A 55595-nucleotide genomic window follows, 5' to 3' on the forward strand; every position below is an offset into this window, starting at 1 on the left:
GGGAGCTTCACCGTGAAGGCGAACGTCGCCTGCTGTCCGCTGGCGAGCAGGACCGGGGCCTTGGTCAGCGACGTCACGGTCCACCCGGTGCCACCGGCAACCTTCACCGCCGGCTTGAACACCGGCAGCACGCCGTCGTTGCGGACGGCAACCTGCACGGTCAGCTCGTCGCCACCGGCAACCACCGGCGCGACTCCCTCGGGCTGTGCGTCGGTCCAGACCTTCGTCACCTGCGGAATGCCGGCGGTGACGTGTGGGATCCCCGGCAGGCCGGTCGCGGGCTGCACGCGGAAGAGCGCCGTACCGTGCGCGGGGACCGCCGCGCTGATCGTGCCGGCGCTCTCGGTCACCGCGTTGGTCCACGCGTTCTTCAGCGTGAATCGGTCCCCACTCAGGCCGACCGCGGCCGCCGTCGTGGTGATCGTCTTCGCGGAGTCGCCACGGTTCAGCAGCACGACCGCCCGGCTGCCGTCCGCGAGCCGCTTGACCCACGTCTCCGTCGTCCCCGCGGCGCCGACCCGGACCGCCTGAACCGCGGCCTTGTCCTGGTTGATCGCGATCACGTCGGGGTCGGTCAGGGTGGCGATCGAGGTCGCGCTCAGTTTGCGGACGTCGCTGCCGATGACGAGCGGCGCCGCGGCCACGGCCCACAGCGTGAACTGGCTGCGGAACTCCTCGTCCGTCATGCCGAGCTCGGGTCCGAGGTAGTCGGGGTCGCTGAACGCACCCGGCTTGACCACCTCGGGGTGCCGCGCGTTGGCGTCGTAGTTGCGCAGCACGTCCTTGAACTTGATGTCACCGAGGAACCCGACGTCGGTGTAGGTCCGCCACGACTGAGCGATCGCGGGCGCGTACGTCCACGAGTTGATTGACTGCTGGGACTCCGGGTAGTTGCCCCAGTCCGGCGAGGTGACCGGGTTGCACAGGTTGAAGATCATCGGCCGGTTGCTGGCGTTGTTCCGCAACGCCTGGGCGAACTCGGTGAACACCGTCTTCGGGTCCAGGTCGGCCGCGATCCCGCAGAGGTAGTCGACCTTCACCGCGTCGAACCCCCAAGCCGCGAACTGGTCCGCGTCGCGCTGGTAGTAGCCGCCGCTGCCGAGACCACACTTGCCCGGGATGTACGGACCGGCGTCGGTGTAGATACCGGCCTTCAGTCCCTTGCCGTGGATGTAGTCGACGAGCGGCTTGAGCCCGTTCGGGAACTTGGCCGGGTTCGGCTGCAGGTCGCCGGCCGCACTCCGCGGTACGTCGGCCTGCCAGCCCCCGTCCAGCCAGACGATGTCGTAGCCGGCCTTCGCGAGCCCCCGGCTCACCATCGAGTCGGCCACCGACTTGACCGACTCCTCGGTGAAGTCGCCGGCGAGTCCGTAGTACGTGTTCCAGCCCATGTACGGCGTGGGGCTGAGCACGTCGGCCTGTGGTTGCGCCGCCGTCACACCGGCCGCACTGGCCGATGGTGTCGTGGTGGTGACGAGCGAGGCGCTCACCAGGGCCGCCGCAAGCAATGCGGATAGTCGCTTCATCTGTTGTCCTTTGCTGCCGTTGAGCGGAACGGTCAGTCGAGTGCTTCGACGACCAGGCAGTTCGAGTCGGCCGAGCCGTCCCAGCGGACGCCGGCCTGCAGCAGGTAGCTGCCCGGGTGGACCTCGTCTCCCACCCGGTAGTTCGTCGCGGGATCCAGCTGGACGAGCGGCACGCGGCGCGGCCTGGTCGGCAGCGTCCCGCGGACGTTGCCGTCTCCCGTCTCCCACAGAAACACCACCGACCGGTCGGCGCCGACGTACTGCAGGCCGGCGGTCAACGGGTAAACGGTGCCGTTGGCAACCACGTCGCGGATCGACTTGTACTGCGCGATGTGGTGCCGGGCCGTCTTGAGCTGGTCGTCGTTCCAGCGGGACAGGTCGGCGCCGATCCCGAGTACGCCGGACATCGCCACGTGGAACCGGAAGTCGAGCGACCGCTCGCGGCCGTCATGGGTGCCGTCGGCATCGGTCACCCACGAGCTCATCAGGTGCGGCGCGTAGCCGGTGAGGAATCCCCGCTGGATCCTGAGCCGATCCAGCGGGGCGGTGTTGTCACTCGGCCAGAGCGTATCGACCCGCGCGGCCATCCCGAGGTCGACCCGGGCGCCACCACCGGCGCAACCCTCGACGTACACCTGCGGATGCTCGGCGCGGAGCCGGTCGAGGATCGCGTAGAGGTTGGCGACGACCCGGCCGTCGAGGTCGCGGCGCTGGTCGCCGGCGTCGAGGCGCGGGCGGTTCGCGTCCCATTTCAGGTAGCTGATGTCGTACGTCGACAACAGCTGGTGGAGCGTGTCCGAGATGAATTCGCGGACGTCGTCCCGGCTCAGGTCGAGCAGAAGCTGGTTGCGGACCAGAAGCGGCTCCCGGCCCTCCGTGCGCAGGATCCATTCGGGGTGCTCGGCGGCCAGCCCCGATCCCGGGCTGACCGACTCAGGCTCGATCCACAGTCCGAAGTCGAGGCCGAGGTCGTTCAACTGCGCGATGAACGCGTCGAGCCCGTCCGGGAACTTGGCCGGATCGACGTCCCAGTCGCCGAGTCCGTGCCGGTCGTCGGTGCGCCCGGTGAACCAGCCGTCGTCGACGACGAACGTCTCCACACCGATCGCCGCTGCCCGTTTCGCCAGCTCGAGCTGGTGCTCCGCGCGGACGTCGAACTCAGTGGCGAACCACGAGTTGTAGAGGACCTTCGGCGTACGGCGGCGGGAGAAGGAGCGCTGGTAGTCGTGGAATACACGCGCCAGGCCCTCTGGTCCCTCGGAGCTGTACACCCCGACTGCCTTCGGCGACTCCCACGACTCCCCTGGGCCGAGCCGCAGCCCGAGCGTGGAGGGGGCGCGCCCGGCCTGGATCCGCGTCTGCCCGGTGGTGTCCACCTCGGCCGACATCTCCCACGACCCGGTCCACGCGAGCTGCACGCCGTACCCGCCGACCGAGAGGAACGGTGAGTAGGAGTGCCCGGTGATCCCCTGCTGACTCCCGATGCTGAACCGCCCGCGCTCGAGACTCACCTCTGCCTGCTGGAACTCGCTGTTCCACTCGCCCCACAAGTACCTGATGGGACCCCGCCCCGGAATCACAAATCCAGCCGACTCATGCCGGTACAACGTGAGCCCGTCCGCACTGTCGTTGTGCACAGAAACCCACCGCTCCACCACATCCCCCACCATCCGGTAGTGCAGCACGAGCCAGACGGACCGCAGCTCGTCCTTGAACTCCAGCTGCAACTCACCGCCTTCACGCACACCGGCGAAGGTTGCGCGGAACTCGTCCGAGCCGTCGGGTCCCGCAACGATCAGGTCTACGGGGGCGCCGTAGCGGACTCCTCGGGGGGCGTATTCGAGGGGTTGGATGTCGGCTCGGGGGAGGAAGTGCTCGGTGCCTTCGGGGGCGAGGGTGGAGGGGCCTTCGGCGACAGCGTGCGGGCCCCAGGCAACCAGTTCGGCCCACCCGCCGTGGTCGGGTACGCCGACGACGTACGACGTGCTGGGGCCGCGCAACGTCCAGGTCCTCACTTGACGGCTCCGATCGCGAGGCCGCCGACGAAGTGCTTCTGGAAGCGGAGGAAGACCGCGACCGTCGGGATCGCGGCGATGACGGTGCCGGCCGCGATCACGTTCCAGGACGAGACGAACAAGCCCTGCAGACCGAGCAGGGCCGGCGTGACCGGCATCTTCTCGCCGGACCGGATCACCGTGATCGACCACAGCAGGTCGTTGAAGATCCAGGTGAACGACAGCGCACCGAGCGCCGCCAGCGCCGGCCGGGTCAGCGGCAGGATGACGCTCGAGTAGATCTTCCCCGGCCCTGCTCCGTCGATCGTCGCCGCCTCCTGGATCTCCCGCGGCAGGTCCCGCATGAACCCGTGCAGCACGAACGTGTAGAACCCGAGCCCGAACCCGACATGGACGGCGATCAGCGCGATGAGCGTGTCGTAGTACCCGATCAGCTCCACGAACCGCGAGATCGGGATCAGCAGGATCTGCGGCGGCAGCAGGTTGCCCATCAGCATCAGCAGCAGCACCGTCCGCCGGAACGGGATGCTGTACCGCGCCAGCCCGTACGCCGCGATCGACGCCAGTCCCAGACTCAGGATCACCGCCGGGATCGTCACCAGCAGGCTGTTGACCAAGGCCCGGAACTCGTCCGCGTCCTCCCATGCCGACTTGTACGTCGAGAACGTGAACGAGTGCGGGAGCGACCCCAGCCCGTTCGCCGCGACGTCGTCGAAGCTGCGGAACGAGATCACGATCACCCACAGGATCGGGGCGACCCACAGGAACGAGATCAGCCCCATCGCCAGGTGGTAGCCGGACGTCTTGAGGCGGTTCATGTCTCCTCCCGGAAGGCGCGGATCAGGTAGCCGAGGATGACGGCGAGGGCGAGCAGGAAGATGACCACGGCCAGCGCGGACGCGTAGCCGAGCTGGGTGGACTGGAACGCGGTCGAGTACATGTAGGTGCTGAGCAGCTCCGACGAGTGGTACGGACCGCCCTTCGTCATCGACCAGACGATGTCGAAGGATCGCAGCGAGTCGATCACGATCACCGACAGGACGACGGAGTTCACGCCCTTCAGCTGCGGGATCGTCACGAAGCGGGTCCGCTGCCAGGCCGAGGCGCCGTCCACCTTCGCCGCTTCGTAGAGCGCGGGGTCGACCGCCTTGAGACCAGCCAGGTACAGCACCATCACGTAACCGATCTGACGCCACAGCGCCGGCACGATCACGGCGTACAGGACGGTGTCGGGATCGGCGAGCCACGGGCGGATGAAGTCACCGAGGCCGATCGTGCGCAGGATCGTGTCGACCAGGCCGTCCGGCTGGTAGAAGACGCGCCAGATCAGCGCGGTGACGACCAGCGAGAAGACGACCGGGGTGAACAATGCGGCACGGTAGATGCCGACGCCGCGACGTTCGCGCTGAAGCAGCAACGCCATCCCGAACCCGCCGACCACACTCAGCCCGCCGAACAGCACGAGCCAGATCGCCGTGTTCTTCAACGCAGTCCGGAAGATCGGGTCCGACACCATCTCGGTGAAATTCCCGAACCCGACGAACCGTGGCGCCGACAACCCGTCCCAGCTCGTCAGCGCCAGCCAGAACCCTTGCAGCGCGGGCCAGAACACCCACACCGCCTCCACCGCGAACGGCACGAAGACGAACACGAGGATCAACGGCGAAACCCGCCGGGCACCGCGCCCGCTCCGAGCGCGGGAACTGGAACTTCCGCGGCCGGATGCTCCCGGCCGACGGCCGGTCCCGGCCTCCGGCCGGGAGTCGTTCCGGCTGTCGGGCTCCCCGCCGTCTCCACTCCCCCGTCCGCCCCGCCGCACGCGGGGCGGACGGGTTGCAGACGAGAGCATGCCGCCGGGCAATGCGTCCCAACCCGCTTCTGTCGAAGTCACGCTGTGAAGACCTTCTGGGCGGCGGCTTGCCAGTCCTTCAGGATCTGGTCGATCTGGTCGGGCTTGTCGAGGAACTTGGTGAGGGCGGCGTCGGCGGTAGGCTGCAGGGCGTCGCTGGAGTCGCGGTTGAAGAACTGGGTGAGCTCGGCGGCGCTCTCGATCATCGCCTTGCCCTTCTTCACCAGCGGCGTGTCCGCGGCCTTCCCGTCCGGGTTCGCCGGGATCGCCGTACCGGAGGAGTTCTGCACGTAGATCTCCTGCGCCTCGGCCGTCGCCAGCCAGGTCATGAACTTCTTGACGCCCTCGGGGTCCTTCGCCTTCTTCGACGCGAAGTAGCCGTCCGTCGGCGCCTCCTCGGCGACCGGTACGGCGGGGTCGATGATCGGGAACTGGAAGAAGTCGATGTCGTCCAGCGCGTCCTTCGGGGCCGAGTCGGCGAAGAACGTGCCGATCAGGAACATCCCGGTCTTGCCGGCCAGCAGCGCCGAGGTCGCCTCCTGGAACGGGAACGACTTGCCCTTCGGGTCGAAGTACGGCAGCACCTCGCGCCACTTGGTGAAGACCGCCTTCACCTTCGGGTCGTCGAACCGCCCCTGGCCGGCCAGCAGCTGGCGGTGGAACGGCGCGCCGTTGATCCGGATGTTCAGGTAGTCGAACCAGGCCGACGCGACCCACGGTGTGTCCCCGAGCCCGATGCCGATCGGCGGCACGCCCTTGCCCTGGATGGTCTTGCAGACCTGCAGGAACTCGTCCCACGTCTTCGGCGGCGTGACGCCCCACTTGGCGAAGTTCGACTTCCGGTAGAACATGCCCCACCAGTAGTAGCTGGTCGGCACGAAGATCTTCTGCCCGTTGCTGCTGGTGGACAGCGTCTGCATCGACTTCGGGTAGTTCTGCAGGCCGTCCCACACGCTGGTGACGTCGAGCAGCAGGTCCTTCTTCGCGTACGAGTCCGCGACCGAGCCGGCGTACCAGGTGTAGACGTCCGGCGGGTTCGCCGAGGTGAGGTACGTCGGCAGCTGGGTCCGGAAGATCTCCGACGCGACCGTGTTCAGCTTGACCTGGGACCCGCCGGTTTTGTTGTACGCAGCAACGAGCTTCTCCATCGCGGCCTTCGCCTGCTCGCTGGAGAGGTTCGACTGCAGCGAGAGCTCACCAGTGGCCGCGCTGCCGCTGCCCGGACTGCTCGTCGAGGTCGCGCACCCGGGCACCAGGGCAGCCGCCCCGAGCAGTCCGAGTCCCTTGAGGAAAGTCCGCCGATCTGCTGCCAGACCCGTCATGCCAACTCCTGAAATCGCCCCGACGGCCAATCTGAGCGATGGGCCGGTCGAGTGAGTGGTGTGTTGCGGACGATCTTGCGGCGAGCGCACCCGGGTGTCAATATTAATTCGTAAATTACGAGCAAATCGCTTGACGTGACGACGGCGCCACGGTCAACTGGTGCCTCGTTCATCGTTGGAGGCCCGGCCGCCGGCCGGGTTGGTTGAGGAGGCGCGGGTGCGGTTGACGGGGCGGGTGATCGTGGTGACCGGGGCCGCGTCCGGGATCGGCGCGGCCTGCGTCGAGCGGCTGCTGGCCGACGGCGCGTCGGTCGTGCAGGTCGACGTGCAGCCGTGCAAGGAGGTGCCGGGCCGCGCGATCGCCGTACTGGGCGATGTGTCGTCGCCGGACACGTGGGCCGAGGTGACGTCGCGGGGTCGCGATGAGCTCGGCCCGATCGACGGCCTGGTCAGCAACGCGGTCTTCGTCGACGTGCGACCGGCTCACGAGCTGTCCCCGGCGGCCTGGCAACGGCAGCTCGACGTCAACCTGACCGCAGCCTTCCTCGGCTTCCAGAGCCTGTACGACGACCTTGTCGCCGGCGCCGGCTCCGTCGTGCTGGTCTCGTCAGTGCACGCGCTGGTCGGCTTGCCCGGACACCCTGCCTACGCGGCGACCAAGGGTGCCCTGGTTGCGCTCGGACGCCAACTCGCCGTCGAGTACGGCGGCTCCATCCGGGTGAACACTGTCCTGCCGGGCCCGATCGAGACCGCGATGTGGGACCGTGTCGACGCCGAGGGCCGCGAACAGAGTGCGAAGGCCACAGCGGTCGGCCGGCTCGGCCGGGCGGACGAGGTGGCACAGGTGATCGCGTTCCTGTTGTCGGAGGAAGCGTCGTACGTGACGGCTGCCAGCCTGGTGGTCGACGGTGGTTGGTCCGCGGTGAAGGACTCGGCATGAGGGAGAGCGGTGTGACGGGGATTCAGCGCGGCGTGACGCGGGGACTGCACGGGCAGATCGTGGAGGTGATGGCCCAGCGCATCCTGTCCGGACAGATCCCGGAGGGCGCGACCATCAACGTGCCGGACCTGCAGGCCGACCTCGGCGTCAGCCTGACCGCGGTCCGCGAGGCGTTGAAGGTGCTGACCGCCAAGGGGCTGGTCGACGCGCGGCAGAAGCGCGGCACGTTCGTCCGGCCGCGGTCGGACTGGAACCTGCTCGACGCGGACATGATCCGCTGGCACTTCGACGACGACGTACGGCCGGAGCTTCTCGAGGAACTGCACGAGGTGCGGGGCATCGTCGAGCCCGCCGCCGCCCGGCTGGCCGCCCAGCGTGCGGAGCCGACGCACCTGGAGGCGTTGGACGCGGCGCTCGAGGAGATGGCGTCGGCGAAGGACGACCTCGCGGCGGTCGCCGCGGACCTCAAGTTCCACCGCGCGTTGCTGGCGGCAACGGGGAACGAGCTGCTGACCAAGATGGAAGTGATCATGGAGACCGGTCTGGCCGATCGCGACCGGCTGGTGCACAAGGTGAAGCCGTCGGACGATCCGCTGCCCAGTCACCAGCGGGTGGTGGACGCCGTCCGGTCCGGCGACCCTGGCGCGGCGGAGTCGGCCATGCGTGAGTTGCTGGCGAAGGCGGCGGAGGACCTGACCGAGGTCCGTGGCTCCTCGTCGGCTCGGGGCCGGGGCCGGGGACGTCGCTCGTGAAGATCGAGAGGATCGAAACCTTCCTGGTCCCGCCGCGCTGGTTGTTCTGCCGGATCGAGACGAGCGACGGTGTCGTCGGCTGGGGCGAACCCGTGGTCGAAGGCCGCGCCGAGGTCGTCCGGACCGCGATCGAGACCCTGTCGGAGTACCTGATCGGCCAGGACCCCCTTCAGATCGAGCGACACTGGCAGGTGCTCTCGAAGGGCGGCTTCTACCGCGGTGGGCCCGTCCTGAGCAGCGCAGTCGCCGGGCTCGACCACGCCCTGTGGGACATCGCCGGCAAGGTGTACGGCGCTCCGGTCGCAGCACTGCTCGGTGGACGGGTGCGCGATCGGGTCCGCGTCTACGCCTGGGTCGGCGGGGACGAGCCGGCCGCCGTGGCCGACCAGGTCGCGGAGCAGGTCGAGGCTGGCATGACCGCGGTCAAGATGAACGGCAGCGGACTGATCCAGCCGTCGCCGTCCGTTGCCGAGATCAACGACATCGTGGCCCGGTTGAGTGCGGCCCGTGAGGCTCTCGGCGACACGCGCGACGTGGCCATCGACCTGCATGGCCGGGTCGGCGTGGCCGGCGCGCGGCGGATCCTGCACGCGGTCGAGGACCTGCAGCCGTTCTTCGTCGAAGAGCCGGTGCTGCCTGAGCACATGGTGCATCTGTCCGAGGTGGTCAGTACGTCGACTGTCCCGCTCGCCTTGGGCGAACGGCTCTACCACCGCTCGGACTTCGTGGCGCCACTGAACGCCGGCGTTGCGGTGGTCCAGCCGGACGTGTCACACGCTGGCGGGATCTCGGAGCTGCGCCGCATCGCGGTGCTGGCCGACACGCACGGTGCGATGCTGGCGCCGCACTGCCCACTCGGACCGATCTCGCTGGCGGCGAGTCTGCAGGTTGCGTTCGCGACGCCGAACTTTCTGATCCAGGAGCAGAGCCGCGGCATCCACTACAACCAGGCGAGCGACCTCACGTCGTACGTGACCGACCCGACGCCGTACACCTGGGTCAACGGGCACGCCGAGTGGAATCCCCTGCCTGGCTTGGGAATCACGGTCGACGAGGCCGCCGTTCGCGCCGCGGACCAGACCGGCCACAGCTGGCGTAACCCAGTCTGGACCCACCCCGACGGCTCGTTCGCCGAATGGTAGTCATCGACGCGGAGGACGGCGGCCGCTGGAAGTCACTGCGGCTGGCTGGTCGAGAGTGGCTCTGGCAGGGTCCCGGGCTCCTGAGCGGACCCCGCACGAACCACACGGCCTTCACGGACGCCGGCGGTCTCGACGAGTGCTTCCCGACCGTCCGCGGCACCCCCGACCACGGCGGTCTGTGGAACCAACCCTGGGATGAGTCGGTTTCGTACGGCGGCACGACCCTGACCCGGGCCTTCACGTCGGACGCCGACTCCGTGACCGCCGACTACCACCTGCACGCGCCGCCGGGCTACCGCTTCACGTGGGCGGCCCATGCACTCCTGGACTGCGCAGTCGGCGCATCGGTGCTGGCACCCGGCGGCACGCCCTGCAGGCTCTACCCCGAAGCCGCTCTCCATCTCTCGACCCCGTGGCCCGCGGACGCGCCTTGGCTCGACACCACCTGGCCGACGCCGCTCGACCTCAACATCTACGGCCCGTCCGACGGGACCGCGGTCGGGGCGATTCTCGTCGACTGCCCCACAGTCTCTGTCCTCGACCGTGGCGCGCTCCTGCAGCTGGAGTTGAGTTGCCCCGGGCAACCAGTGTCGACGGCGTTGTGGCGCAACCAGGCCGGGTTCCCCGCCGAGGCGCCGTACCGGAGCCTGGGCGTGGAGCCGATGCTCGGGCGGGTGTTCGATCTTGCGGAGGCCGGTCCGGGCGACGCGGCCGTCGTACCGCCGAGTGGCGAGCTGGCCTGGCGGTTGACGGTCTCCGCCAGGCCAGTGTGATGGCGCTACCCGAGCGGCAGATCGAGTACGGCGTTAGCCACCGCGGTGCTGTTCGTCGTACGGATGCTGTTGATCTCGGTCGCGGTCAGCGCCCGCTTGTAGATCCGGACCTCGTCCATCGAGCCGTCGAAGTGATGCGCTCCGTCGAGCCGCTGGCCGACGTACATCTTGAACGGTCGCGCCGGACTGACCGACCCGGCCGGCGCCGCGACACTGGCGGCCTGCACGCCGTCGACCCAGATCGACAACGTGCCGGCCTTGCGCTGCAGGGCGACGTGGTGCCAGGCGTTGTTGTTGTAGGCGCTGGTCGTGGCGACCGACGCGGTGTTGCCGTTGGTGGTGATCAGCCCGCGGATGCGGCTGTCCGCGGGTTCGGCCCGCAGCCAGAACTGCGAGAACTCGTTGATGCCGTAGCCCCAGAAGATCGCCTGGTTCGCCGTACTCGCGCCGTACTTGATCCACGCCATCGCGGTGAAGTCACCGCCGCCGACCGCGAGCGACTCCGCGAACGGCAGTTGGATCGCGTCGTCGACGCCGTCGAGATCGCGAGCCTGCCCGAACTTGCCGGCGACCGCAGTGGTCCCGCCACGCAGGTAGCTGTGGTTGCCCAGCCCGGAGACATCGGGCGTCGTCGCGCCGAGCGGCGCGTCCGGGTGGCCGATGTCGCTCTCGGTGAACCGGGCGAACCGGATCTGGTCGCGCGCGTCGACCGTGCCGCCTTCGTACAGCAACCCGATCTCGCCGGTGTCCAGGATCGCCATGTCGGAGTACCCGGACCAGTCGCTGGTGATCCTGGTGCCTTCGGCCACGGACTGCCAGGTCTTGCCTTCGTCGAAGCTGGACCGGATCGTCATGTACCGCCGCCGCTCCGGATCAGCCGGCCCGGCGAACAGGATGCGGTTGTACTTGTCGCCGCGATCCACAGCCCGCAGCCGCTGCAGCGACGTCTGCACCACCGGCGTGGTCAGACCGGAGATGGTCGCGTACGGCGCGACATACGTCTGCCCGCCGTCGTTGCTGACCGCAGACATCCGGCTGGCTCCGGCAGCACCGGCGTTGTTGCGGGCAATGGCATAGACGCCGCCGTCCACCTTCTCGACGACACTGATCTCCTGCGGTACGGCGCCATCGGCCCGCAGGTCGGTCGCACCCTTGTGCCAGGTCTCGCCACTGTCGTCGCTGTACACCAATTGCCCAGCCGCACGACCGCTGCCGTTGTCGTAGTTGGTCCCGGCCACCAACCGCCCGGCATGCGCACCACGCGTCAGTTGGATGCCGTGCACGGGCCCGGTGGCGTACCAGCCCCAGGCCGGGTCGTCGATCTGGTCACCGATGTTCCTGGCCTTGCTCCAAGTCCGGCCGTCGTCATCACTGACCTGCACGTACGGCGTCCGCGGGCGGCTCGTCGTACCGGGATCCATCGTGCTGAGCAGCACGATCCGGCCGGTCTCGTAGTCGACGATCGGCGCCGGGTTGCCGCGGGTCGCCACCGCGTTCGGGTCGGTGTCGGTGCCGGAGAGCACGGTCTGCGTCGCCGACCAGGTCCGGCCGTCGTCGTCGGAGCGGCGCATCACCAGGTCGATCTCCTGCGAGTCCGCACACCAGGCCCGCCGGGCCTCGGCGAAGGCGAGCAGTGTGCCGGCCTTGGTTTTCACGATCGCGGGGATCCGGTAGCAGCCGTACCCCGCGTCTCCTTTGTTGAAGAGCACGGTCTGGGTGATTGCTGCCGGGCTTTCTGTGAGTGGTTGCGCTACGGCCGGGGCGGCGGGCGCCAGCAGCGTGAGCGCTACGAGGAGTGGAAGTCGGGTGGGCATGGGCGGATGCCTCCAAAACTGAAAGTAAACAACGGGGCGGTTGTTCACCTCGTAACTTATCCACTTCCGGGCGTCCCAAAACCGATGACATGGGACGTCCTATGTCTGGATCGATCCAATAGCGTGGACCCCGAGGAGGAACCATGGATCTGCTTGCCGAACTCCGGCGCCGCAAGGTGCTCGCCATCATCCGCACCGACGACCCCGAGCGCGCCCTGGAATGCATCCACACCCTCGTCGAGGCGGGGATCACCGCCCTCGAGGTGTCGCTGACCACGCCGGGCGGGGTCGAGGCGATCGCCAAGGCGCGCTCGACGTACGACCCGTCGATCCTGATCGGCGCGGGCACCGTCGTCACGCCCGCCCAGGCCGACGAGGTCGCTGCTGCCGGCGCCGGGTTCGCGGTCACGCCCGCGATCACCCGCGGCGCCCACCGCAGCGTCGAGCTCGGTCTTCCGCTGCTCTGCGGCGCGCTCACCCCCACCGAGGTCGTCGCCGCGCTCGACCTCGGCGCGACCGCGGTCAAGATCTTCCCGGCCAAGGTCTACGGCCCCGGCTACTTCCGTGAACTCCGCGCCCCACTCCCCGACGCACCCCTGATCGCGGTAGGCGGCGTCGACGCGAAGACCGCCCCCGAGTACCTGGCCGCCGGCGCCCTAGCCGTAGGCGTAGCCTCCCCCCTCCTAGGCGACGCCGCCACCGGCGGCCCCCAATCCGAACTAGCTGCCCGCGCCAAGGCGTTCCTCACCGCCGTAGGCGCGCACCGCCCATGACCAGGCACCGGGGTGCATTCGGCCTCAACTCAGTCGACCGTACGGAGTAGAGCGATGACGGATCTCCTGACCATCGGCGAGACGATGGTTTCGTTGCGGACTGCTCGTCCGATGCGGCTCGGCGGTGATGCGCACCTGTCGATCGCCGGTTCGGAGAGCAACGTCGCGATCGGAGTGTCGCGGCTCGGCCACCAGGCCGCCTGGCTGGGTGCTGTGGGCAACGACGAGCCCGGCCGGCTGATCCAGCGCACCCTGCGGGCCGAGGGTGTGGACACGCAGTGGCTCCGTTTCTCGGACGAGTCGTTCACCGGGTTCATTGCGTTCGACCAGCCGTCGCACGACATCACCCGGGTCAGCTACCACCGCCGCGGCTCGGCCGGTTCCATGCTGACCAGTGCGGAGTGCCTCGCCGCCCTGGAAGCGTCCGCGCCTCGACTCATGCACGTCACCGGCATCACCCCGGCCCTCTCCGACTCCACGCGAGCGGCGACGCTGGACGTCGTACGTGCGGCTGCGGAGTCCGCCGTACGCGTATCACTGGATGTGAACTACCGCGCTCGGCTGTGGTCACGCGCCGACGCGGCGACCGCCCTGCGTGAGCTGCTTCCCTTCGTACACACGGTTTTCGCGTCCGACGACGAGCTCGACATCCTCACCGACGCCACCGAACCAGTCCGCGACCTGCTGGACAACGGCATCACCGAGATCGTCGTGACCGCCGGCGGCAAGGGCGCCTGGACGCACACCACCGACGGCACCATCCACCGCCCCGCTCTCCCGGTGACCGTCGTCGACAGCATCGGCGCCGGCGACGCCTTCGTGTCCGGCTACCTCTCGGGCACCCTCGACGACCTCTCCCCCGAACACCGCCTCGACCGCGCCACCACCTCCGGGGCCTTCTGCGTCACCGCGACCGGCGACTGGGAATCCCTGCCCACCCGCGACGACCTGAGCCTGCTCTCGCACACCCAAGGCACGGCCCTCCGCTGACCTTGCAGTTGACACTGTGTCAAGGCAGAGAGTCGGGTTGTCATGGTGAACATCGGAGAATTCGCTCGCCTCGGTGGAGTGTCGACGCGCATGCTGCGGCACTACGACGCCATCGGCGTACTCAAGCCTGCGCACGTCGATCCGCACAGCGGCCGACGCTCGTACGACGTCACGCAGTTGACGACCCTGAACCGCTTGGTCGCCCTCAAAGGGCTCGGGTTCAGCCTGGACGAGGTCGGCCGGCTGCTCGGTGAAGGCGTGGATCCCGCGGAGATGAAGGGGATGCTGCGCCTGCGGCAGGCCGAGTTCGAACGCCGGGTGCGGCACGACCGGCACGTCCTCGACCGAGTGACAGCGAGACTCCGACTGATCGAGCAGGAGAACCGCATGAACACGACGATCGAAATCAAACAAGCCGACGCACTGACGATCGCAGCCCTCTCGGCGTCCGCGGACGACGCCAGCCCGCAGAGCACCGGTCAGGTACTGCGTGATCTCTTCGAGCAGGTGATCGAGCGGATGGAGGCGGTGAAGGCCGACCGAACCACGCCCGTCGCTCGTTTCGTCTCGGCGGACAGCGGCCCCGCGGTCGAGGTCATCGCCGGCTACGCCGTACCCACTGACTCGGTTCCAGGTCTGCAGACCCGGTCACTGCCTGCCGTCGAGGTGGCGTCCACCATCCACCAGGGCCCGATATCCGGCATCGCTGCCGCCTACCAGGACCTAGCCCGCTGGGCCGAAGCAAACGGCCACCACGACCTCCTGGAGTCCCCCCGCTGGCGCCACCACTTCCTCGAAGCAGACGGCGACGACGAAACCCACTGGATCACCGAACTCCAACTAGAACTGACCTAACGCTCGTCGATGACCTCGGCGTTGGTGGCGGTCGGCGGCGCGGACACCAGGGACCAGGCCGCGACCGCCTCCGGCGACTGGGCCAGCGGGAAGGCAGCAGCCATCGCCTGGAACGACTCCCAGCGCCAGGTGTCGCTGTAACTCCCATCCTCGAGCCGAACAAGCTGCGTCGAAGTCAACCCAGGATGCGCATCCCGAATCACCCCAATCACCTTCGCCCGCCGCTCGAGAAACTCGGCCAGCTTGTCGGGATCGACGGCATAGCTGTGAATCCGCACAACCGCGGTCCCCACAACCACCTCCCGCCCTCCGGCACCAGCTGCCGCCGGCACTGCGGCGCCAGCCGCGTCCGCTACTGCGGCGCCAGCCGCCTCCGGCGCTGCGGTTCCGCCTTCGGCCTGCGCTGCCTCTGGCTGCTGTGTTGTCTGCATGGTGTTCTCCTCTGGTCTCCGTGTACGTCCTGTTGACGGATCTCAGTGAGGAGATGTGACGGGGTTGCTCGCGGGTGGGTGGACTGAGTGGATCCGGCTGTGGATGGGCACCGGGATGTTGCACAGCACTCAGGAATGGAGGGACGGCTATGACCAGTCCCAGTGGGCCCTACGAGGGCTTGACTCCCGTGACGCACGAAAACCCGGCTGAGGTCACCGACACCGAGGTGAACGAAGCGCTCGAGCGCGGCGACGTCGACGTACGCGACCAGGAGATCCGCCACGACGAAGGCGCGCAACCGGACTCGGACCGCAACGACACCCCTCAACCCCCGACCAAGGAAAGCCAGACCTGACGAGCACCGGCGGCTCCCGCCCGATCAACTGGTGCGTTCACGTGTCGTCTGGATCCTCGACCGGGAACAGGATGGGGCTGAGCAGGTAGCGGGAGCGTTCCGGTCCCGCGTCGTTCGCCAGCACCGGCAGGATCGCTGAACGCATGCCCTCGATCAGCTGTTCCAGCTCGTCCCGGCGCAACCAGACCGCGTGCTGGCGGAACCCGACCAGGTCCGCTGTCGGGTCAGCGCCCTCGCGGTCGAGGTACGCGTTGAACTCGGCAACCAACGCGGCCATCGCGGCCGCGAACCCACGCCGATAGTCGTCGTTCGTCAACTCGAGTGCTGCGGAGTCGATCGACGCCCGTTCCTGCCGCAGCCGATACCGCCGCTCGACCGCACCCCGGACCCGGCGCTCCTCGGCGACCTCCAAGATGCCGCCGTCGGCCAGCAGCTCGACATGGCGGTACAGCGTTGCCTTCGAGACGTCCGGCACGCGTTCCCCGAGTTCGCCCGTGGTCAGCCTCCGGTCGCCGCGGAGTGCGTGCACGATGCGCAGCCGGACCGGGTGTCCCAGCAGTTCCAGCGGACCCATGGGTCGAACGATCTCACGTCATGCTACCTTTCTCAAAGACTGAGAAAGGTAATCGGATGACCGCCTGGACCACCCCGCCGTACGCCGATCCCGCCCACTTCACCGAACACGACATCATCCTCACCGCCGACACCACGCTTTCCGCCGTCAGCCCATCCCACGCCTCCGCGATCCCCGGCGCGTCCGCCGGGTCGACGGTCCCCGGGACGCTGAGCCTTCCGCGGTACGACGGTTCGTCGCCGGACGCGCGCCGTGCTCCGGTCGGCGTCGTGCTGCTCACAGGAGGCGGACCGCTCGATCGGGACGAGACCAGCGGACCGAACAAGCCGCTCAAGGACCTGGCCTGGGGATTGGCGAGCCATGGTGTCGCGGTCCTGCGGTTCGACAAGCTGACGGTCGCCCGGCCTGAGGTGATGACCGAGCCAGGCTTCACGCCGTACGACGAATACGTGCCACACGCCGTCGCCGCCGTACGCGCGCTGAAGGAGCATGCGGATCAGGTGTTCGTGGTCGGCCACAGCATGGGCAGCAGTTCGCCCCGCGAGTCGCGGCCGCCGAGCCGTCCGTGGCCGGACTCGTGATCATGGCCGGCGACACCAAGCCGATGCACCACGCCGCCGTACGCGTCCTGCGGTACCTAGCGACCACCAACCCCGAGGCAGTCACGGCCGAGATCGTCGAGCAGTTCGAGCGGCAGGCAGCCGTTGTCGACAGCCCCGACCTCTCAGTCGACACCCCTGCTGCGGACCTCCCGTTTGGCGCACCGGCCTCGTACTGGCTGGACCTCCGCGACTACGACCCGGTCACCACCGCGGCCAAGCTCGACCTCCCGATCCTGGTCCTTCAAGGCGGCCGCGACTACCAGGTCACCGTCGCCGACGACCTGATCGGCGCGCAACGCGGCCTCGACCACCGCCCCGACGTCACCATCACCGTCCTGCACGCCGACAACCACCTCTTCTTCCCCGGCGCCGGCCCGTCCACGATGACCGACTACCAAACCCCGGCCCATGTCGATCCCGAGGCCCTCTCCACCATTCTCAACTGGTTGCCCTCAACAACAAGCGAGACTAGGTGAGGAGGTCGGGGTCGGTTTCCAGTTCCTTCTCGGGGTCTAGGGGCAGGACGATCTTGAAGCGGGTGTCGCCGGGCTGGGATTCGACGCGGAGGTCGCCGTGGTGCTTCTTGACCACGATGCGCCAGGAGATGTCGAGGCCCAGGCCGGTGCCCTCGCCGATCGGCTTGGTGGTGAAGAAGGGCTCGAAGATGCGGTTGCGGATCTCTCGTGGGATCCCCGGGCCGGTGTCACCGATCTCGACGACCGCGTAGGCGCCGTCCTTCTTGGTCCGGATCGTCAGCGTTCCCGACCCGCCCATCGCGCTCACCGCGTTGTCGATGATGTTGGTCCACACCTGGTTGAGCTCGGCGGCGTACGCCGGGATCGGCGGCAGCTCCGGATCGAAGTCCTTCACCACCTCGTACCCCTGCAGCTTGCCCGACATCATCACCAGCGTCGACTTCAGCAACTCGCGCAGGTCGACGATCTGGTACGGCGCTCGGTCGATCTGCGAGTACTGCTTCGCGGCGCCGACCAGGGTCGAGATCCTGGTGACGGAGTCGTCGATCTCGTTCATCAGCGACTCGGTGTCGATCGTGTACATCAGCCAGCGCACAGCACCTTCGAGGTACTTCGGCCCGACCGCGGCCAGCACCTCTTCCATCCACGGCACGTCGAGACCGGCCGCGGCCAGCACCGGCGCGACGTCCCAGCTGGCCTGCACGTCGTGGTCGTCCAGCCAGTCGGTCAGCGAGTCCTCGGCGTCGGACAACTCCATCGGTGAGATGTCCTTGTCCTTGGTCTTGTCCAGCCGCTCGACCGCCGCCTCCTGCAGTTCGACGATCTGGTGCAGCTTGGTCGCATCCAAGGTGCCGTCGGCAAGCATCGCCAGCTTGGACCGCATGCCCGCGACCCGCTGCCGCAGCGTCGCTGCCGCCCGGACCGCCGCGGCGGCCGGGTTGTTGAGCTCGTGCGTAAGACCGGCCGACAGCGATCCGAGGGCGAGCAGCCGCTCGCGCTCCCCCAGCGTCTCGTTGGTCCGGCGCATCCCCATGATGAAGCCCTCGATCAGGTGCACCGCCATCGGGAACCAGGTGTTCATCATCGTCGCCATGGTCTCGGCGCCGATCACGTAGAACTCCGACGGCTCGGTCACCCGCATCGTCGCCGTGTAGGTCTTGTGGTCGGTGGCGCCGAAGAAGGCGTTGAAGGCGCCGGCGTACACCCCGCGCTGGCGGGTCCGGTTGATCTCGACCTCTTCACCGTGCGACAGCTTGCACAGCCGGAGCTCACCGGACAGCAGCACGTAGCAGCAGGTCGCCGGGTCTCCCTCGGAGAACACGATCCCGTCCTGCACCGACTCGACGTACCCGGCATCGGACAGCCACTGCAACTGCTCGTCGGTCAGCGACTCGAACAGGAAGAGCGTGCGCAACTCGTCCGGGGTCAGCCGGCGCGGCTTCTCGGTGTCGACAGTCATCAGAGCATCTCCAGGTATCGGTGCACGAGTGTCACGGCCATTGCTCCGTCGCCGACCGCGGAGGCGACCCGCTTCACCGACTCGGCCCGCACATCCCCGGCGGCGAACACGCCCGGCATGCTCGTTTCCAGGTGGTACGGCTCCCGCTCCAGCGCCCAGCCCGGCGGCTTGCCGTGCAGGTCCGGCCCGGTGAGCACGAAACCGCGCTCGTCGCGGAGCAGGTCACCCGGCAGCCAGTCCGTCCGCGGGGCCGCACCGATGAACACGAACATCCACTCCGTGTCCACCTCGCGCGACTCACCGGTCACACTGTTCCGCAGGGTTGCCCGTTCGAGATGGTCGGAGCCCTTGCAGTCGACCACCTGCGTACAGGTGTGGACCTCGATGTTGTCGATCTCGTCGATCTGATTGATCAGGTACGACGACATCGTCGCCGTCAGCGATGGTCCTCTCACCAGCATATGCACGCGTTTGGCGTGTTTCGAGAAGTACACCGCGGCCTGGCCGGCGGAGTTCGCCCCGCCGATGATGTAGACCTCCTGGCCGGCACAGCTGGGCCCCTCGGTCGTCGCGGAACCGTAGTAGATGCCCCGGCCGCACAGGTCGTCCACACCAGGGGCGTCGAGCGTCCGGTACGAGACCCCGGTCGCCAGAATCACCGAGTGCGACGAGATCTCGCTGCCGTCCGAGAACCGCAGCTTGCGCGCAGACCCGAGCGTCTCCAGACCGACCACTTGACGGGCCGTCAGGAGCTCGGCGCCGAACCGCACCGCCTGGCGCCTGGCCCGGTCGGTCAGCTGAGCGCCCGAGACACCGTCGGGGAAGCCGAGGTAGTTCTCGATCCGGCTCGACTGGCCGGCCTGGCCGCCGGTCGCCAGCTGCTCGACCAGCACGGTCCGCAGCCCCTCGCTGGCGCCGTACACGGCCGCACCGAGACCCGCCGGACCGCCACCGACCACGACCAGGTCGTAGAACTCCGAGGCGGGCGCCGTCGACAGTCCCACTTTGTTGGCCAGCTCGGCCTCGCTCGGCGCCACCATCACCGTGCCGTCCGGCGTGATGATCACCGGGAGCGTCGAACCGTCCACCCCGGCCGCCTCCAGCAGCCGTTTGCTCTCGTCCTCGTCCACGCCGTACCACCGGTACGGCACGGCGTTGCGGGCGAGGAAGTCGCGGGCCGCGAACGACGGCGCCGACCAGCGGTGGCCGATCACCCGGGTCTCGTCGGTGGACGGCTCCGGGGTCGATTTCCACAGGTCGAGCATCGCGTCGACCACCGGGTAGAGCTTCTCCTCCGGCGGGTTCCACGGCTTCAGCAGGTAGTGGTCGAGGTCGACCACGTTGATCGCCTGGATCGCCGCGTCGGTGTCGGCGTACGCGGTGAGCAGCACGCGGCGCGCCAGCGGGAACAGGTCCATCGCGGCCTCGAGGAACTCGATCCCGGACATCTGCGGCATCCGGTAGTCGGCCAGCAGCAGCGCCACCGGCTCGCCCCGCAGCTTGAGCTCGCGCAGGGCATCCAGCGCCTGCCCAGGGTTTTCCGCCCGGACGATGCGGTGCTCCTCGCCGTACCGACGGCGGAGGTCACGGGCGATCGACCGGGAAACGCCGGGGTCGTCGTCCACGGTGAGGATCACCGGGCGGGTCGTTGACGCTGTCATGCCTCCTTCATACCAGCGCCGGACCAAGAATCGGGAAGGGTATTTCCCGCACACTTTCGCTGCGGATTCCCACAGTGAGGACCTGCGGGAAACCTCAGGGCAGCGCGGCGAGGTACGGCGCGTGACTGTTCTTGAACTCCCAGCCGTAGTACCGGTCCCAGTTGATCGACCACGTCATCAGCCCACGGAAGGCCGGCGAGGCGCCGCCACGGAGGCTGTAACCGCCGCAGCTCTGGCCCTTGACCAGGCAGTCGAGCGCCTGGTGCACGACTGCCGGGGCGGTGTAGCCGTTGCCTGCGCTGACCGCTGCCGGGAGTCCGAACGCGATCTGGTCCTGCCGGAGTCCTGGGAAGGTCTGACCGGTGTTCGCGACCGGGAAGCCGGCCTTGATCATGTCGGTCATCGCGATGTGGAAGCCCGCGCCGCCCATGGTGTGGTACTGGTTGTCCAGCCCCATCACAGGACCGGAGTTGTAGTCCTGGACGTGCAGCACGGTCAGTGCGTCGCGCAGCGCGTGGATCACCGGCAGGTAGGACCCGGTCCGGTTGTCGCCGCCACCCGCACCGCCGTAGAACTGGTACCCGACCTGCACGAAGAACGTCTCCGGCGCCATCGTCAGCACGAAGTTGGCACCGTACTTCGCCTTGAGCGACTTCAGCGCCGAGATCAGGTTGACGATCACCGGTGTGGTCGGGTTGCGGAAGTCGGTGTCACCCGCGTTCAGGTACAGCGAGTGTCCTTCGAAGTCGATGTCCAGCCCGTCGAGGCCGTAGCGGTCGATGATCGCGCTGACCGAGCTGACGAACGCGTCCCGGGCCGCCGTCGTGGTCAGCTGCACCTGCCCGTTGGCGCCGCCGATCGAGATCAGCACCTTCTTACCCGCCGCCTGCTTGGCCCGGATCGCGCTGGCGAACTCCGCCTCGCTCTCCACGCTCGGGCACTCCGCGACCGGGCAGCGGTTGAAGCGGATGTCCCCCGACGTCACCGACGTCGGTTCACCGAAGGCCAGGTTGATGATGTTCCACTCCGCCGGCACGTCGGCCATCCGCACGTACCCCGAGCCGTTGGCGAAGCTCGCGTGCAGGTATCCGATCAGCGCGTGCTTCGGCAACCCCGTGCTCGTGCAGCCTCCCGTCGTACCTGTCACCGCTGTGGACTTGGCCGACTCACCGGTGCCGTTGTACGCCGCGACCGAGTAGGTGTGGCTCGTACACGTCCCGAGTCCGCTGACGGTCGCCGTCGTACCAGTAACGGTCTGTACGACGTTGGAGCCTTCATACACGCGGTAGCCGGTGACGGTGCCAGTGGAGGCGCCCCAACTCAGCGAGATGCTGCTGTTCGTCGTACCCGTGACTGAAGGCGGCCCGGGGACGCCAGGTCCAGATGGGTTGCCGCCCGGACCGTCGAGGCTGATGTCATCCGCCTGGTACGCCGGTTGTCCGTACCATCCGTGCACGTAGACCTGCACCGACGTCTGACTCGCACCTGTCGTGAACGAGACACTCAGCTGCGTGTAGCTCGAAGCAGACGGCGTCCAGGTCGACGCACCGCCCGTGACGCCGAGGTAGACGTACGACCCACGCACCCATCCCGACAGCGTGTACGCCGTACTGGGCTGCACCGACACCGTCTGGCTGCACTGTGCATAGTCCGAACTCGACACCGCCCCGTTGAGCGCATAGCCGCCACTCCGCACCGGACTGCTGACGACAGACCCGCCAGAGCACGTCCACCCGCTCAGTGACCCGGTCTCGAAGCCCGGATTGGTCAGGACGTTCGCCGCCTGCGCGGTCTGCGTCCCACCGACGAGCAGCAGAACCAGACCGAGGACGACAGCAAGGCACCGTGAACGCATGGGCGGACCTCCCGGGGCGGTTGGAGTTCATTAAGTAGAGACGCTCCGTAACTTCCAGGTCAATGCGCTGCCGCTGTCGGCTTCCCGACGCTGTCGGGACCCCGTCGCCGGTTGTTTGGCAGGTTTTCGCCAGCGGCCAGTTGAAGCCAAACCCGTGTAGCCGGCGCTACGAGTTGGCAGGCTCTTCGTCGTCCGGAGCTCGGGGGCGGGCGACCGCGGCTACAGCCGGCGGTCAGGACTACGGGACGCCCGAGGCGCGCGTCCCTCCCGTGGAGGCATCACGTGAACCATCCCAACCTGCGCCGGCGCACCGCTTTGCTAGCGGGCGCCGCGCTGATCACCACCGCCCTGGTGGCTCCACCAGGCTCGGCAGCACCGACCGCACCGCCGCCTGGGTCAGAGGCCACCTCGATGGGGCTGCCGACGTTCGCACCGGGCCGGTACGTCGTGACACTGGCCGACAAGCCACTGGCGACGTACCAAGGCGGCGTCAGCGGGCTGAAGGCGACCAAGCCGGCCAAGGGCCGCAAGGTAGACGTCAACAGCACGGACTCCAAGCGCTACCGCTCGTTCCTCGGCGCCAAGCACGCACAGGTCGCCGCCAAGGTCGGTGCGAAGGTCAGCCAGGACTACTCGACCGCTCTGAATGCGTTCACCGCCTCGCTGACCTCCCAGCAGGTCAACGAGCTCAGCAAGACGGCAGGCGTGGTCTCCGTGGTCCCGGACCAGCTGCACAAGGCTCTGGACGACCGCAAGCCCGCGGACTTCCTGAAGCTGTCCGGCAACGACGGCATCTGGAAGACCCTCGGCGGTACGGCGCAAGCCGGCAAGGGTGTCGTGGTCGGCGTCGTGGACACCGGCGTCTGGCCGGAGAGCGCGTCCTTCTCGGGCCCTGCGCTCGGCACCCAGCCCCCGACCACCGCAGACCCCTACCGGCCGTACCGCTCCGGCACCAGCACCGTGATGCAGAAGGCCGACGGCAACACCTTCACCGGCAGCTGCGAGACCGGTGAGAGCTTCACCGCCGACCTGTGCAACACCAAGCTCATCAGCGCCCGGTACTTCGGCGACGGCTGGCTCAACCTGGTCCCACCGGACCAGCGCGCCGACTACGCCTCACCGCGGGACGGCAACGGCCATGGCACCCACACCGCTTCCACCGCAGCGGGCAAGCCCGGCATCGACGTCGCGGAGAGCGGCATCAACTTCGGCACCATCTCCGGTGTCGCCCCGGCGGCCAAGATCGCCGTCTACAAGGCACTGTGGGAGGGCAAGGACGGCAAGAACTCCGGCGGCCTGACCTCCGACATCCTGGCCGCGATCGACCAGGCCGTGGCCGACGGCGTCGACGTCATCAACTACTCGGTCGGCTCTATCTTCGAGTCCGCGCACACCGACCCGGTCCAGCTCGCGTTCCTGTCCGCGGCGTCGGCCGGCATCTTCGTGTCCGCGGCGGGCGGCAATTCCGGTCCGTACGCGTCGACGCTCGACAACACCTCCCCGTGGGTGACCACGGTCGGCGCCAGCACCGTAGCGCCGTACGCGGGCACTGTGGTGCTGGGCAACGGGCAGAAGTACGCCGGGGTGAGCACGAGCATCGCGGCGAACACCGGAACCCGTCCGCTGGTGACCGGCCCGGCCGTCAAGACCGCGTCGGCCACTGACGCCGATGCGCTGGGCTGTCTGCCCGGCACGCTCGACCCGGCGAAGACCGGCGGCAAGATCGTCGTCTGCGAGCGCGGTGTGGGCGCCCGGGTGGACAAGTCCGCCGAGGTACTCCGTGCCGGTGGTGTCGGGATGGTCCTGCTCAACGTGTTCGACCAGGACGCGCTCGGTGACTCGCACGTCGTACCGACCGTGCACCTCAACGTCCCGTCGGCGCTGACGGTCAAGGCGTATGCGACCAGTGCCAACGCCACGGCAGAGCTCGTGCCGGGCAACACCAGCGGGCAGAACGAGCCGTACCCGCAGATGGCCGACTTCTCGTCGCGCGGCCCGTCGACGTCGAGCAATGGTGACCTTCTGAAGCCTGACATCGCTGCTCCCGGTGTGAACGTGCTTGCCGCGGTCGCACCGCCGAGCAACGACGGACACAGCTTCGCGTTCTACTCCGGTACGTCGATGGCCGCGCCGCACATCGCCGGTCTGGCCGCGCTGTACCTGTCGAAGCACCCGGACTGGTCGCCGATGGCGGTCAAGTCCGCACTGATGACGACGGCTACCGACGTACTGTCTTCTACTGGCGAGGTCGAGAGCGACCCGTTCGCGCGGGGTGCTGGTGAGGTGCAGCCGTCGAAGATGCTCGACCCGGGTCTGGTCTACGACTCCGGTGACGTGGACTGGCTGAGCTACCTCGAGGGCAGTGGTGTCGCGACCGGTACCGGCGTACCGGCTGTCGACCCGAGCGACTACAACGCTCCGTCGATCGCGGTCGGGCAGTTGCTCGGCACTCAGACCATCACCCGGCGGGTGACCGCAGTGACCCCGGGGCTCTACCGAGCCACGGTCACTGTTCCCGGCATGAAGGCGACGGTGATCCCGTCGATCCTGAACTTCACGGCCGCCGGTCAGACCAAGACCTTCACGGTCAAGCTCACCCTCGACACGGCAGCGTCCGGTGAGACCACCAGCGGCTGGCTGACCTGGCAGGGTGCCGGCAAGGCGGTCCGCAGCCCGATCGCCGTCGTACCGACCTCTGTCCTCGCGCCAACCGAGGTCGGCGGCGCCGGCGCCTCCGGCACGGCGAGCTTCCAGGCCACCGTCGGCAAAGCCGGCTCACCGATCAGGGCGTACGGCGTTGTGTCGGCTCCGCTCGTACCTGGTGCAGTGCCGGCTGGGGCTGCGGATGCGGACCTGCCCGACTACCCGGTGACCGTCACGGCGCAGAGCAAGGCCGTGCAGTGGAACATCAAGACCGTCGACCCGGCCGGCAGCATCTGGCTGGTGCTTTACAAGGTCGTGAACGGTCAGAAGCAGCTGCTGTCGTTCGTGGGCAACGGGTCCAACCAGGCCTCCGCGACGCTCGCCGCACCGGCTCCGGGCGTGTGGGGTGTTCTCGCGATCACCCTGACCAACCCGCCTGGTGCTGACACCACGAAGTACACGATGCAGACCAACGTGGTGACGTCCACTGCGGGCAGCGCCCTCAAGGTCACCCCGACAGCCGCACCGGCCGCGTTCAGCCCCTTCCAGGTCACCGCATCCTGGTCCGGTCTGCCGACCGGTCAGCGCTCCACCGGCTTCGTCGAGTTCCCGAACCGGGCCGGCACGGTCGTGACCATCAACTAGATCCAGCGACGGCGGGCGGCTTGGACGCCCGCCTGGAACCGGGTCTGCGCGCCGAGTGATTCCATCAGCGCGCGGACCCGGCGCTGGGTCGTCCGCGGGCTGATCCGCAGCCGCCGGCTGATCATGTCGTCGGTCGCGCCACCCGCGAGCAGCAGCAGGATGTCCCGGTCCGGCGACCGCAGGGCCGGGACCTCCCCGTTCGCGAGCAACGCCGGCATCGGGATCGCCAGCGCCCACAGCATCTCGAACGTCGCGATCAGCCCGTCCAGCAACCCCGACGACCGGATCAGCAGGTTGGACTCGGCCGGCGCCCGCTTGGTCAGCCCGATCAGCGCGGTGTGGTCGTCCCCGACGGCCATCTTCATCGGCACCTGGGCCAGGACCCGGCTCACCTCACCCGCCGACTGCAGCTCCGGCAGCACCCCCATGATGTCCTCGGACTCGAACACCTCGGTGCCGTAGATCGCCCGGTACTCGACCCCGTCCGCCAACCGCTCCAGCTCCAGCCGCTGCTGCGTCGACGGCGGCGTCACGTACGGCGGCCGATCCAGCACCCGCACCTCCCGCTCAGAACTCTTCTGCAACTCCTCGTAAGCCCTGAGCAGCGTCGGCCCGTCCTCGATCAACTCAACCTGATTCCCCTCCAGCACCGGCCGGCCCCGGGCTCCGCGCAGCTCGTCCGCCACCGTCCGCAGCCTCGACAACTGCGCGTCCAGCTCGTCCAGGGGATCCACCACCGCCCCGTCCGCCACCACGACTCCTCCCCACACCGGCAAACAACCGACCTCACACTAAACCGAATTAGCAGAGGCCCGGCAGCGATGTCTCACTCAGCTGTCAAGGACACAGTCCAGGGCACGGCCACGGCTGCCCGCAGCGGGAGCAGCAGCCGTCGGGAGCCGGGGCCGGCAGCCAGAACGGACTGATCTGTACGGCGCTCTGCGTCGGACGACCGGCGACCGGCCCAGCCCGGCTGGGCACCGGCTGTGGGCTGCTCGGAATCCAGTGGACCTGGGTGCGGCCGCCGTTGCCGTGGGCGGCCAGGAGGGCTTCGATGCCGCCGTCCCAGGTGGAGGTGCTGGGCCAGGGGCCGCGCCATCTCAGGGCTACGGCTCCGTCGGACCACTGGACGCCTTCGGCGAGGGTGCCTGTGGCGTGGATGCCGGAGGCGTGGACGTGGCGGACCAGTCGGAAGAGGCGAGGGTGCCGCTGCGTCGTGTTCACCTCTGCACTGTTGCCCAGCGGCTGCTGTTCACAACAGGTGTGGGCTGTGGGCTGTGTGAACAGCCCACAGCCCGCATGTCCTTGCCTGCAAGGGTTCTGGCAGCGTTTTGTCGGCGTGGGCTTGTACTGTCTTGGGCACGCACCACATGAGCTCGAAGTGCAAACGGGGGTGGTCCTGTGGCTGAGGCAGCGTTCGGCGCGCAGTTGCGGCAGTGCAGGCAGGCAGTCGGCTTGAGCCTGCGCCAACTGGCCGGCCGGGTCGGCTACGACCACAGCTACCTGTCGCAGGTGGAGCGCGGCCAGCGGCCCGGCTCTGCCGACTTGGCACGGCTCTGTGATCGCGAGCTCGGCACTGGGAGCCGGCTGACCACTGCGTTCGAGCAGAGCCGGGCCCGGCTGCAGCCGGCCGACTCGCTGATACCAGCGGATCCGCTGCAGGCGGCTTGGCACGAGCTCGTCCAGTCCTTCGGCATCGTCGATGCCGGGCTCGAGGACTTCCGCAGCGTTCCGCCTGGGTGTCTGCTGCCGGAGTTGATCATGGATCTCCGTGCGCTGCCGGCGAGCATGCCGACCCAGGTCGCGCGACTGACCGCGCTCATCGCGCTGACCTTGACCGGCCTCGGGCAGGCGCACGCGGCCAGGCGCTGGTGGCAGACGGCGCGGTCCGCTGCGGACAGCTCGGCAGAGCAATCCGTCCGCAGCTCGGTGCGTGCGCTGGAGGCAGCCAGCGGGCTCGCGGAGCGGCGACCGCTGCCTCAGCTTCTCGAGCTCGCCGAAGAGGCCCTGACCGTCGGAGGGCAGACACCGGGCTCCGTCCTGCAGGCGCACGCGGCGCGAGCGCAGGTGCTCGCCGAGCTGGGTCGCGGCGCCGAGGCACACCGGGCTCTTCAGGAGCTCCTGAGTGTTGCGGACGTCGTGCCCGCAGCCAGGACGACGGACGCTTGGCTGACGGACTGGGCGTCGTACCAGGTGCGCTGGGCCGAGGGGCGGATCTGCGCACGTCTTGGGTACGGCGGCGCCGGATGCGTGCTGCTGGGGCGAGCGTTGGAGGAGTGCCCGGAAGCGTGGCTCGGTGAACGTGCCGGAGTGGAGCTCGGGCTGGCCGAGTGTCTGGCGGTGGACGGCGAGATCGCCGCGAGCGTGGCGCTGGCGCTGCGGGTGTTGGTGGAGCTGCCGGACGAGTGGCACACCTATTACTTGTACGACGCCGCCGAGCGCGTGCTGAGCGTCGTACGCGAGCGGGAGCCCGGGCTGGCGGCGGCGTGGGATCTGCAGGAGGTGCTGAGGCGGCAGCTGTACCTCGATGGCCGCAGAGTGGGCACTGGGTCGAGCACACTCCAGCGGCAGGGGTAACGTGCCGGAGGTGAGTGAGACCTGGGACTTTGCGGTTGAGGTGCGACACGATCCGGCCAGCGCGGAGACGCGGACGGCGGTGCTGGCCAAGCCGGCGTTCGGGCAGGCGTTCACGGACCACATGGTGGTGGCGAACTGGACGGTCGACCGTGGCTGGCACGACCAGAAGGTGACCGCGTACGCACCGCTCACGGTGAGCCCGGCTGCCGCCGTACTGCACTACTCGCAGGAGATCTTCGAAGGGCTGAAGGCCTACCGGCACGCGGACCAATCGGTGTGGGCGTTCCGGCCCGATCGCAACGCCGCACGGTTCACCGCCAGCGCAGCAAGGCTCGCGCTGCCGCAGGTGCCGGAGGACGCCTTCGTCTCGGCGCTCCGGGCGCTGGTGACGGTCGACGAGCCGTGGGTTCCCGCGGCCGACAGCGGCGAGACCAGCCTCTACCTGCGCCCCTACATGATCGCCACCGAGGCAGCGCTGAGCGTGCGGCCGGCGCGTGAGGTGCTGTTCGGCGTCATCGCCTCCCCTGCAGGCCCGTACTTCGACACCGGCCCCAAGCCGGTGTCGATCTGGCTGACCACCTCCACCATCCGGGCGACGCCGGGCGGCACCGGCGCAGCCAAGTGCGGCGGGAACTACGCCGCCAGCCTGGCCGGGCTGGCCGAAGCGGTCGCCAACAACTGCGAGCAGGTCGCGTTCGTCGACGCCGTCGAGCACAAGTGGCTCGAGGAGATCGGCAGCATGAACATGTTCTTCGTCTACGCCGACGGCCGCATCGTCACGCCCGAGCTGTCCGGCTCGATCCTCGAAGGCGTCACCCGGGCCTCAGTGCTGGAGCTCGCCGCCGACCTCGGTCACAAGGTCGAGGAGCGCCAGGTGTCCGCCGACGAGTGGAAGGACGGTGTCCGCAGTGGCGAGATCACCGAGGTCTTTGCCTCCGGCACCGCTGCCGTGATCACCCCGATCGGCCGGCTGGCCTGGCCCGACGGCGACCTCACCATCGGCGACCACTCGGTGGACCACGGCGTCGGCCCGGTCACCCGGTCGATCCGCTCCTCCCTCCTCGACCTCCAGTACGGTCGGGTCCCCGACGAGCGTGGCTGGTTGACCCGGCTGGCGTAGTTACTGCCAGTTGTCCCCCGCGGCGGTTAGGTTGGCCACATGGCTGAGTCCAAGGCGGGGAAGTCGAAGACTCCGGCGGTTGAGCTGGAGGTGGGTGAGCGCACGGTGCGGATCTCCAATCCGGACCGGGTGTACTTCCCGGCGCGCGGGGAGACGAAGCTGGATCTGGTCAAGTACTACCTGTCGGTCGGCGACGGGATCGTGCGGGCGCTGCGCGAGCGGCCGTGCATGCTGCACCGGTTCCCCGAGGGCGTGTCCGGGGAGAAGGTGCACCAGAAGCGGTTGCCGCACGGGGCGCCGCCGTGGATGGAGACCGTGCGGGTGAAGTTCCCGCGCTACAACCGTACGGCGGACGAGCTGTGCGTCACCGAGGTCGCGCACGTGGCGTGGGCGGTGCAGATGTCGACGGTCGAGTTCCACCCGTGGAACTCCCGTCGCGCCGACACCGAGAAGCCGGACGAGTGGCGGATCGACCTCGACCCGATGCCCGAGTGCCCGTTCGACCGGGTCCGCCAGGTCGCGCACGTCGTACACGAGGTTCTGGACGAGCTCGGGGTCGTGGGTTATCCGAAGACTTCTGGTGGCTCCGGCATCCACATCTACGTGCGGGTGAAGCCGGAGCACGGATTCTCCGACGTACGGCGGGCCGCGCTGGCGTTCGCGCGGGAGGTCGAGCGGCGGGCTCCGGACGACGTGACCACGACGTGGTGGCGCAAGGATCGCGATCCGAAGAAGCTGTTCGTCGACTACAACCAGAACGCGCGGGACCACACGATCGCGAGTGCGTACTCGGTCCGGGGGAACCCGGAGGGGACGGTGTCGACGCCGATCCGGTGGGACGAGATCGACGACGTGGATCCGAAGGCGTTCACGATCGAGACGGTGCCGGCCCGGTTCGCCGAGCTCGGCGACCTGCACGAGACGATCGACGACACCGCCTACTCTCTCGACACGCTCCTGGAGTGGGCCGAGCGGGACGAACGTGAGGGAGCCGAGGAGCCCCCTCCGCCCGAGGACTGATCAGTCGATCCGTCGCGCCGAGATCACGACCAGCGGGTTGGGCAGCTGGGAGAAGTGCTCGACCCCCGGCCGGACAGCTACCTGGCCTGGGCGGACCGCCACACCATCACAATGGGCGCTCGCGGAGTCGCCTCCCACCGGCGACCCTGCCGAGAGCCACGATTGTGATGGCCTGGCGGTCCTAGGCGATCTGCTCCTGGATCCGGAACTCGAGCCCGTCGGCCGCGGCCAGGTAGACGTCCTGGTCGACGAGGTTGCCGTCGAGACGCATCAGGCCGCGCGGGCTGTCGTAGAAGTGGCCGGTGGGCAACGCGGCCGACCTGGCGATCGATCCGCTCACCTCGCCCAGCCGGGCAAGGAAGCGGATCGCCTCGTAGCAGGACTCCCCCACGGCGTTCAGCGCCGGCGCGAACCGGCCGAAGCGCGCGTAGTACTGCTGGGCGAACTCGCCGCTCTCCACGGTCTCCAACCCGTCGAAGTACGCCGCTGCCGCGTAGACACCCTCGTTGGCGCCCGGCCCGGCGCCGAGCAGGGTGTTCTCCTCGATCGCCGTACTGAGCCGCAGCAGCTTCTCGCTGAGACCCTGCCGGGCGAACTGGCGGTTGAAGTGGACGGCGTCCTGCCCCATCAGCAGCATGATCACGCCGTCCGCCTTGGCACCGGACAGGCCTTCCAACACCTCGCGGAAGTCCGAGGTGCCGAGCGGCACGTACGCCGACTGGACGATCTCGGATCCCGTTCCCTGCAAGGCCTCCTGGGCCACCGAACCCGTCACGCGCGGATAGACATAGTCGTTGCCGACGACCACCCAGCGCCGGGCGCCGCGGTGCTCCCGCAGCCAGTGGGTTGCCGGGAGCAACTGGTTGACCGGACGCTCGCCGAGCATGAAGACACCCGGGGTGTCGTCGCTGCCCTCGTGCATCGCGGCGAAGGCGTAGATGACCCGCCCGCCGATCCGCCGGGTGAGAGCAACCCGTACGGCGGAGATGTGCCAGCCTGCCACCGCATCGACGCGGCCGGTGTCGACCAGCCGGCCGACCTCCTCGGCAACGACCTCGGGTGGACGACCGGCGTCGACCTGGACGAGCTCGACCCGGCGACCGGCGATGCCGTCGCGTGCGTTGAGCTGCTCGACGGCGAGCTGACCACACGCCAGACAGGACGGCCCGTAGATCCCGGTCGGCCCCTGCAACGGCACCACGAACGCGATCGACACCACGTCAGAACGCCGCACAGTCACCTCCTCGAGCCCGGGATCCGACCAGTCCCGGATCCGACCAGTCCCGGGAGCCGATCGGTGCCGGGATCCGACCAGTGTGGCCGAATCGGAGGCGCACTTTCGAGCGAACGGCTATATTTCCCACCAGCCGAACCGAGGAGGAGTGGATGCCGTCCAGCCTGCTCCTGCTGCTCAAGCAGACCGAACGCCGGATCGAGACCGGCCTGCAGCCGCTGCTCGACGAGTTCGGGCTGTCCATCGAGCAGTGGCGGGTGATGTCGGCGCTGTACGAGGAGCCCGGCCAGCCGATGTCGGTGCTCGCCGAGGCCGCCGTCCTGCCGGCCGCCAGCCTGACCCGGCACGTGGACAAGCTGGTCGAGCGCGGCCTGGTGCTGCGGCGCATCCACCCGGACGACAAGCGCCGGATCGTCACCGCCCTCTCCCCCGTCGGCGCGACGGTCGCCGGCCGGATCGCGACCGTGCAGCGCGACCTCGAGGCGGACCTCGCGAATTACTTCCAGATGGAAATACACGAAGGTAGCGGTTCGGCAACACGGCGGTAACAACCCGTTCCTAGGTTCCTTCCATTCGGGTGCATCCACCCCCGGCAGCGTCGCCGGGCGAGCCGGAGCATCCACCGCCCGAAGGTGCCGCAGGAGTTCCGCCATGACTGTCGAACCCTCGATCGAACCCCGCACCACTGCCGAACCACCCACACAGTCCACCGCGACCCGCGAGACCCTGGAGGACTACACCCTCCGGTTCGCGCCGCGCAGCTACCGCAAGTGGTCGACCGGCGTCGTCGCCGTCTCGGCCCTCGGCGGGATCGCCTACCTGGCCGACTTCGCGATCGGCGCGAACATCGGCATCGCGTACGGAACCACGAACGCGCTCTGGGGGATCGCGATCTTCGCCGTGGTGATCTTCGTGACCGGGCTGCCGCTCGCGTACTACGCCGCCCGCTACAACATCGACCTTGACCTGATCACCCGCGGCAGCGGCTTCGGGTACTACGGGTCGGTCGTGACCAACGTGATCTTCGCGTCGTTCACGTTCATCTTCTTCGCGCTCGAAGGCTCGATCATGGCCCAGGGCCTCGAACTCGGGCTACACATCCCGTTGTGGCTCGGCTATGCCGTCTCCACGCTGGTGATCTTCCCGCTGGTGATCTACGGCATGAAAGTGCTGTCCACGTTGCAGGTGTGGACGACGCCGCTGTGGCTGGTCCTGATGGTGCTGCCGTTCGTCTACCTGGTCGTCTCGCACCCGGACTCGGTGTCGACCTTCTTCAACTACGGCGCCGACGCGAACGTCGGCTCGATGCTGCTCGCGGCCGGCGTGTGCCTGTCCCTGATCGCGCAGATCGCCGAGCAGATCGACTACCTGCGGTTCATGCCGCCGAAGACGCCGGAGAACTCCCGCCGCTGGTGGACCGCGATGCTGCTGGCCGGCCCGGGCTGGGTGATCTTCGGCGCGCTCAAGCAGGCGATCGGCCTGTTCCTGGCGGTCTACCTCATCGCGAACGTCGCCGACTCGTCCGCGATCGCCAACCAGCCGGTGCACCAGTTCCTGGAGATCTACCAGGGCTTCCTGCCGGGGTGGCTGGCGATGACGCTGGCCGTCGTACTGGTCGTGATCAGCCAGGTGAAGATCAACGTGACGAACGCCTACTCCGGGTCGCTCGCGTGGACCAACTCCTACACCCGGGTCACCCGGCACTACCCCGGCCGGCTGGTGTTCCTGGCCTTCAACCTGGTGATCGCGCTGGTGCTGATGGAGGCGAACATGTTCGACTTCCTCAACACCATCCTCGGCTTCTACGCGAACTGCGGGATGGCCTGGATCGTGGTCGTTGCCTCCGACATCGTCTTCAACAAGTACCTGCTGAAGCTGTCACCGAAGGAGCCCGAGTTCCGCCGCGGCATGCTGTACGCCGTCAACCCGGTCGGCTTCGTCTCGATGGCCGCGGCCGCGGGCGTCTCGATCCTGGTCTTCTTCGGCGGTCTCGGCGACACGATCAAGCCGTACTCGCCGCTGGTCGCGATCGGGCTCGCGGTCGTGCTGCCACCGATCCTGGCCGTCGTCACGCGGGGCAAGTACTACCTGCGTCGTACCGACGACGGTCTCGACCTGCCGATGTACGACGAGTACGGCAACCCGTCGGGCGCCGTACTCACGTGTCATGTGTGCCGGCAGGACTATGAACGGCCGGACATGACCGCGTGCCAGACCCATGACGCGGCCGTGTGCTCGCTCTGCCTCAGCACCGACAAGGTGGCCGACCACGTCCTCCCGGCCGCGCCGTGAACTTCAGTCCCGCCGAAGTCGAGAAGCTGCTGCTCTCCGTGGCCGGCATGGTCGCTCGCGACCGGCTGGCCCGGGGAGTCCGGCTCAACCACCCCGAAGCGGTCGCGCTGCTGAGCACCTGGGTGCTCGAGCGCGCCCGCGAAGGCGCCCGGGTCGCCGACCTGATGGAACGCGGGCGCACCGTCCTCACCCGTGACGACGTGCTGCCCGGAGTCGCCGAGCTCCTCACCGACGTCCAGGTCGAGGCAACGTTCCCCGACGGCCGCAAGCTCGTCACCATCCACCATCCGATCATCTGAACGGAGCCTCATGGCATCTCTCAACAGCTCCGGCCCAGGAGCCGTTCGGGTCGCACCTGGCACCATCCGGCTGAACGCAGATCGTTCGGACAGTGAGCGTCTGCGGCTGGTGATCGTGAACACCGGCGACCGTCCGGTGCAGATCGGCTCGCACCTCCACCTGCCCGACGCCAACACCGCGCTGTCCTTCGACCGCGAAGCAGCCCAAGGCTTCCGCCTCGACATCCCCTCCGGTACGTCGCAACGCTTCGAGCCCGGCGCCTCCCGCGAAGTGGACCTCGTGGCGCTGCGAGGCAACCGGCTGGTCCCGGGGATCCAGGTGAAGCGCGATGGTTGAGCTCTCCCGCGAGGCCTACGCCGCGCTGTACGGACCGACGGTCGGGGATCAGGTCCGACTCGGCGACACCGACCTGTGGATCGAGGTCGAACAGGACCTGACCGTCGGCGGTGAGGAGGTGGTGTTCGGCGGCGGCAAGTCGATCCGCGAGTCGATGGGCCAAGGTACGACGACCCGCGCGGAAGGCGCGCCGGACACCGTCATCACGAACGTGCTCGTCCTCGACTGGTGGGGCATCGTGCGCGCCGACGTCGGGATCCGCGACGGCCACATCGTCGCCCTCGGCCGAGCCGGGAATCCCGACATCGCCGACGGCGTGCACCCCGAGCTCCGGATCGGACCGTCGACCGACGTGATCGCGGGCGAGGGCCGGATCCTCACGGCGGGAGCGATCGATTCCCACGTTCACCTGCTCTCGCCATCGCAGTTGCACGAGGCGCTCGCGACCGGGATCACCACGATCGTCGGCGGCGGGACCGGACCGAGCGAGGGCTCGAAGGCGACCACAGTGACGCCCGGCGCGTGGCATCTCGAGCAGATGCATCGAAGCCTCGACGCGTTCCCGCTCAACGTGTTGCTGCTGGGCAAGGGGAACACGGTGAGCACAGAGGCACTGGCCGAGCAGGCGCTCGCCGGTGCGGCCGGTTACAAGGTGCACGAGGACTGGGGTTCGACACCGGCCGCGATCGACGCCGCGCTTCGAGCCGCGGACGACTGGGGACTCCAGGTCGCGCTGCACGCAGACAGCCTGAACGAGGCCGGCTTCGTCGAGTCGACGCTGAACGCGATCGCGGGCCGCGGGATCCACGCGTTCCACGTCGAAGGCGCGGGCGGTGGCCATGCTCCGGACATCCTGTCGATCGCGTCGTACCCGCACGTCATTCCCGGTTCGACCAACCCGACGTTGCCGCACACTGTCAACACCGTCGCAGAGCATCTGGACATGCTGATGGTCTGCCATCACCTCAGCCCGGACGTGCCGGAGGATCTCGCGTTCGCGGAGTCGCGGATCCGGGCGACCACGATCGCGGCCGAGGACATCCTGCACGACCTGGGCGCGTTGTCGATCACCTCGTCGGACGCCCAGGCGATGGGCCGGATCGGCGAGGTGATCACCCGGACCTGGCAGGTCGCGCACGTGATGAAGGCACGACGCGGGTCGCTCGGCGACAGGGCCGACAACGAGCGGGCCCGGCGGTACGTCGCCAAGTACACGATCAACCCGGCGGTCGCCCACGGCATCGACCACGTGGTCGGCTCGGTGGAGGCCGGGAAGCTGGCCGACCTCACCCTCTGGGACCCGCGGTACTTCGGCGTCCGCCCGAACCTGGTGATCAAGGGCGGCGCGATCGCGTGGGCCGCGCTGGGTGATCCGAACGCCTCGATCCCGACCCCGCAGCCGGTGCTGATGCGGCCCGCGTTCGGGGACGCGATCGGGGCGGACCTGTCGTTCACGTTCGTCTCGCCCGCCGCGCTCGACGACGGGCTGGCCGAGCGGCTGCGGCTGCGTCGGCGGCTGCTCGCCGTACGGCCGACACGCGAGATCGGCAAGGCGGACATGAAGAACAACAGTGCGCTGCCGAGGATCGACATCGATCCGGAGACGTTCGCGATCAAGGTCGACGGTGACCTGGTCGAGCCGGCGCCGGCCGAGGTGCTGCCACTGGCCCAGCTCTATGCGATGTTCTGATGACGTCGCCGGAAGTGGTCGCGCTGATGCTCGCGGACGGGCGGTTGCCGACCGGCGGGCACACGCAGTCGGCCGGTCTCGAGCCGGCCGTCCGCGCCGGGTTGGGCGCTGATGGCAAGCAACTCGCGGACGTCGCGGCCTACGCCCGGGATCGCCTCCGGACCGTCACCCGGGTGGAGGCTGCGGTGGCAGTGCTGGCGAGTCGACTCACAGATCTCGAAGTCCTGGAGAAGGCTTGGGCAGCCAGGACTCCAAGTCAGGTGTTGCGGGCGGTGTCCCGGCGGCAGGGCCGGGCCTACCTGCGGCTGGCCGGCCGGGTTTGGCCGGAGGTACTGCGGTATCTCCGGCCGGACAGCGAGGTTGCGCGGCCGATCGTCGTCGGGGTGATCGGGGCGGTCACCGGCTTGTCAGCGGAGCAGGTCGCGCGGCTGGTCGCGTACGACGACGCGCAGACGGTCGTGTCCGCCTCGCTGAAGCTCCTCCCGGTCGACCCGGCCGACGCGGCCGGCTGGCTGGCCGGTCTGCACGACGACATCGAGCGACTCGTCACCGACGTCGCGCCGCTGACCGAGCTCGAGAAGCTCCCGGCCGACGGTGCGCCGCTGATCGACGTACTCGCCCAGAACCACGCCACCGAGAGAATGAGGTTGTTCCATGCATGAGCACAGCACGCGGTCGTTCCGGCTGGGAGTGGCCGGGCCGGTCGGGACCGGGAAGAGCTCGTTGATCGCGACGGTCTGCCGCGAGCTCGCCGACGAGCTCCGGCTCGGCGTGATCACCAACGACATCTACACCGACGAGGATGCCCGGCTGCTGCGGTCGGCCGGCGTGCTCGATCCGGAACGGATCCGCGCGGTGGAGACCGGGGCCTGCCCGCACACCGCGATCCGGGACGACGTGACGCCGAACCTGATCGCCGTCGAGGATCTCGAGCGGGACTTCGCGCCGCTGGACGTCGTACTCGTGGAGTCCGGGGGCGACAACCTGACCGCGACCTTCTCCCCCGCGCTGGTGGATGCGCAGATCTTCGTGCTCGACGTCGCGGGTGGTGGAGACGTCGCGCGCAAGGGTGGGCCGGGGATCGCGCGGGCGGACCTGCTCGTGGTCAACAAGACGGATCTCTCGCCGTACGTCGGGGTCGACGTCGAGCGGATGGTCAAGGACGCCGAGGCCGCGCGCGACGGGAAGCCGGTACTGGCGCTCTCCCGCCACGATCCCGCCTCGGTCGCGCGGTTGAAGGAGTGGGTCGTGTCGATGACGTCGATCGTCCGCGGCGGCGGGCACACGCCGGTCGACCCCGGTCCGATGGCGCCGCACTCCCACGTCGGCGAGAACGGCGAAGTCATCACCCATGTCCACGCGCATTGAGGTCGTTGCGGATCCGGACCGTGATCGGTGCGTCCTGAGCACCGATCACCTCGCACCTCGACGGCTGCCCGCTCCGCCTGGTGTGGTGCGGATCGCGTTGGTGGCGGCCGGTGCGCTGCTGCTCGCCGGGGACGAGGTGCGGATCGAGGTCGCCGTCTCCGGACCCCGCAGGGTCGAGATCATCGAGACGGCCGGGACGGTCGCGTACGGGATGCGTGGAGGGTCGGCCCGGTGGGACGTCGACATCCGGCTGTCCGACAGGGCGAGCTTGCATTGGTACGGCGAACCGTTCGTCGTCTCCGCGGATGCGGCCGTGACCCGCTCGACCGCAGTACACCTGGAGCCCGGCTGCACGGCTGAGCTGCGCGAGTCGCTGGTCCTCGGGCGGTACGGCGAAGTCGGCGGCTCGCTGCAAACGACCACGCGAGCGTGGATCGGTGACGAGCTGATGCTGGCCGAGGACCTTGCTCTCTCGCCCGCAACTCGCAGAGGTTGGGCTGTTCTCGGGGACGCCCGCTGCCTGGACACCATCACCTCGCTCGGCTTCCGGCTGCCGGACGACCCGAGCACCATGCAGCTCGCTGGAGGCGGGTCCATCACGCGCCGGCTGGTGAACGAGCAGCACGAGAGCGACCTAGGATCGTCGGGTGCAGAGACTGGACCCGGCCGCCGCGTATGACCGTGCCGTCGGCCTTGCCACGCAGGGGCGGCGGGCGATCCTCGGGATCACCGGCGCGCCTGCGGCCGGGAAGTCGACGTACGCCGAGCAGCTCACGGCGAAGCTGGTCGCCGACGGGCACAAGGTCGCGCTGGTGCCGATGGACGGGTACCACCTGGCGCAGTCCGTGCTGGAGGAGCTCGGGCTCGCCGAGGTGAAGGGAGCGCCGCATACCTTCGACGGGGACGGATTCGTCGCCCTGCTGACCAGGTTGAAGGAGGCTCCGGACGAGCAGATCTGGGCGCCGCGGTTCGACCGTGGGATCGAGGACTCGATCGCAGCGAGCATCGGCGTCGCGCCGGACATCACGCTGGTCGTGACCGAGGGCAACTACCTGTTGCTCGAACAGATGCCGTGGGCAACCATCAGGACGCTGCTCGACCAGTGCTGGTACGTCGAGGTGCCCGAGCAACTGCGGCACGACCGGCTCGAAGCCCGCCACCGCCGGTACGGCCGCTCCCCCGAGGAAGCCCACGCCCGCACCTACGGCACCGACGAGCGGAACGCCCGCCGGATCGCGGCCACCGCGCACTCCGCGGACGCGATCGTTCAGCTGTCCTGACAGACGCGCTCGATGAAGCGCTCCACGCCGTCCAGGTAGAGCTGAAGGCCGAAGTCGAAGTCCTGGCCCGACTCTTCCTCGAAGGCGCCGACCGTGTCGAAGACACCGGCGTCCAGGACCCGGGCCAGCGCCGGCAACTGGCGGGGGTCGACGACCCGGGCCAGGACGGCGCCGTACGCGCTGAAGGCGGAGGGGTTGTCGGCGAACCCGGCGGCCAGGTCGAGGGACAGCCGAATCTCGCCGTGCACATACGTCATCAGACCCATCACGACGCCGACCTTCGCCTCCTCGGGGAGCCCGGTGTCCTTCAGGGCGCCGAGTGCGGCGTCGAACCAGGCGAGGTTGTTCGGCCCGGCGGGCGGGCCGGAGATCGGGACCTTCGAGTACCACCGGTGCTTGCGGATCGCGACCATCACGCCCTCCGCCCACAACGTCAGGCCGGTGCGCCAGTCGGTTCCTTCGGGCAGTGGCTCGGGGCGTTCGAGCGCGGCGTCCGACATCAGCACCAGCAGCTCGTCCTTGCTCTTCACGTGCCGGTAGAGCGCCATCGTCGAGTTGCCCAGCCGCTCGGCGACCCGCGCCATCGAGACCGCGGCCAGCCCCTCGGCGTCGGCGAGCTCGATCGCCGACCGGGTGATGTCCTCGATGGTCAGTGACGGCTTCGGCCCGCGCCGGCTGCCCTCTCGCAACCGCCACATCAACGCCACGTCGGCCGGCAGCTCACTCATCTCCACCGCCTCAGTCTAGGGGTTGCGCAGAGATATAGCGTACCTGCTACGCTATTTAGCGTACTCGATACGCAGTAAGAGGAGGGGACGATGATCGTCGAGGCAACCGGGCTCCGGAAGTCGTACGGCGCGACCGAGGTGCTGACCGGGGTCGACCTACAGGTCCGGGAGGGGTCGGTGCTCGCCCTGCTCGGGCCGAACGGCGCCGGCAAGACCACGACCGTGCGGATCCTGACCACGCTGACCAGACCGGACGCCGGCCAGGCCACCATCGCCGGGTACGACGTCCTGCGCGAGCCGGCCCAGGTCCGCGGCGTGATCAGCCTGACCGGGCAGTACGCCGCGGTCGACGAGAACCAGACCGGCCGGGAGAACCTGGTGATGGTCGGCCGGCTGATGCATCTCGGCCGGCCGGCCGCGCGACGCCGTACCGGGGAGCTGCTCGAGCGGTTCGGGCTGACCGACGCGATGGACCGGCGGGTGAAGACGTACTCCGGCGGGATGCGGCGGCGCCTCGACCTGGCGATGAGCCTGATCGCGCAGCCGCGGGTGATCTTCCTGGACGAGCCGACCACCGGGCTCGACCCGGCCAGCCGGTCGACGATGTGGGACGCGATCGGCGAACTGGTCCGCGACGGCACCACGATCCTGCTGACCACGCAGTACCTGGAGGAGGCGGACCGGCTCGCCGACCGGATCGTGCTGCTCGACCAGGGCCGGATCGTCGCCACCGGCACCGCCGACGCGCTCAAGGCGCAGCTCGGCGGCGAGCGGATCGAGCTCCGTTTCGCGGACGACCTGCAGTTGCTGAAGGCAACCGGGATCCTCCGGAGCGAGGCGCCGGACGACACCGGCGGCTGGAGCGGGACCGACGGAGTGGTGGTGGATCAGCTGGTGGTGAGTCTGCCGTCGGATGGTTCCGCAGCACACCTGCACCACGTGCTGGACGTGTTGCGGGACAACGGGGTGCAGCCGGAACGGGTCTCGTCGCACCGGCCGACACTGGACGACGTGTTCCTGGCCCTGACGGCCTGAGGAGGGGTGGAGGAGATGTCACATCAAGGAGCCGCGGCCGCGGTGTCCGACATGGTCACGATGATCGATCGCTCGGTGCGGCTGATGCGGCGCAACGTCGACACGCTGTTCGTGTCGATCCTGCTGCCGATGCTGATGATGGCGCTGTTCGTGTACGTGTTCGGCGGCGCGATCAACACCGGCACGGAGTACATCAACTACGTGGTCCCGGGGATCCTGCTGCTCACCACCGGGTACGGCGCGTCCAACACGGCGATGGCGGTCGCCGACGACATGACCAGCGGGATGATCGACCGGCTGCGGTCGCTGCCGATCCGCAGCTTCGCGGTGCTGACCGGCCACGTCACTGCGAGTATCGCGCGCAACTCGGTGTCAACGGCGATCGTCGTCCTCGCCTCGCTGGCGATGGGTTTCCGGCCGGTCGCCCGCCTGGCCGACTGGCTGGCCGCGATCGGTCTCCTGCTGCTGTACGTCCTCGCGCTCTCCTGGCTGGCGGCCGGCCTCGGCGTGATCGCGAAGTCGGTCGAGTCGGCCAGCACGCTGAGCTTCTTCATGCTGTTCCTGCCGTACCTGAGCAGCGCGTTCGTGCAGCCCGAGACGATGCCGTCGTGGTTGCGGCCGATCAGCGAGCACCAGCCGATCACGCCGGTGATCGAGACCGTGCGCGGCTTGCTGATCGGGGCCCCGATGGGAAACAACGGCTGGATCGCGCTGGCCTGGTGTACCGGTCTGCTCCTGTTTTCGGTAACACTCGCGACGTCGTTGTACAAGCGCCACGTCGGCCGTTGAGCGCAGGTTTCGGGCCGTTCGCCGAAATCGGGCGGTGCGACCTGCCGCTTTGGTTCGAACATGACCCCGCGACCGGGATACGGTTCAAGTCCCCCCCAACGTGTGGTGGTCCCACTCCCCCCGGGACCCACACGGACAAGCGCCCCGATCTCTGATCGGGGCGCTCTGTTTTCCCCTGCCGGACAAGGGGTTCCGGACTGGACCTCAACTCCAGCTCCGCGGGTCGCTGGACGTGGTCGTCGCCGGGCCGAAAGTAGCCGGAAAAAAGCTTGGCGAGGTTGTCGAATCCGGCCGGTCTGGTCCGACGTATCAGTGAGAGCGACCAAAGGAGAGGGTCAGAATGAACACCACCACCGCCACCACCGACAGCGCCACCACCAACCTGATCATCACCATGCTGGCCGAGGGCAGCCCGGTCTGGTTCGTCGCCGGGATGGTCAAGATGCGCAACCATGACGTCTACGTGATCGGCCGAGCCGCCGGCTATCCGGACAAGGCGAAGCTGCGCCGGGCCGTCTGGGCGCAGAAGAACCGCACCCGCGAGCTGCAGGCCGCCTGACCTGCGCCCCCTCTTCTTCAGGCGCTCCAGGACACCGTCAGCCGCTGCTGCCCACCCGGGCACCAGCGGCTGACGTCTGTCAGACCGTCCGGTTCTCGAGCTGGGCCGCGAAGAAGCGTTCCACTGTAGGGAGGATCTTGCGGCCGGAGTGGGCGGCGCCGGGTACGACGTCGAAGGTGACGTCGAGGCCGTGTGAGCGGTAGTTCTTCTCCAGGGTGCGGAGCCGCTCGATCCGGGTGCTGCCGGTGAGCTCGGCGCCGTCCATCCAGTTGGACTCGCCGCGGTTCATGATCTCCCAGCTCTCGACGTCCTCGGAGCCGACCACGAGCTGGATCGGCACCCGGCGCAGCGCGTCGACGTCGATCGGCTGGCCGAACTTCTCCTCGAAGCCCTTCGTGCCCAGCCACCAGGGCAGGGTGTCGTCGAGCTGGGTGATCCGGCCGGGCGCGCCGATCGAGGCGGCGGCCAGGCGGTCCGGGTGCAGGTAGAGGAACCGGTGCGTGAACTGACCGCCGCCGGAGAACCCGTGCAGGTAGAACTTCTCCGCGCCGACCGGGAACCGGTCCGCGACCTCGTCGACGATCGACAGCAGCATCCGGTCGAACCGGATCCCCCGGTACTCGATGAACTTGAAGTTGTGCAGGTCGCTCGGGTCCACCAGTCCGGCCGGGAAGATCGGAGTCAGGATGACGGCGCCCTGCTCCTCGGCGAAGTCCTTCAGCTGAGTGCGGTAGTTGGCCGCCGATCGCGCCGTACCGTGCTGAACCACCACCAGCGGCGCGCGGTCGTCGTCGGCCAGCTGCTGCGGCACGTACAGGCAGTAGTGCAGCCGGGGGTCGGCCTGGGACGCGAAGATCGGCGTCGCCCCGCGCTGGTAGAAGGTCGAGGTGTGTGTCATGGACGTCCTTCGGTGAGTGCGAACGCGGCTCTCAGCTCGCCGACCCGCTCCGGCTGCCAGCCGGGTCCGGGCGCAGAGCACCGCACTCACTGGCTTGGTGGACATGGAGACTCCTAGTCGCAAAGGTTGAACGGGACGAGCTCGTAGTCGTGCTCGCACGGGGTTCCGGGTGTCACGTAGTACTCGCCGGTGGTCAGATCGACGCAGCTGGACAGCAACGTCGACCACTGGCGCAGCGGGTGCAGCCGCTCGTCCGGGTGGGCGCAGAGCGAGTCGGGGTGACCCAGGTGGTCCGACATGGCGGTGCGGATCGCCTTGCGGACGTCGGTCGACGTCTGGGCGTCGCGCAGACCCTGGTGGGCGCGCGGGACGCGGAGCAGCGAGTCCGGCGACATCGGGCGGTGGTTGGCCGCCAGCTGTGGCGGGACGAACGCCTGGTAGTGGTTGCCGTGCACCAGCAGCCCGTCGGTCGGGTACTCGCAGCCGTGGGCGCCGGGAGTGGTCTCCAGGTCGATGCTGTAACCGGATCGGTCGGTCAGCAGCGCGTTGCTCGCGATGTGCGCGCGAGTCTTGACCAGGACCTTGAGGGCGTCGGAGATCGAGGCCGAGTCGAGGACGAGCCGGCGGATCACGGTCTGCGGGACGCCGACAGTGTCGTCGAACCGGCCGCCGAGCCCGTTGGCGTTCAGCGCGAACCCGCGGTCGTTGGCGCCGTGCCGGCCGATCTGGCCGGCCTCGACCTGCATGACCACGGTCGGCTTCGGGGGCTGGACGATCCGCAGGATCACGACGGTGTCGCGGACGGCGTGCCGCCAGTCCCAGTTCTGGCCGACGTAGACGTGCCCGTCGGCCGCCGTCAGCGAGTACGACGTGCAGCCGTCGGGGGCGTCGTCGTCCGCCTCGGCCGGCAGCGGGGCGTCGTACACGATCTCGCCGCGGCAGTTCAGCACCACGATCTCCCGGGTCGAGACGCCGGCGCCGTCCGCGATGCCGCGGATCTCGTCGTACAGGTCGGGGAAGTCGCTGCTGATCAGGCGCTCCCAGGGCGCGGACTGCTCCAGGATCTGCGCCCACGTGCGGCCGGTCTGCAGCTCGAACGCCTGGCCGTAGTACTCGATCGCCGCACCGATCAGGTCCGCTGCGGCGCGACCGTACTGCCGTCCGCGATCATGAGCGGAGGGACTGGACACTTCGATGATCCGCATCAGCTTCCCTTAGACGATGTGTTACAGAACTGGTGCACTTGGATGAGTTGTTACAACGGCGATGGGAACGGATGATACACAGATGGCCGACGATGTAACAGCGGTTACGAGAAATCCGGCGATCGCCGAGCTCCGGAGCCGGATCCGGGACCACTGGGACGAGTTCACGCCCGCGTCCCGGGCCGTCTGCCGGTCGCTGTCGGAGATCTCGCCGGAGCGGCTGCTCTACCTGTCCGCCGCCGAGCTCGGGCAGCTGAGCAAGACCAGCAACGCCACCGTCGTGCGCACCCTGCAGTCCCTCGGGTACGCCGGGCTCGCTGAGCTGAAGGACATGGTCGCGTCACCGTTCCAGCACCCGAGCCGGCGCGAGGAGCGGCTGCGGAGCCGGATGGAGGCGACCGGCGGCGACCCCAAGCACGTCTGGGACCGGGTGATCACCGAGGCGCTGGAGCGGATCGAGTTCCTGAACCAGCACATGTCGGTGGACGCCTTCCAGGAGGCGGTCCGGCTGATGCTCGACGCGCGCGAGATCGCGACGTACGGGTTCGGCGCGAACTACGTCGCGGCCGAGCACCTGACGCTGAAGCTGCGCCGGTTCGGACGCCGCAGCCGGTGCATCCAGACCGCCGGGTTCCGGCTCGCCGACGACCTGCTCGCGATCGGGCAAGACGACGTGGTGATCGTGATCGCCCCCGGCCGCCTGGTCATCGACGCCGAGGTCGTGATCGACCGGGCCCGGGCGGTCGGAGCCGGCATCATCCTGCTCAGCGAGCAGCTCATCGCCGAACGGCTGGCCGGCGACGTGACCGTGGCGATCCACGTTCCGAACACGGTCACCGGGATCACTGCGGAGGTGCTGACCACGATCGTCACCACCGACGCGCTGGCCCAGGCCGTCGCCGCCGCGGACACCGAGCTGACGCTGGAGTCCGCGCACACGCTCGAGTCGGTCCGGCAGCAGCTGGGGTTCTGATGCTCTCGGTGGACGTCGTCGATTACCACACCGGTGGCGAGCCGTTCCGGATCGTGACGTCGGTGGAGGTCCCCGGCGACTCGGTGCCCGCGCGGCGAGAGTTTGCGCAGACTTCCGCGGACGTCGACAGGGTCCGGCAGTTGCTGGTGAACGAGCCGCGCGGGCATGCGGACATGTACGGCGGCTTCGTGGTGCCGGGCGATGACGCCGGCGCGCACCTCGGGGTGCTGTTCTGGCACAAGGACGGTTACTCGACGGCCTGTGGGCACGGGACGATCGCGCTCGGCGCCTGGGCGGTGGAGACCGGTCTGGTCGCCGCTTCGCCGGACGGGGTGACGGATGTGGTCATCGACGTACCGTCCGGCCGGGTGGTCGCGCGGGTCACGTGCTCCGGTGGCGTTGTGTCCAGCGTCGCGTTTCGCAACGTTCCGTCGTACGTCTTCGCTCGCGGGGTGCCGGTGTCGACGTCGCGTGGGGACACGGTTGCGGACGTCAGCTTCGGGGGTGCGTTCTACGCCTCGGTTGCGGCGTCGTCGGTCGGCCTGTCGGTGACACCTGAGTGTTACGCCGACCTCATCGCGGTGGGGCGGGAGATCAAGTGGGCCCTGGACGCGCAGGCCGTGCACCCGACCGACCCGCGGTTGAGCGGGATGTACGGGACGATCTTCTACGACGACCTCGGCGTCTGGGAGGGCGGACCACACCAACGGAACGTGGCGATCTTCGCCGACGGTGAAGTCGACCGGTCGCCGTGCGGCTCCGGTACGTCGGCCCGCCTCGCCCTCCTGCACGACGAGGGCCGGCTGACGGACGGCCAGGTGCTCCGGCACGAGTCGATCGTCGGCAGCACCTTCCTCGGCCGGGTCGTGGCGGAGGCCGACGGCGGCGTGATCACGGAGGTCGAGGGAGCGGCGTACCGGACCGGCACCGCCACCTTCACCCTCGACCCCCGCGACCCGCTCGGCACCGGCTTCACGCTGCGGTGAGCACTAGCATCGGCTCATGATCTTCATCACCGCGAAGTTCCGCGTCCAGCCCGAGCACGCCTCGAACTGGCCCTCGATCACCGCCGAGTTCACCCAGGCGACCCGGTCCGAGCCGGGGTGCCTGTGGTTCGACTGGTCCCGCTCGATCGACGACACCGACGAGTACGTGCTGGTCGAGGCCTTCGCCGACGACGACGCGGCCACCGCGCACGTCACCTCGGACCACTTCAAGGCGGCTCAGCAGCATCTCCCGCAGTACCTCGTCGAGACGCCGCGGATCGTCAACTTCAAGCTCCCCCAGAACGAGTGGTCCGAGCTGGGCGAGCTCGCGGTCAAGTAGTCACGACCACCGTGTTCTGCGCGGCCGCGATCTGCCACGTGCCCTCGTCCTTGGCCAAGAAGTAGACCGGGCTGCCGTGCTCCACCGGGAGTTCGCCAGTGGAGCCGTCGCGGCGTACGTAGGTCTGGTTGACGTTGACGACCGCGATGTCCGGCCGGACGAAGAGCAGGTGGTCCGGGACGTAGGTGGCGTAGGAGTCCTTGGTCGCCCCGGGCAGCACCCGGCTGGTGAACTCGGCGATGGTGTCCCGCCCGTACAACCGCTTGCCGTGCCCGGTCACCCACAGCGCGTCCTTGCGGAACAACGCGATGAAGGCCTCCACGTCTTCGGTGCTCTGAGCTTCCTGTACGGCGTCGACCAGCGCCAGGATCGCGTCGACGTCGGCCTGGCTGGGGATCTGTCCTTCGATCTTCATGTCCCCGATCGTGGTAGTTAAACCATGCTTGAGGTCAAGACACTCCGGCCGGCGATCTGCTGGACGACGTACGCCGCGTCCTTGCCGACGCCGCCGACGGTGTGCGAGTTGAACATGTACTGGAACTCCTGCCCCAACACGTAGAGACCGGGCTGCCCGGCGACCGCGCCACGCTCGTTCGCGAGCCGTCCGGACGAGTCCAGGCCAGGGAGGTCGATCCAGCCGAAGTCGGGCAGGAAACCGGTGGCCCAGATGACGTTCGCGACGTCGAGCCGGACGCCGTCCTCGGTCTGCGGGTATCCGTCGACGACCGCGCCGATGCGCGCGACACGCTCGATGCCGACGGCAAGGAGGTCCTTCTCCTTCTGCCGGATCAGGAACTCGCCGTGCCCCTCGAGCGCTTCCGCCTGCACCTTGCGGCCGGGCTTCCTGTCCTCGGTGAGGATGTGCTCCCAGACCCACCAGATCAGCGGGAACATCAGCTTCCCCTGCCAGCCGCGCACCTCGATCGGAATGTAGCCGACGTTCCGGCCGGCCAGCAGCACCTTGTGCGTCTTGCCGACCTCGACCCCGATCTCGGCGCCGGAGTTCCCCGCACCGACGATCAGCACCGTACCCGGCTGCAGTTGGCCGGGGTTGCGGTAGTCCGCCGAGTGCAGCTGGACGATGTCCGGCGACAGCTCACCCGCGAAGTCCGGGATCTTCGGCACCCGGTGGACGCCGGTCGCCAGGATCACGTTGTCCGCCTCGAACGACTCGGCGCCGGCGGTGACGCGGTAGCCGTCGCCCTCGCGGAACAGGCCGTCCACCCTGGTGCCGAGGCGGATCGGCAGCGCGAACCGTTCGGCGTACCCCTCCAGGTAGGCCGCCATCTCGTCCTTCGACGCGAAGGTGAAGCCGCCGCCGAACTTCTCGCCGGGCAGGTTGTTGCGGTTGGACGGGGTGAACAGGGAGAGCGAGTCCCAGCGGTTGAGCCACGACCCGCCGACCCGGTCGGCCCCGTCCAGGATGACGAACGGCTTGCCACGCTGCGCCAGGTGGTAGCCCGCCGACAGCCCGGCCTGCCCCGCTCCGATCACTACTGTCTCGTACCTCATAGTCCCCTCCTTCGGTGGTGCTTCGAAGGTAGGAATCCAGGCTGAGGTGGTGCGTCGGCGAAAGTACCCAACGGGTGGAATGGGTACCTGCTCAGACGAGCTTGTGCTCGAAGCCGTACGCCGTGGCCGCGGACCGGGACGAGACGCCGAGCTTGGTGAAGATGTTGCTGACGTGCCGGTCGACGGTCCGCTCGCTGAGCACGAGCTTCGCCGCGATCGCCCGGTTGGTGGCTCCGGTGGCGACCAGGCGTAGTACCTCGATCTCGCGCTGTGTCAGCTGGCCGTCCTGCCGCTGCAGGTCCGTCTTCGCGCCGAGCTTCTCCAGCGTCGCGCGCGCCGTCACCGTCTCCCGGTCGGCCGACTCACCGTCGCCGAGCGCGCGGCAGGCATCCGCGATCAGCAACCGCGTGCGAGCCTCCTGGTACGGCGCTCGCAGCTCGACCCACCGCCGCAGCGCAGCACGGGCCGGCGTCAGCGCGGCCTCCGGGTGGTCGCCGGCGAGCTGGATCATCGCCCGGGCCTGTTCGCACAGAGCGCCGACCACCGCGGTGCGGCACTTGTTCGCGAGAGCGGCCAGGTCGTCGGCTGCAGTGGTCGCCGCCGCCTTGTCGCCCGCCGCCAGCAGGATCTCGGTCGCGGCGAACAGGACCTCGATGCGTTTCGCGTCGTCCTGCTCCTCGGACAGACAGCGTCGGATCATCGCCGCGGCGGCCTGCACACTGCCCTGCTGGAGCCGCAGCAGGGCCAGCCCGGGCTGCGGGTCGGTGCCGAGCCGGCTTGCCTCGGTGAAGCACTCCTCGGCATCCGCGAAGTGGCCCTGGAGCCGGTCGAGATTCCCCCGGACATATGCCGCGACTCCGACGGCCCACAGGTCGACCTGGTTGACGCGGGCCAGGTCCTCGCGAGCATCGGTCCAGTCGCCGCGCAGTTGCTTGAGCTCGGCGCGCCGTACCTTGCACTCACCGGTGAAGTTGCCCAGCTCGGGCTGACTGTCGCACCAGCGGGTCATCGCGGCAGTCCACTGCTCCGCGCGGCTCAGCTCGTACACCGTCCAGCATCCGGTGATCGCACCGCAGTAGACGATGCCGGTCACCATCGGCGATAGCTCACCGGACGCCAGCTCGACCATGGCCTCGTCCAGCCGCGCCAGGCCTTCGGTGGTGCGGCCGGCCTGTAGCAGGAGCAGCCCTTGCTGGTGCAGCCCGAGCCCGACCAGGTCCCGGCTGCCGAGCCGGCGACCGGCTGCGACCGCCTCGGCGATGATCGCGATCGCCTGGTCGAGGTCCGTGGTCTGGAAGGACTGACTCATCCGCAGCACGGCCGCCGGCACCGAGTCGGTGCCGTCCTCCTCGATCAGCCGGGTCGCACGCGCCAGCCAACCGCCCCCGACCACGGCATCGCCCTCGACCATCCGCTGCATACCGAGCCAGAGCGCTGCGCCGCCCGCGCCCAGCAGGTCGCCCTGGGCGAGCAACTGCTCGTACGCGCGCTCGCGGATGGCGTAGTAGTCGTCCATCCGGCCGACCAGCATCGCCGCGACGGCGTACCGGTCCAGGTCGTCGGCACCGAGGCCGTCCGCCGCGGCGTACAGCTCGTACGCCCGCGCCCAACGGCGTACGTCGTACGCACTCCTGGCCTCGGCAATAGCGTCCACGAGCCCAGTATCAGCCGCCGCGCTCGATCCGGTACCGCTCATCAGTCAGCACGCCCAGCAAACTACTGATTCCCCGCTGCACCCACATCGGGGTTTCCGCCGGGATCTACCCTGATCCGAGCTACGACTGGAGGCGTATGGACAAGTTGTCCGCTGCAACTTTCAACACCCGGGGGATTCCGGTACTGGGATCACAGTTGCGCGAGCGCTACAGCGTGATCGGACGTGAGTTCGAGGCGTCAGACGTGGACGTGGTCAACGTCCAGGAGGTGTTGACGTACTACCACCTGAGGCAACTGGTCCGGTGGATGCCGTCGTACCGATGGATCAGCTACCGGCGCTCGCTGGTCGGACCGGCCGGCGGGCTGGTGACCTTCTCGCGCCGACCGGTCGAGGCGACCCGGTACGTCCGCTTTCCCAAGGTCGTGCTGAAGGGAACACTCGTCACCCGACTGGCTTCGGCGTACGTCGTCAACACGCATCCGACCGCCAACGTCGACGGGGACTGGTCGGAGTCCAACCGCTTCTACAGCACGCATCGCGCGCAGCTCGCCGTACTCGCCGACGTCGTCGACGCGCTGCCCGGACCGGCGATCGTGTGCGGCGACTTCAACGTGCCGCGCGACACCGATCTCTTCCGTTCCTTCATCGCCGACGCCTTCCTGGTGGACGCGTTCGCCGGCGCGTGTGTCCCCCGACCTTCCGCGCCGAGTACCTCCCGCCGGGCCGCACCTCGCAGTGCATCGACTTCGTCCTGGTCACGGGAGCGATCAACGTCGAGTCGGCCGATCTGATGTTCACCGATCGCCCCGACGTCTCCGACCACCTCGGGTTGTCCGTCAGGCTGAGCGTTTCCGGGTGAAGCGGACGACGAGCAGGGCAGCCAGTACGACGATCAGCGGTAGCGGGAGCCACCACGGCATGGCCCAGGTGTGCGTGGTCGCGTCCAGCTGGGTGAGCGTGCCGGTGGAGCCGGCTGCGTCGGTGAGGAGTGGGAGGAGGGTGACGGTGCCGGTGAGGCGGACCGCTGGCGTGATGCCGTGGACCTCGCCGGATGCCTTCCAGGACTCGCCGGGCAGAAGCTGGGGTGAGTCGGACAGGCCGGAGTCGACCTTCCAGACACCGAAGGGTCCCGCGACAGTCGTCGCCGGTCTCGCCGCGAGTACGGCGTTGCCGGTGTTGTGGATCGTGTAGGTGACGGTGGCGTTGCCCTTGCCGGAGTAGTGGAGCTTCAAGTCGTCGACGGACAGCGCCGGCTTGAGGTCGCCGCCGACCCGCAACTGGATCCGGATGGCCAGCCGCCGGTTGACACCGTCCTGGTTCAGCGAGGTGACGATGCCACCCAGGTGATCGCCGGGTGTGGCGTCGGCCGGGACGCTGATGGTGAACGGCACCTGCAGCGACTGGCCCGGTGCGACCTGGACGCGGGTCCGCTCCGCATGCACCCACGTGCCGACGCCGGTGGACTTGGTGTCGGGAGTCAGCAGGTCCAGCCGGCCGTTCGCGGTCGTGTAGGCGTCAGCGGCGTACACGGCCAGGTCCAGTGGGGTCTTGCCGCTGTTGACGACCATCAGGCCGTCCTCGACCTTGTCTCCCGGGTTCACGGTGTAGCTGTAGTTCTGCCGATCGGAGCCGTAGCTGTTGGCCGCAGTACGGACCGACCATGGGGCGTCGTCGGCGGCGACCGCGGGGGCGACTGGGGTGCCGAGGATCAGTGCGCTCAGCAGTGCGGCAACGGCTCTGTGCATTGGGCTTCCTTCTCCGGGCCTCTCCGGGCAGGTGGGGGTGGGCCCGGATGCCCACCCCCATCGGGTTGATCAGCTCACGTCGGTGAGCGTCACGACACCTTCGTGGTTCTTGCTCATTGACCAGTCGTGCTGCCCCGGACCGGAGTGCGAGTGACCGTGGTCGTCGTACGGGTGGACGACGACCTTGTCGACCAGGGAGCCGACGGGCATGGCCGGGGTGGCGCCGCTGTTCGGGCCGCACCACGAGACCTTGCCGAGCTCCACGGCGGCGTTCGGAGCGGCGCAGGTGCCGCTGCGCACGTCCTCGACCACCAGCTTGTTCTTCTGCACCTCGACCTTGACGTAGGTACGGACGTGCTCCTGGTTCTCCACCGAGTTGGCCCAGTGGTGCTTCGGGTTCAACGGGTCCGGACCGTAGTTCGGGTCCTGGGTGGTGTCCGGAGCGGTCAGGTCGTAGTACTTCGAGCCGGACGCCGAGTTGGCCGTCACGTAGATGACGCCGCCCGGTCCCTGCACCACCTGGGTCGCGCCAGGCTGCTCGGCCGGGTTGGCCTTCTTGCCGTTCTTGATCACGTAGCTACGCGAGTAGCTGTGGTCGTGGCCCTGCAGCACCAGGTCTACGCCCAGCTTGGAGAAGGCCGTCGGGAAGTCCTGCCGGCGCTGCTGGTTGTCGGAGTCGTTGGCGTGGTCGGCCGGCGAGTAGATCGAGTGGTGGTACACCAGCACCGTGTACTTCGCCTTGGAGCCGTGCGCCTTGATCACCTTGCTGACGTAGTCGACGTGCGCCGCGTCCGCATTGTTGGCGTACGCGTTGCTGTTCAGGTCGATGAACAGCACGTCCTTGTAGACGTACCAGTAATCGCCGCCGGACTCCGTGCTCGGGTTGCTCTTGTAGAAGCTGGCCGAGCGGTCCGTGTTCGGCGTCCAGAAGTGCTGCTCGTACGCCTTGCCGCCGACGTCGTGGTTGCCGATGGTCGCGGCCCACGGGTACTGGCGGAGCTTGTCCGGGGCGAGGAACGCGTTCCACTGGGTCTCGGTGTTCGCGGACTCGACCTGGTCACCTCCCGACACCAGCAGCTCAGCCTTCGGGTTGGCGGCGAGGGCGACGTTCAGGGTGTCCTGCCAGCCGGCGCCGTCCTTCGCGGTGTCCCCGGACGACCCGATCTGCGGGTCGCCGAAGAACAGGAAGCTGAAGTCGCCGTCGAAGTCCTGCGTCTTGAACGAGTACGTCGGGCTCCAGCCGGCCGGTGTGCCGACCCGGTAGGAGTACGACGTGTGCTCGCGCAGGCCGTTGATCGTGGCGTGGCCGTTGTAGCCGCCGTTGACGGTGTTCGCCGCGACGGTGGCCGGGTAGCTGGTCGGGTGGGCCGGGAACCGGCCGTGCACGAGTCGCGAGGTGGGTACGACCTGAACCACCTGCGCGGTGCCGGTCGCGGCGTACCAGCTGACCACGCGCTGCGACTCGTTGGCGCCGACACCGAGAACGATGCCGGTGGGTGTTGCCTGGTCGGCGGCGTGTGCGGCGCCTCCGAACCCGGTGGCGGCCGTTACGACCGCCACGGTGACGCACGCGGCCACACGGGTCCGTGCCCAGTTGATGAGCTTCATCGAGTGTCCGTCCTTGTGATGACGAGTGGGCCGGAAGAGGCCCATCGGAGACTGTCACCCCGGCCGATGGAGGGCAGGTGAACAGCTGTTTACCGCTGGCGCTACAACTGCGGGCTCAGAGCCGCTGCACAAACCAGACCAGACCAGCGACCGACACACCGGCCGCGATGAAACCAGTGGTCCACAGCGCGACGATCGGCGATTTGCGGCGGAGCAGGGCGAGCAGCGGGAAGCTGAGCGCGATTAGCGTCAGCTGCACAGTCTCGATGCCGACGTTGAACACCAGCAGCGACCACAGCAGCGTCCACGACCACGCCTGCTGGATCCCCAGCGCTCCTGCGAAGCCGACACCGTGCACGAGCCCGAAGCAGAACACGACACCCAGCCGGGTCCAGCCGGCGCGATCCAGGCTGACGTGGCTCCGACTGTCCGTCTCGAGGTCGGTCGCGAGCCGCCCGTGCCGCCAGAGCCGCCACAGATGCCAGGCGGCGACGACTGCGATCGACAGCGCGATCACAGGCTCGATGAACGACGGTGACACGTGCACGACGCCGAGTGCCGCAAGGATGAACGTGACCGAGTGGGCCAGCGTGAAGGTCGTTGCGGCCAGCACTATCTCGCGCAGCCGGCGCGAACCGGCGATCAGCGCCAGCAGGAACAGGATGTGGTCGAGACCCGTGAGCAGGTGCTCCGCTCCGAGCCGGAAGAACTCCCCGAAGCGGTCAGCCCACGACTGGTGCGTGGAGAACGCCGGATGTTCGGAGTCGAGCGCACTGCTGCCCTTCTGCAGGTCCAGGTCGTAGGTGACGATCGTCTTGGTACCCCGGACGTAGGTCTCGCTGTCCGGGAACAGACCACTGCGTACCTCGTGTGCGGCTGCTTTCGCTGGACAGTTGTAGTCGAGGTCTAGGAACGCATACGGGACACCCTCGCGCTGGTCGATGGTGATGTCGCCTTGCTGCGTCGCCGTACAGGCTTGTCCTGCCCCTGTGATGGCGAATCTGCCGGTCACGTACTTCAGCACCGAGCTGGCATGCGACTGCAGCGCTGCGGCTTGAGCCTTCGAGTCGCCATCGTTGAAGGCTGCCGTACCGGCCTTGAAGAGTGGGTCGTCCTTCTCGTAGTCGGCGGCCGACACGACGAGCAGGTCATACTCGAGCCCGACTACAGCCCGCACGTGCCCGGTCGCCGGCGCGGTCAGGTCGACGTACACGGTGGAACTGAAGCCATGAGCCTGAGCGGGTACGGCGCTCAGCAGGGGAACCAGTGCGATCGCGAGGAAATAGGCGCACCGGCGGACGAAGGCCAGCATGAAGCGCACGGTGCACCCATCTGGTGAACACCTGTTTACCCGTGGACGAACGCTCGCCGTACCCGGCCTGGGAGACGGCATTCATGAGGTATGAAGGGGTGTCTCACGCGTGATGGAGGACGATCCCCTTGCACCAGCGACTTCGGCCTGCCCTGACGGCGGCCGTCGTACTCGCGATCGTCGTACTGGCCGGCGGCTGCAACTCGGCCGACGACTGGTCCCGCCCACGGGCCGCGCCGACACCGGTCGGCACGCTCGGCCCCGGCTTCGTGGACCCCGCCGCTCCACCCTCACCTGAGGCGACCATCACACCGCGCCCTGGCTCGTGGAACGACGTACACCCGTCCGCGGGCTACCGCGTAGTGCTGCTCACCGCCGGCGACGACCCGCAGACGCAGACGCTGGTCACCGCTGTCCGAGACTGGTCCGCCGAGGAGCACGTGAGCCTCAAGACAGTGGATGCCTCTGGAAGTGACCACGTAGCCAAGATCAGCGAGGCCATCGACTTGCAGCCGGACCTGATCGTCACCGCCGGCAACGCCCTGATCGATCCCCTGGCCCTGGTCACGGCCAGCCACCTCGACCAGCAGTTCCTCATCCTCGGCGCCGAACTAGCCGAACCCACCGCCAACGTCACTGCCGCCGACTGGCCCGGCGCCTCCTACCGCGGCGAAGGCCTCGGCATGTCCTCCACTTACGACCCCGCGTCCTTTACTGCTTCGCGCGCCGCCACAGCGATCCGCGCCGGCGCCGCCAGCGTGCTGTCCGGGGTGCGAGGCATAGTCATCTGGCTCACCTGAACACCCTGGCTGCGGTGGACTGGCTGATCACCGCGCTGCGCTCACGTCCGACCTCGGCGAATCCGGACCGGCTGTACCAGGGGACGAGTTCGTCCGAGGTCCCAAGGCCTGCCCGGGAACATCCCGCAGCGACCGCATGCTCCAGCGCCGTCGCGACGACTGCCGACGCCGCGCCATGGCCCCGCTCCTCCTGGGCCGTGGCGACCGACCAGATGTTGGCAGCAGAGCAACGGATCGAGACCGAGCTGGCCGCACGGATCGCTCACGCCCGCGCCGAAGACCTTGCCAAGAAGGCCGAACGCGCCACCGCGAACCCGCAGGAAGCCCTGGCCGACGCGACCGCCGCAGCTAGGTGAGGCGGTACGCCGCTACGAGCGTGGACGTATTCCGGCGGAGTAACTCCCCGGTCTCAGTGTCAAGTCGGTCAGAAATGTCCACGTAGTTGTTGACCTCGCGCTGAAGGACGCAGTGCGGTGGGAATACCTGCACACCAACCCAGCAGTGCACGCGTACTGCCACGGGAGCGCGGCAGGCGCGCTCACCCAAGAAGAAGCACACGATCTGGACACCACAGCAACTGGGCGCTTTTCTTCGTGCTGCGTTCGAGGATCGCTATAACGGCATGAGGGTGCTCGCGGCAACTACTGGAATGCGACGTTCCGAACTGGCCGGTGTCGAGCGAAGCATGGTCGATCTAGAGAACGGGACGCTGACCATCGAGGACACGCGGGTCGTAGTCGCCGGAAAGGCACAGGCCTCAGACGGCAAGTCCGTGGCC

At 68.5% G+C, this 55595-nt stretch carries 55 protein-coding genes and 1 pseudogene (2 of these 56 only partly in view); 32 read left to right on the forward strand and 24 right to left on the reverse strand.

From position 1 onward, the window contains the following. From ACWCOV_RS09230 to ACWCOV_RS09250, 5 genes are all read right to left on the reverse strand, one after another. A protein-coding gene (locus ACWCOV_RS09230) for an NPCBM/NEW2 domain-containing protein (protein WP_449828726.1) crosses the window boundary here: on the reverse strand, window positions 1–1526 show its 5' portion. The gene continues 550 nt to the left of window position 1, outside the view; 1526 of the gene's 2076 nt are visible here — the first part of the coding sequence; its start codon is at window positions 1524–1526; its stop codon lies beyond the left edge, outside the window. Between the two features lie 32 nt (window positions 1527–1558). Next, entirely contained in the window at window positions 1559–3541 is a 1983-nt protein-coding gene (locus ACWCOV_RS09235; protein WP_449828727.1) for an alpha-galactosidase, read from the reverse strand. Then, a complete protein-coding gene (locus ACWCOV_RS09240; protein WP_449828728.1) occupies window positions 3538–4359 on the reverse strand; it encodes a carbohydrate ABC transporter permease in 822 nt (273 codons plus the stop codon). Before ACWCOV_RS09240 ends, ACWCOV_RS09235 begins: the two co-directional genes overlap by 4 nt. Further along, on the reverse strand, window positions 4356–5192 hold the full coding sequence (locus ACWCOV_RS09245) for a carbohydrate ABC transporter permease (protein ID WP_449828814.1): 837 nt from the start codon (window positions 5190–5192) through the stop codon (window positions 4356–4358). Before ACWCOV_RS09245 ends, ACWCOV_RS09240 begins: the two co-directional genes overlap by 4 nt. Before the next feature lie 236 nt (window positions 5193–5428). After that, on the reverse strand, window positions 5429–6712 hold the full coding sequence (locus ACWCOV_RS09250) for an ABC transporter substrate-binding protein (protein ID WP_449828729.1): 1284 nt from the start codon (window positions 6710–6712) through the stop codon (window positions 5429–5431). A gap of 217 nt (window positions 6713–6929) precedes the next feature. Here ACWCOV_RS09250 and ACWCOV_RS09255 point away from each other — a divergent pair, with 217 nt between their 5' ends. The 4 genes from ACWCOV_RS09255 to ACWCOV_RS09270 are packed head-to-tail and all read left to right on the forward strand — an operon-like array spanning window position 6930 to window position 10319. Beyond that, entirely contained in the window at window positions 6930–7652 is a 723-nt protein-coding gene (locus ACWCOV_RS09255; protein WP_449828730.1) for an SDR family NAD(P)-dependent oxidoreductase, read from the forward strand. Next, window positions 7649–8404, forward strand: coding sequence for a FadR/GntR family transcriptional regulator (locus ACWCOV_RS09260; protein WP_449828731.1), 756 nt, complete (start codon window positions 7649–7651; stop codon window positions 8402–8404). The genes ACWCOV_RS09255 and ACWCOV_RS09260 overlap by 4 nt, the downstream gene beginning before the upstream one ends. After that, complete coding sequence (gene dgoD, locus ACWCOV_RS09265; RefSeq protein ID WP_449828732.1) at window positions 8401–9546, forward strand: galactonate dehydratase; 1146 nt, start codon at window positions 8401–8403, stop codon at window positions 9544–9546. Before ACWCOV_RS09260 ends, dgoD begins: the two co-directional genes overlap by 4 nt. Further along, entirely contained in the window at window positions 9540–10319 is a 780-nt protein-coding gene (locus tag ACWCOV_RS09270) for a hypothetical protein (protein ID WP_449828733.1), read from the forward strand. The genes dgoD and ACWCOV_RS09270 overlap by 7 nt, the downstream gene beginning before the upstream one ends. Window positions 10320–10324: 5 nt before the next feature. Here ACWCOV_RS09270 and ACWCOV_RS09275 read toward each other — a convergent pair whose 3' ends face one another. After that, a complete protein-coding gene (locus tag ACWCOV_RS09275; RefSeq protein WP_449828734.1) occupies window positions 10325–12133 on the reverse strand; it encodes an exo-alpha-sialidase in 1809 nt (602 codons plus the stop codon). A gap of 143 nt (window positions 12134–12276) precedes the next feature. Between ACWCOV_RS09275 and ACWCOV_RS09280 the strand changes: the two genes are divergently transcribed. Genes ACWCOV_RS09280 through ACWCOV_RS09290 form a run of 3 tightly spaced genes read left to right on the forward strand, consistent with a single transcriptional unit; the run spans window position 12277 to window position 14751 of the window. Beyond that, complete coding sequence (locus ACWCOV_RS09280; RefSeq protein WP_449828735.1) at window positions 12277–12906, forward strand: bifunctional 4-hydroxy-2-oxoglutarate aldolase/2-dehydro-3-deoxy-phosphogluconate aldolase; 630 nt, start codon at window positions 12277–12279, stop codon at window positions 12904–12906. Between the two features lie 54 nt (window positions 12907–12960). Beyond that, window positions 12961–13896 (forward strand): sugar kinase, encoded by a 936-nt coding sequence (locus ACWCOV_RS09285; RefSeq protein ID WP_449828736.1) that lies wholly within the window; start codon window positions 12961–12963, stop codon window positions 13894–13896. 42 nt (window positions 13897–13938) lie between these two features. Next, window positions 13939–14751, forward strand: coding sequence for a MerR family transcriptional regulator (locus ACWCOV_RS09290; RefSeq protein ID WP_449828737.1), 813 nt, complete (start codon window positions 13939–13941; stop codon window positions 14749–14751). Here the strand turns inward: ACWCOV_RS09290 and ACWCOV_RS09295 are convergent. After that, entirely contained in the window at window positions 14748–15182 is a 435-nt protein-coding gene (locus ACWCOV_RS09295) for a hypothetical protein (RefSeq protein WP_449828738.1), read from the reverse strand. The genes ACWCOV_RS09290 and ACWCOV_RS09295 overlap by 4 nt on opposite strands. Window positions 15183–15331: 149 nt before the next feature. On the opposite strand from ACWCOV_RS09295, the gene ACWCOV_RS09300 reads away from it, so the two are divergent. Next, window positions 15332–15538, forward strand: coding sequence for a hypothetical protein (locus ACWCOV_RS09300; protein ID WP_449828739.1), 207 nt, complete (start codon window positions 15332–15334; stop codon window positions 15536–15538). 37 nt (window positions 15539–15575) lie between these two features. On the opposite strand, the gene ACWCOV_RS09305 is transcribed toward ACWCOV_RS09300, so the two are convergent. Continuing rightward, window positions 15576–16112 (reverse strand): helix-turn-helix domain-containing protein, encoded by a 537-nt coding sequence (locus tag ACWCOV_RS09305; protein WP_449828740.1) that lies wholly within the window; start codon window positions 16110–16112, stop codon window positions 15576–15578. Between the two features lie 56 nt (window positions 16113–16168). Here ACWCOV_RS09305 and ACWCOV_RS09310 point away from each other — a divergent pair, with 56 nt between their 5' ends. Both ACWCOV_RS09310 and ACWCOV_RS09315 read left to right on the forward strand, forming a co-directional pair. Further along, window positions 16169–16693, forward strand: coding sequence for an alpha/beta hydrolase family protein (locus ACWCOV_RS09310; protein ID WP_449828741.1), 525 nt, complete (start codon window positions 16169–16171; stop codon window positions 16691–16693). Continuing rightward, on the forward strand, window positions 16678–17190 hold the full coding sequence (locus ACWCOV_RS09315) for an alpha/beta hydrolase family protein (protein ID WP_449828742.1): 513 nt from the start codon (window positions 16678–16680) through the stop codon (window positions 17188–17190). Before ACWCOV_RS09310 ends, ACWCOV_RS09315 begins: the two co-directional genes overlap by 16 nt. Here ACWCOV_RS09315 and ACWCOV_RS09320 read toward each other — a convergent pair. From ACWCOV_RS09320 to ACWCOV_RS09330, 3 genes are all read right to left on the reverse strand, one after another. Continuing rightward, complete coding sequence (locus tag ACWCOV_RS09320; protein WP_449828743.1) at window positions 17183–18649, reverse strand: ATP-binding protein; 1467 nt, start codon at window positions 18647–18649, stop codon at window positions 17183–17185. The genes ACWCOV_RS09315 and ACWCOV_RS09320 overlap by 8 nt on opposite strands. Further along, entirely contained in the window at window positions 18649–20310 is a 1662-nt protein-coding gene (locus ACWCOV_RS09325; RefSeq protein ID WP_449828744.1) for an FAD-dependent oxidoreductase, read from the reverse strand. The genes ACWCOV_RS09320 and ACWCOV_RS09325 overlap by 1 nt, the downstream gene beginning before the upstream one ends. Window positions 20311–20404: 94 nt before the next feature. Beyond that, complete coding sequence (locus ACWCOV_RS09330; RefSeq protein WP_449828745.1) at window positions 20405–22165, reverse strand: chitinase; 1761 nt, start codon at window positions 22163–22165, stop codon at window positions 20405–20407. A 282-nt stretch (window positions 22166–22447) separates the two neighbouring features. Here ACWCOV_RS09330 and ACWCOV_RS09335 point away from each other — a divergent pair, with 282 nt between their 5' ends. Continuing rightward, complete coding sequence (locus ACWCOV_RS09335) at window positions 22448–25453, forward strand: S8 family serine peptidase (protein ID WP_449828746.1); 3006 nt, start codon at window positions 22448–22450, stop codon at window positions 25451–25453. On the opposite strand, the gene ACWCOV_RS09340 is transcribed toward ACWCOV_RS09335, so the two are convergent. After that, the gene (locus ACWCOV_RS09340; protein WP_449828747.1) at window positions 25450–26205 is read right to left on the reverse strand and encodes a transcriptional regulator TrmB; all 756 of its coding nucleotides are present in this window, start codon (window positions 26203–26205) and stop codon (window positions 25450–25452) included. The two genes, ACWCOV_RS09335 and ACWCOV_RS09340, sit on opposite strands and share 4 nt — an antisense overlap. Before the next feature lie 85 nt (window positions 26206–26290). Then, complete coding sequence (locus ACWCOV_RS09345) at window positions 26291–26677, reverse strand: hypothetical protein (protein ID WP_449828748.1); 387 nt, start codon at window positions 26675–26677, stop codon at window positions 26291–26293. A 177-nt stretch (window positions 26678–26854) separates the two neighbouring features. Here ACWCOV_RS09345 and ACWCOV_RS09350 point away from each other — a divergent pair, with 177 nt between their 5' ends. The 3 genes from ACWCOV_RS09350 to ligD are packed head-to-tail and all read left to right on the forward strand — an operon-like array spanning window position 26855 to window position 30170. Further along, the gene (locus ACWCOV_RS09350) at window positions 26855–28030 is read left to right on the forward strand and encodes a helix-turn-helix domain-containing protein (RefSeq protein ID WP_449828749.1); all 1176 of its coding nucleotides are present in this window, start codon (window positions 26855–26857) and stop codon (window positions 28028–28030) included. Window positions 28031–28040: 10 nt separating this feature from the next. Beyond that, on the forward strand, window positions 28041–29150 hold the full coding sequence (locus ACWCOV_RS09355; RefSeq protein ID WP_449828750.1) for a branched-chain amino acid aminotransferase: 1110 nt from the start codon (window positions 28041–28043) through the stop codon (window positions 29148–29150). 39 nt (window positions 29151–29189) lie between these two features. After that, on the forward strand, window positions 29190–30170 hold the full coding sequence (gene ligD, locus ACWCOV_RS09360) for a non-homologous end-joining DNA ligase (RefSeq protein ID WP_449828751.1): 981 nt from the start codon (window positions 29190–29192) through the stop codon (window positions 30168–30170). 181 nt (window positions 30171–30351) lie between these two features. Here the strand turns inward: ligD and ACWCOV_RS09365 are convergent, their stop codons facing one another. After that, a complete protein-coding gene (locus ACWCOV_RS09365; RefSeq protein WP_449828752.1) occupies window positions 30352–31404 on the reverse strand; it encodes a substrate-binding domain-containing protein in 1053 nt (350 codons plus the stop codon). Between the two features lie 152 nt (window positions 31405–31556). On the opposite strand from ACWCOV_RS09365, the gene ACWCOV_RS09370 reads away from it, so the two are divergent. The 9 genes from ACWCOV_RS09370 to ACWCOV_RS09410 all read left to right on the forward strand — a co-directional run bounded on the left by ACWCOV_RS09370 (window position 31557) and on the right by ACWCOV_RS09410 (window position 38670). Further along, window positions 31557–31952 carry a MarR family winged helix-turn-helix transcriptional regulator gene (locus tag ACWCOV_RS09370; RefSeq protein WP_449828753.1) on the forward strand — a complete coding sequence of 132 codons (396 nt, stop codon included), beginning with the start codon at window positions 31557–31559 and terminating at the stop codon, window positions 31950–31952. 103 nt (window positions 31953–32055) lie between these two features. Beyond that, complete coding sequence (locus tag ACWCOV_RS09375) at window positions 32056–33696, forward strand: purine-cytosine permease family protein (RefSeq protein WP_449828754.1); 1641 nt, start codon at window positions 32056–32058, stop codon at window positions 33694–33696. Continuing rightward, on the forward strand, window positions 33693–33995 hold the full coding sequence (locus ACWCOV_RS09380) for an urease subunit gamma (RefSeq protein WP_449828755.1): 303 nt from the start codon (window positions 33693–33695) through the stop codon (window positions 33993–33995). The genes ACWCOV_RS09375 and ACWCOV_RS09380 overlap by 4 nt, the downstream gene beginning before the upstream one ends. 10 nt (window positions 33996–34005) lie before the next feature. Further along, window positions 34006–34332, forward strand: a complete 327-nt coding sequence (gene ureB, locus ACWCOV_RS09385) for an urease subunit beta (RefSeq protein WP_449828756.1) — start codon at window positions 34006–34008, stop codon at window positions 34330–34332. Then, window positions 34325–36022: an urease subunit alpha gene (locus ACWCOV_RS09390; protein ID WP_449828757.1), complete on the forward strand. Its 1698-nt coding sequence runs from the start codon at window positions 34325–34327 to the stop codon at window positions 36020–36022. The genes ureB and ACWCOV_RS09390 overlap by 8 nt, the downstream gene beginning before the upstream one ends. Further along, entirely contained in the window at window positions 36022–36684 is a 663-nt protein-coding gene (locus tag ACWCOV_RS09395) for an urease accessory protein UreF (protein WP_449828758.1), read from the forward strand. The genes ACWCOV_RS09390 and ACWCOV_RS09395 overlap by 1 nt, the downstream gene beginning before the upstream one ends. Continuing rightward, window positions 36677–37390, forward strand: coding sequence for an urease accessory protein UreG (ureG, locus tag ACWCOV_RS09400; protein ID WP_449828759.1), 714 nt, complete (start codon window positions 36677–36679; stop codon window positions 37388–37390). Before ACWCOV_RS09395 ends, ureG begins: the two co-directional genes overlap by 8 nt. Further along, the gene (locus tag ACWCOV_RS09405) at window positions 37374–38069 is read left to right on the forward strand and encodes an urease accessory protein UreD (RefSeq protein WP_449828760.1); all 696 of its coding nucleotides are present in this window, start codon (window positions 37374–37376) and stop codon (window positions 38067–38069) included. Before ureG ends, ACWCOV_RS09405 begins: the two co-directional genes overlap by 17 nt. Then, window positions 38038–38670, forward strand: coding sequence for a nucleoside/nucleotide kinase family protein (locus ACWCOV_RS09410; protein ID WP_449828761.1), 633 nt, complete (start codon window positions 38038–38040; stop codon window positions 38668–38670). The genes ACWCOV_RS09405 and ACWCOV_RS09410 overlap by 32 nt, the downstream gene beginning before the upstream one ends. Here ACWCOV_RS09410 and ACWCOV_RS09415 read toward each other — a convergent pair. After that, window positions 38658–39398, reverse strand: a complete 741-nt coding sequence (locus ACWCOV_RS09415) for a TetR/AcrR family transcriptional regulator (RefSeq protein ID WP_449828815.1) — start codon at window positions 39396–39398, stop codon at window positions 38658–38660. The two genes, ACWCOV_RS09410 and ACWCOV_RS09415, sit on opposite strands and share 13 nt — an antisense overlap. A gap of 90 nt (window positions 39399–39488) precedes the next feature. Between ACWCOV_RS09415 and ACWCOV_RS09420 the strand changes: the two genes are divergently transcribed. The 3 genes from ACWCOV_RS09420 (at window position 39489) to ACWCOV_RS09430 (ending at window position 41781) form a co-directional block, all read left to right on the forward strand. After that, a complete protein-coding gene (locus ACWCOV_RS09420) occupies window positions 39489–40433 on the forward strand; it encodes an ATP-binding cassette domain-containing protein (RefSeq protein WP_449828762.1) in 945 nt (314 codons plus the stop codon). A 15-nt stretch (window positions 40434–40448) separates the two neighbouring features. After that, entirely contained in the window at window positions 40449–41222 is a 774-nt protein-coding gene (locus tag ACWCOV_RS09425) for an ABC transporter permease (RefSeq protein ID WP_449828763.1), read from the forward strand. 340 nt (window positions 41223–41562) lie between these two features. After that, window positions 41563–41781, forward strand: a complete 219-nt coding sequence (locus ACWCOV_RS09430) for a hypothetical protein (protein ID WP_449828764.1) — start codon at window positions 41563–41565, stop codon at window positions 41779–41781. Between the two features lie 79 nt (window positions 41782–41860). Here ACWCOV_RS09430 and ACWCOV_RS09435 read toward each other — a convergent pair whose 3' ends face one another. Together ACWCOV_RS09435 and ACWCOV_RS09440 are read right to left on the reverse strand one after the other, a co-directional pair. After that, window positions 41861–42679: an alpha/beta hydrolase gene (locus ACWCOV_RS09435; RefSeq protein ID WP_449828765.1), complete on the reverse strand. Its 819-nt coding sequence runs from the start codon at window positions 42677–42679 to the stop codon at window positions 41861–41863. 113 nt (window positions 42680–42792) lie between these two features. Further along, on the reverse strand, window positions 42793–43884 hold the full coding sequence (locus tag ACWCOV_RS09440; protein ID WP_449828766.1) for a C45 family autoproteolytic acyltransferase/hydolase: 1092 nt from the start codon (window positions 43882–43884) through the stop codon (window positions 42793–42795). Between the two features lie 82 nt (window positions 43885–43966). On the opposite strand from ACWCOV_RS09440, the gene ACWCOV_RS09445 reads away from it, so the two are divergent. From ACWCOV_RS09445 to ACWCOV_RS09455, 3 genes are read left to right on the forward strand one after another with little or no spacing between them, the layout of a single operon-like run. Continuing rightward, on the forward strand, window positions 43967–44857 hold the full coding sequence (locus tag ACWCOV_RS09445; RefSeq protein ID WP_449828767.1) for a MurR/RpiR family transcriptional regulator: 891 nt from the start codon (window positions 43967–43969) through the stop codon (window positions 44855–44857). Further along, complete coding sequence (locus ACWCOV_RS09450; RefSeq protein WP_449828768.1) at window positions 44857–45843, forward strand: proline racemase family protein; 987 nt, start codon at window positions 44857–44859, stop codon at window positions 45841–45843. The genes ACWCOV_RS09445 and ACWCOV_RS09450 overlap by 1 nt, the downstream gene beginning before the upstream one ends. A 16-nt stretch (window positions 45844–45859) precedes the next feature. Beyond that, the gene (locus tag ACWCOV_RS09455; protein ID WP_396354937.1) at window positions 45860–46183 is read left to right on the forward strand and encodes a putative quinol monooxygenase; all 324 of its coding nucleotides are present in this window, start codon (window positions 45860–45862) and stop codon (window positions 46181–46183) included. Here the strand turns inward: ACWCOV_RS09455 and ACWCOV_RS09460 are convergent. The 3 genes from ACWCOV_RS09460 to ACWCOV_RS09470 form a co-directional block, all read right to left on the reverse strand. Further along, a complete protein-coding gene (locus ACWCOV_RS09460) occupies window positions 46176–46598 on the reverse strand; it encodes an SgcJ/EcaC family oxidoreductase (RefSeq protein WP_449828769.1) in 423 nt (140 codons plus the stop codon). The genes ACWCOV_RS09455 and ACWCOV_RS09460 overlap by 8 nt on opposite strands. Before the next feature lie 17 nt (window positions 46599–46615). After that, the gene (locus tag ACWCOV_RS09465) at window positions 46616–47695 is read right to left on the reverse strand and encodes a flavin-containing monooxygenase (RefSeq protein WP_449828770.1); all 1080 of its coding nucleotides are present in this window, start codon (window positions 47693–47695) and stop codon (window positions 46616–46618) included. 91 nt (window positions 47696–47786) lie between these two features. Then, on the reverse strand, window positions 47787–49349 hold the full coding sequence (locus tag ACWCOV_RS09470) for a helix-turn-helix domain-containing protein (protein WP_449828771.1): 1563 nt from the start codon (window positions 49347–49349) through the stop codon (window positions 47787–47789). Between the two features lie 197 nt (window positions 49350–49546). Here ACWCOV_RS09470 and ACWCOV_RS09475 point away from each other — a divergent pair, with 197 nt between their 5' ends. Beyond that, window positions 49547–50143 (forward strand): endonuclease/exonuclease/phosphatase family protein, encoded by a 597-nt coding sequence (locus ACWCOV_RS09475; protein WP_449828772.1) that lies wholly within the window; start codon window positions 49547–49549, stop codon window positions 50141–50143. A 45-nt stretch (window positions 50144–50188) separates the two neighbouring features. On the opposite strand, the gene ACWCOV_RS09480 is transcribed toward ACWCOV_RS09475, so the two are convergent. The 3 genes from ACWCOV_RS09480 to ACWCOV_RS09490 all read right to left on the reverse strand — a co-directional run bounded on the left by ACWCOV_RS09480 (window position 50189) and on the right by ACWCOV_RS09490 (window position 54017). Further along, on the reverse strand, window positions 50189–51097 hold the full coding sequence (locus ACWCOV_RS09480; RefSeq protein ID WP_449828773.1) for a WxL protein peptidoglycan domain-containing protein: 909 nt from the start codon (window positions 51095–51097) through the stop codon (window positions 50189–50191). A gap of 69 nt (window positions 51098–51166) precedes the next feature. After that, window positions 51167–52705, reverse strand: coding sequence for a fibronectin type III domain-containing protein (locus ACWCOV_RS09485; protein ID WP_449828774.1), 1539 nt, complete (start codon window positions 52703–52705; stop codon window positions 51167–51169). Between the two features lie 115 nt (window positions 52706–52820). Next, the gene (locus ACWCOV_RS09490) at window positions 52821–54017 is read right to left on the reverse strand and encodes a HupE/UreJ family protein (RefSeq protein WP_449828775.1); all 1197 of its coding nucleotides are present in this window, start codon (window positions 54015–54017) and stop codon (window positions 52821–52823) included. 128 nt (window positions 54018–54145) lie between these two features. On the opposite strand from ACWCOV_RS09490, the gene ACWCOV_RS09495 reads away from it, so the two are divergent. Beyond that, window positions 54146–54817, forward strand: a complete 672-nt coding sequence (locus tag ACWCOV_RS09495; protein ID WP_449828776.1) for a hypothetical protein — start codon at window positions 54146–54148, stop codon at window positions 54815–54817. Here the strand turns inward: ACWCOV_RS09495 and ACWCOV_RS09500 are convergent. After that, window positions 54810–55076, reverse strand: a complete 267-nt coding sequence (locus ACWCOV_RS09500; RefSeq protein WP_449828816.1) for a GNAT family N-acetyltransferase — start codon at window positions 55074–55076, stop codon at window positions 54810–54812. The two genes, ACWCOV_RS09495 and ACWCOV_RS09500, sit on opposite strands and share 8 nt — an antisense overlap. 390 nt (window positions 55077–55466) lie before the next feature. Here ACWCOV_RS09500 and ACWCOV_RS09505 point away from each other — a divergent pair. Next, a pseudogene (locus ACWCOV_RS09505) lies at window positions 55467–55595 on the forward strand (site-specific integrase) (it continues 470 nt past the right edge of the window).

The organism is Kribbella sp. NPDC002412 (genome assembly GCF_053592935.1).

What these genes read in the sequence shown, in the direction of transcription:
- ACWCOV_RS09490 (WP_449828775.1), bottom strand. Translation starts at nt 54,017, where the DNA reads ATGCTGGCCTTCGTCCGCCGGTGCGCCTATTTCCTCGCGATCGCACTG.
- ACWCOV_RS09480 (WP_449828773.1), bottom strand. Translation starts at nt 51,097, where the DNA reads ATGCACAGAGCCGTTGCCGCACTGCTGAGCGCACTGATCCTCGGCACC.
- ACWCOV_RS09390 (WP_449828757.1), top strand. Translation starts at nt 34,325, where the DNA reads ATGGTTGAGCTCTCCCGCGAGGCCTACGCCGCGCTGTACGGACCGACG.
- ureG (WP_449828759.1), top strand. Translation starts at nt 36,677, where the DNA reads ATGCATGAGCACAGCACGCGGTCGTTCCGGCTGGGAGTGGCCGGGCCG.
- ACWCOV_RS09295 (WP_449828738.1), bottom strand. Translation starts at nt 15,182, where the DNA reads ATGCAGACAACACAGCAGCCAGAGGCAGCGCAGGCCGAAGGCGGAACC.
- ACWCOV_RS09320 (WP_449828743.1), bottom strand. Translation starts at nt 18,649, where the DNA reads ATGACTGTCGACACCGAGAAGCCGCGCCGGCTGACCCCGGACGAGTTG.
- ACWCOV_RS09375 (WP_449828754.1), top strand. Translation starts at nt 32,056, where the DNA reads ATGACTGTCGAACCCTCGATCGAACCCCGCACCACTGCCGAACCACCC.
- ACWCOV_RS09290 (WP_449828737.1), top strand. Translation starts at nt 13,939, where the DNA reads ATGGTGAACATCGGAGAATTCGCTCGCCTCGGTGGAGTGTCGACGCGC.
- ACWCOV_RS09415 (WP_449828815.1), bottom strand. Translation starts at nt 39,398, where the DNA reads ATGAGTGAGCTGCCGGCCGACGTGGCGTTGATGTGGCGGTTGCGAGAG.
- ACWCOV_RS09465 (WP_449828770.1), bottom strand. Translation starts at nt 47,695, where the DNA reads ATGAGGTACGAGACAGTAGTGATCGGAGCGGGGCAGGCCGGGCTGTCG.
- ACWCOV_RS09420 (WP_449828762.1), top strand. Translation starts at nt 39,489, where the DNA reads ATGATCGTCGAGGCAACCGGGCTCCGGAAGTCGTACGGCGCGACCGAG.
- ACWCOV_RS09445 (WP_449828767.1), top strand. Translation starts at nt 43,967, where the DNA reads ATGGCCGACGATGTAACAGCGGTTACGAGAAATCCGGCGATCGCCGAG.
- ACWCOV_RS09250 (WP_449828729.1), bottom strand. Translation starts at nt 6,712, where the DNA reads ATGACGGGTCTGGCAGCAGATCGGCGGACTTTCCTCAAGGGACTCGGA.
- ACWCOV_RS09285 (WP_449828736.1), top strand. Translation starts at nt 12,961, where the DNA reads ATGACGGATCTCCTGACCATCGGCGAGACGATGGTTTCGTTGCGGACT.
- ACWCOV_RS09305 (WP_449828740.1), bottom strand. Translation starts at nt 16,112, where the DNA reads ATGGGTCCGCTGGAACTGCTGGGACACCCGGTCCGGCTGCGCATCGTG.
- ligD (WP_449828751.1), top strand. Translation starts at nt 29,190, where the DNA reads ATGGCTGAGTCCAAGGCGGGGAAGTCGAAGACTCCGGCGGTTGAGCTG.
- ACWCOV_RS09325 (WP_449828744.1), bottom strand. Translation starts at nt 20,310, where the DNA reads ATGACAGCGTCAACGACCCGCCCGGTGATCCTCACCGTGGACGACGAC.
- ACWCOV_RS09275 (WP_449828734.1), bottom strand. Translation starts at nt 12,133, where the DNA reads ATGCCCACCCGACTTCCACTCCTCGTAGCGCTCACGCTGCTGGCGCCC.
- ACWCOV_RS09430 (WP_449828764.1), top strand. Translation starts at nt 41,563, where the DNA reads ATGAACACCACCACCGCCACCACCGACAGCGCCACCACCAACCTGATC.
- ACWCOV_RS09260 (WP_449828731.1), top strand. Translation starts at nt 7,649, where the DNA reads ATGAGGGAGAGCGGTGTGACGGGGATTCAGCGCGGCGTGACGCGGGGA.
- ACWCOV_RS09280 (WP_449828735.1), top strand. Translation starts at nt 12,277, where the DNA reads ATGGATCTGCTTGCCGAACTCCGGCGCCGCAAGGTGCTCGCCATCATC.
- ACWCOV_RS09455 (WP_396354937.1), top strand. Translation starts at nt 45,860, where the DNA reads ATGATCTTCATCACCGCGAAGTTCCGCGTCCAGCCCGAGCACGCCTCG.
- ACWCOV_RS09435 (WP_449828765.1), bottom strand. Translation starts at nt 42,679, where the DNA reads ATGACACACACCTCGACCTTCTACCAGCGCGGGGCGACGCCGATCTTC.
- ACWCOV_RS09460 (WP_449828769.1), bottom strand. Translation starts at nt 46,598, where the DNA reads ATGAAGATCGAAGGACAGATCCCCAGCCAGGCCGACGTCGACGCGATC.
- ACWCOV_RS09405 (WP_449828760.1), top strand. Translation starts at nt 37,374, where the DNA reads ATGTCCACGCGCATTGAGGTCGTTGCGGATCCGGACCGTGATCGGTGC.
- ACWCOV_RS09450 (WP_449828768.1), top strand. Translation starts at nt 44,857, where the DNA reads ATGCTCTCGGTGGACGTCGTCGATTACCACACCGGTGGCGAGCCGTTC.
- ACWCOV_RS09270 (WP_449828733.1), top strand. Translation starts at nt 9,540, where the DNA reads ATGGTAGTCATCGACGCGGAGGACGGCGGCCGCTGGAAGTCACTGCGG.
- ACWCOV_RS09370 (WP_449828753.1), top strand. Translation starts at nt 31,557, where the DNA reads ATGCCGTCCAGCCTGCTCCTGCTGCTCAAGCAGACCGAACGCCGGATC.
- ACWCOV_RS09310 (WP_449828741.1), top strand. Translation starts at nt 16,169, where the DNA reads ATGACCGCCTGGACCACCCCGCCGTACGCCGATCCCGCCCACTTCACC.
- ACWCOV_RS09485 (WP_449828774.1), bottom strand. Translation starts at nt 52,705, where the DNA reads ATGAAGCTCATCAACTGGGCACGGACCCGTGTGGCCGCGTGCGTCACC.
- ureB (WP_449828756.1), top strand. Translation starts at nt 34,006, where the DNA reads ATGGCATCTCTCAACAGCTCCGGCCCAGGAGCCGTTCGGGTCGCACCT.
- ACWCOV_RS09300 (WP_449828739.1), top strand. Translation starts at nt 15,332, where the DNA reads ATGACCAGTCCCAGTGGGCCCTACGAGGGCTTGACTCCCGTGACGCAC.
- ACWCOV_RS09440 (WP_449828766.1), bottom strand. Translation starts at nt 43,884, where the DNA reads ATGCGGATCATCGAAGTGTCCAGTCCCTCCGCTCATGATCGCGGACGG.
- ACWCOV_RS09240 (WP_449828728.1), bottom strand. Translation starts at nt 4,359, where the DNA reads ATGAACCGCCTCAAGACGTCCGGCTACCACCTGGCGATGGGGCTGATC.
- ACWCOV_RS09330 (WP_449828745.1), bottom strand. Translation starts at nt 22,165, where the DNA reads ATGCGTTCACGGTGCCTTGCTGTCGTCCTCGGTCTGGTTCTGCTGCTC.
- ACWCOV_RS09425 (WP_449828763.1), top strand. Translation starts at nt 40,449, where the DNA reads ATGTCACATCAAGGAGCCGCGGCCGCGGTGTCCGACATGGTCACGATG.
- ACWCOV_RS09395 (WP_449828758.1), top strand. Translation starts at nt 36,022, where the DNA reads ATGACGTCGCCGGAAGTGGTCGCGCTGATGCTCGCGGACGGGCGGTTG.